General features: G+C 41.3%; 47 protein-coding genes and 1 CRISPR repeat array (2 of these 48 running past the window's edge). Of the genes, 25 read left to right on the forward strand and 22 right to left on the reverse strand.

Annotation, left to right across the window (positions count from 1 at the left end; all coding sequences use genetic code 11):
• Positions 1–53, reverse strand: the 5' end (the start) of a protein-coding gene (gene topA, locus U3A58_RS08980; RefSeq protein ID WP_323823078.1) for a type I DNA topoisomerase. Its footprint begins 2,275 nt before the window's first position; only the first 53 of its 2,328 coding nucleotides appear in the window; it begins with the start codon at positions 51–53; its stop codon lies off the left edge, out of view.
• 154 nt (positions 54–207) lie between these two features.
• Here topA and U3A58_RS08985 point away from each other — a divergent pair, with 154 nt between their 5' ends.
• Positions 208–675, forward strand: coding sequence for a SixA phosphatase family protein (locus U3A58_RS08985; RefSeq protein WP_323823079.1), 468 nt, complete (start codon positions 208–210; stop codon positions 673–675).
• A 534-nt stretch (positions 676–1,209) separates the two neighbouring features.
• Here U3A58_RS08985 and U3A58_RS08990 read toward each other — a convergent pair.
• A complete protein-coding gene (locus tag U3A58_RS08990; RefSeq protein WP_323823080.1) occupies positions 1,210–1,983 on the reverse strand; it encodes a 3-keto-disaccharide hydrolase in 774 nt (257 codons plus the stop codon).
• Positions 1,984–2,080: 97 nt separating this feature from the next.
• Between U3A58_RS08990 and U3A58_RS08995 the strand changes: the two genes are divergently transcribed.
• The 3 genes from U3A58_RS08995 to ypfJ are packed head-to-tail and all read left to right on the forward strand — an operon-like array spanning position 2,081 to position 3,434.
• A complete protein-coding gene (locus tag U3A58_RS08995; RefSeq protein ID WP_323823081.1) occupies positions 2,081–2,206 on the forward strand; it encodes a hypothetical protein in 126 nt (41 codons plus the stop codon).
• A complete protein-coding gene (locus U3A58_RS09000) occupies positions 2,203–2,550 on the forward strand; it encodes a hypothetical protein (RefSeq protein ID WP_323823082.1) in 348 nt (115 codons plus the stop codon). Before U3A58_RS08995 ends, U3A58_RS09000 begins: the two co-directional genes overlap by 4 nt.
• Positions 2,547–3,434 (forward strand): KPN_02809 family neutral zinc metallopeptidase, encoded by an 888-nt coding sequence (gene ypfJ / locus U3A58_RS09005; protein ID WP_323823083.1) that lies wholly within the window; start codon positions 2,547–2,549, stop codon positions 3,432–3,434. Before U3A58_RS09000 ends, ypfJ begins: the two co-directional genes overlap by 4 nt.
• A gap of 6 nt (positions 3,435–3,440) precedes the next feature.
• On the opposite strand, the gene U3A58_RS09010 is transcribed toward ypfJ, so the two are convergent.
• Complete coding sequence (locus U3A58_RS09010; RefSeq protein WP_323823084.1) at positions 3,441–4,805, reverse strand: exonuclease domain-containing protein; 1,365 nt, start codon at positions 4,803–4,805, stop codon at positions 3,441–3,443.
• A 241-nt stretch (positions 4,806–5,046) separates the two neighbouring features.
• Between U3A58_RS09010 and U3A58_RS09015 the strand changes: the two genes are divergently transcribed.
• Together U3A58_RS09015 and U3A58_RS09020 are read left to right on the forward strand one after the other, a co-directional pair.
• The gene (locus U3A58_RS09015) at positions 5,047–7,335 is read left to right on the forward strand and encodes a TonB-dependent receptor (protein ID WP_323823085.1); all 2,289 of its coding nucleotides are present in this window, start codon (positions 5,047–5,049) and stop codon (positions 7,333–7,335) included.
• A 10-nt stretch (positions 7,336–7,345) separates the two neighbouring features.
• On the forward strand, positions 7,346–7,948 hold the full coding sequence (locus U3A58_RS09020; protein WP_323823086.1) for a hypothetical protein: 603 nt from the start codon (positions 7,346–7,348) through the stop codon (positions 7,946–7,948).
• Positions 7,949–8,022: 74 nt separating this feature from the next.
• On the opposite strand, the gene U3A58_RS09025 is transcribed toward U3A58_RS09020, so the two are convergent.
• Positions 8,023–8,535: a hypothetical protein gene (locus U3A58_RS09025; RefSeq protein ID WP_323823087.1), complete on the reverse strand. Its 513-nt coding sequence runs from the start codon at positions 8,533–8,535 to the stop codon at positions 8,023–8,025.
• 143 nt (positions 8,536–8,678) lie between these two features.
• Between U3A58_RS09025 and U3A58_RS09030 the strand changes: the two genes are divergently transcribed.
• Positions 8,679–11,132 carry a ligase-associated DNA damage response DEXH box helicase gene (locus U3A58_RS09030; RefSeq protein WP_323823088.1) on the forward strand — a complete coding sequence of 818 codons (2,454 nt, stop codon included), beginning with the start codon at positions 8,679–8,681 and terminating at the stop codon, positions 11,130–11,132.
• 2 nt (positions 11,133–11,134) lie between these two features.
• Here the strand turns inward: U3A58_RS09030 and U3A58_RS09035 are convergent, their stop codons facing one another.
• From U3A58_RS09035 to U3A58_RS09050, 4 genes are all read right to left on the reverse strand, one after another.
• Complete coding sequence (locus tag U3A58_RS09035) at positions 11,135–12,580, reverse strand: TrkH family potassium uptake protein (RefSeq protein ID WP_323823089.1); 1,446 nt, start codon at positions 12,578–12,580, stop codon at positions 11,135–11,137.
• Between the two features lie 3 nt (positions 12,581–12,583).
• Complete coding sequence (gene trkA, locus U3A58_RS09040) at positions 12,584–13,930, reverse strand: Trk system potassium transporter TrkA (protein WP_323823090.1); 1,347 nt, start codon at positions 13,928–13,930, stop codon at positions 12,584–12,586.
• A gap of 256 nt (positions 13,931–14,186) precedes the next feature.
• Positions 14,187–15,311 (reverse strand): DNA recombination protein RmuC, encoded by a 1,125-nt coding sequence (locus tag U3A58_RS09045; RefSeq protein WP_323823091.1) that lies wholly within the window; start codon positions 15,309–15,311, stop codon positions 14,187–14,189.
• A gap of 356 nt (positions 15,312–15,667) precedes the next feature.
• Positions 15,668–17,650: a cation:proton antiporter domain-containing protein gene (locus tag U3A58_RS09050; RefSeq protein WP_323823092.1), complete on the reverse strand. Its 1,983-nt coding sequence runs from the start codon at positions 17,648–17,650 to the stop codon at positions 15,668–15,670.
• Positions 17,651–18,096: 446 nt separating this feature from the next.
• Here U3A58_RS09050 and U3A58_RS09055 point away from each other — a divergent pair, with 446 nt between their 5' ends.
• Complete coding sequence (locus U3A58_RS09055) at positions 18,097–20,829, forward strand: TonB-dependent receptor (protein ID WP_323823093.1); 2,733 nt, start codon at positions 18,097–18,099, stop codon at positions 20,827–20,829.
• A 47-nt stretch (positions 20,830–20,876) separates the two neighbouring features.
• Here the strand turns inward: U3A58_RS09055 and U3A58_RS09060 are convergent, their stop codons facing one another.
• Both U3A58_RS09060 and U3A58_RS09065 read right to left on the reverse strand, forming a co-directional pair.
• Positions 20,877–21,560, reverse strand: coding sequence for a response regulator transcription factor (locus U3A58_RS09060; protein ID WP_323823094.1), 684 nt, complete (start codon positions 21,558–21,560; stop codon positions 20,877–20,879).
• On the reverse strand, positions 21,535–22,896 hold the full coding sequence (locus U3A58_RS09065) for a sensor histidine kinase (protein ID WP_323823095.1): 1,362 nt from the start codon (positions 22,894–22,896) through the stop codon (positions 21,535–21,537). Before U3A58_RS09065 ends, U3A58_RS09060 begins: the two co-directional genes overlap by 26 nt.
• Positions 22,897–23,240: 344 nt before the next feature.
• Between U3A58_RS09065 and U3A58_RS09070 the strand changes: the two genes are divergently transcribed.
• Positions 23,241–23,573, forward strand: a complete 333-nt coding sequence (locus U3A58_RS09070) for a TraR/DksA family transcriptional regulator (protein WP_323823096.1) — start codon at positions 23,241–23,243, stop codon at positions 23,571–23,573.
• Between the two features lie 56 nt (positions 23,574–23,629).
• Here the strand turns inward: U3A58_RS09070 and U3A58_RS09075 are convergent, their stop codons facing one another.
• The 11 genes from U3A58_RS09075 to cas6 all read right to left on the reverse strand — a co-directional run bounded on the left by U3A58_RS09075 (position 23,630) and on the right by cas6 (position 44,438).
• On the reverse strand, positions 23,630–24,898 hold the full coding sequence (locus tag U3A58_RS09075; protein ID WP_323823097.1) for an MFS transporter: 1,269 nt from the start codon (positions 24,896–24,898) through the stop codon (positions 23,630–23,632).
• Positions 24,899–25,202: 304 nt separating this feature from the next.
• A complete protein-coding gene (locus tag U3A58_RS09080) occupies positions 25,203–26,735 on the reverse strand; it encodes a SulP family inorganic anion transporter (protein WP_323823098.1) in 1,533 nt (510 codons plus the stop codon).
• A gap of 522 nt (positions 26,736–27,257) precedes the next feature.
• Positions 27,258–34,554: direct repeats of the CRISPR family, unit length 30 nt; unit sequence GTTTCAATTCCAGATTGGTGCGATTGAGAG.
• Between the two features lie 214 nt (positions 34,555–34,768).
• Positions 34,769–35,032, reverse strand: coding sequence for a CRISPR-associated endonuclease Cas2 (cas2, locus tag U3A58_RS09085; RefSeq protein WP_323823099.1), 264 nt, complete (start codon positions 35,030–35,032; stop codon positions 34,769–34,771).
• A 40-nt stretch (positions 35,033–35,072) separates the two neighbouring features.
• Positions 35,073–36,077, reverse strand: a complete 1,005-nt coding sequence (gene cas1b, locus U3A58_RS09090) for a type I-B CRISPR-associated endonuclease Cas1b (protein WP_323823100.1) — start codon at positions 36,075–36,077, stop codon at positions 35,073–35,075.
• Between the two features lie 102 nt (positions 36,078–36,179).
• Positions 36,180–36,710 (reverse strand): CRISPR-associated protein Cas4, encoded by a 531-nt coding sequence (cas4, locus tag U3A58_RS09095; RefSeq protein ID WP_323823101.1) that lies wholly within the window; start codon positions 36,708–36,710, stop codon positions 36,180–36,182.
• A 4-nt stretch (positions 36,711–36,714) separates the two neighbouring features.
• Positions 36,715–37,332, reverse strand: coding sequence for a hypothetical protein (locus U3A58_RS09100; RefSeq protein WP_323823102.1), 618 nt, complete (start codon positions 37,330–37,332; stop codon positions 36,715–36,717).
• A 52-nt stretch (positions 37,333–37,384) separates the two neighbouring features.
• Complete coding sequence (gene cas3 / locus U3A58_RS09105; RefSeq protein WP_323823103.1) at positions 37,385–40,057, reverse strand: CRISPR-associated helicase Cas3'; 2,673 nt, start codon at positions 40,055–40,057, stop codon at positions 37,385–37,387.
• Between the two features lie 2 nt (positions 40,058–40,059).
• A complete protein-coding gene (cas5, locus tag U3A58_RS09110) occupies positions 40,060–40,845 on the reverse strand; it encodes a CRISPR-associated protein Cas5 (protein WP_323823104.1) in 786 nt (261 codons plus the stop codon).
• A 3-nt stretch (positions 40,846–40,848) separates the two neighbouring features.
• Entirely contained in the window at positions 40,849–41,790 is a 942-nt protein-coding gene (locus U3A58_RS09115; protein WP_323823105.1) for a type I CRISPR-associated protein Cas7, read from the reverse strand.
• Positions 41,791–41,802: 12 nt separating this feature from the next.
• On the reverse strand, positions 41,803–43,641 hold the full coding sequence (locus tag U3A58_RS09120) for a hypothetical protein (RefSeq protein WP_323823106.1): 1,839 nt from the start codon (positions 43,639–43,641) through the stop codon (positions 41,803–41,805).
• Between the two features lie 5 nt (positions 43,642–43,646).
• The gene (gene cas6 / locus U3A58_RS09125) at positions 43,647–44,438 is read right to left on the reverse strand and encodes a CRISPR-associated endoribonuclease Cas6 (protein WP_323823107.1); all 792 of its coding nucleotides are present in this window, start codon (positions 44,436–44,438) and stop codon (positions 43,647–43,649) included.
• 584 nt (positions 44,439–45,022) lie between these two features.
• Here cas6 and U3A58_RS09130 point away from each other — a divergent pair.
• The 9 genes from U3A58_RS09130 to U3A58_RS09170 all read left to right on the forward strand — a co-directional run bounded on the left by U3A58_RS09130 (position 45,023) and on the right by U3A58_RS09170 (position 49,905).
• Entirely contained in the window at positions 45,023–45,148 is a 126-nt protein-coding gene (locus U3A58_RS09130; protein ID WP_323823108.1) for a hypothetical protein, read from the forward strand.
• Positions 45,145–46,329, forward strand: coding sequence for a di-heme oxidoredictase family protein (locus tag U3A58_RS09135; RefSeq protein WP_323823109.1), 1,185 nt, complete (start codon positions 45,145–45,147; stop codon positions 46,327–46,329). Before U3A58_RS09130 ends, U3A58_RS09135 begins: the two co-directional genes overlap by 4 nt.
• Before the next feature lie 11 nt (positions 46,330–46,340).
• The gene (locus U3A58_RS09140) at positions 46,341–46,784 is read left to right on the forward strand and encodes a QcrA and Rieske domain-containing protein (protein ID WP_323823110.1); all 444 of its coding nucleotides are present in this window, start codon (positions 46,341–46,343) and stop codon (positions 46,782–46,784) included.
• Positions 46,781–47,002 (forward strand): hypothetical protein, encoded by a 222-nt coding sequence (locus U3A58_RS09145; protein WP_323823111.1) that lies wholly within the window; start codon positions 46,781–46,783, stop codon positions 47,000–47,002. Before U3A58_RS09140 ends, U3A58_RS09145 begins: the two co-directional genes overlap by 4 nt.
• Before the next feature lie 77 nt (positions 47,003–47,079).
• Complete coding sequence (locus U3A58_RS09150; protein ID WP_323823112.1) at positions 47,080–48,306, forward strand: hypothetical protein; 1,227 nt, start codon at positions 47,080–47,082, stop codon at positions 48,304–48,306.
• Between the two features lie 99 nt (positions 48,307–48,405).
• Positions 48,406–48,789 carry an ArsR/SmtB family transcription factor gene (locus U3A58_RS09155; RefSeq protein ID WP_323823113.1) on the forward strand — a complete coding sequence of 128 codons (384 nt, stop codon included), beginning with the start codon at positions 48,406–48,408 and terminating at the stop codon, positions 48,787–48,789.
• Positions 48,786–49,382 (forward strand): mercuric transport protein MerTP, encoded by a 597-nt coding sequence (gene merTP, locus U3A58_RS09160; RefSeq protein WP_323823114.1) that lies wholly within the window; start codon positions 48,786–48,788, stop codon positions 49,380–49,382. The genes U3A58_RS09155 and merTP overlap by 4 nt, the downstream gene beginning before the upstream one ends.
• Positions 49,382–49,591: a GDCCVxC domain-containing (seleno)protein gene (locus tag U3A58_RS09165; RefSeq protein ID WP_323823115.1), complete on the forward strand. Its 210-nt coding sequence runs from the start codon at positions 49,382–49,384 to the stop codon at positions 49,589–49,591. Before merTP ends, U3A58_RS09165 begins: the two co-directional genes overlap by 1 nt.
• A gap of 56 nt (positions 49,592–49,647) precedes the next feature.
• The gene (locus U3A58_RS09170) at positions 49,648–49,905 is read left to right on the forward strand and encodes a hypothetical protein (protein WP_323823116.1); all 258 of its coding nucleotides are present in this window, start codon (positions 49,648–49,650) and stop codon (positions 49,903–49,905) included.
• A gap of 76 nt (positions 49,906–49,981) precedes the next feature.
• Here U3A58_RS09170 and U3A58_RS09175 read toward each other — a convergent pair whose 3' ends face one another.
• The gene (locus tag U3A58_RS09175; RefSeq protein WP_323823117.1) at positions 49,982–51,478 is read right to left on the reverse strand and encodes a sodium:solute symporter family protein; all 1,497 of its coding nucleotides are present in this window, start codon (positions 51,476–51,478) and stop codon (positions 49,982–49,984) included.
• Between the two features lie 251 nt (positions 51,479–51,729).
• Here U3A58_RS09175 and U3A58_RS09180 point away from each other — a divergent pair, with 251 nt between their 5' ends.
• From U3A58_RS09180 to pelA, 7 genes are all read left to right on the forward strand, one after another.
• Positions 51,730–52,089 (forward strand): VOC family protein, encoded by a 360-nt coding sequence (locus U3A58_RS09180; protein ID WP_323823118.1) that lies wholly within the window; start codon positions 51,730–51,732, stop codon positions 52,087–52,089.
• A gap of 290 nt (positions 52,090–52,379) precedes the next feature.
• Positions 52,380–52,502, forward strand: coding sequence for a hypothetical protein (locus U3A58_RS09185; protein WP_323823119.1), 123 nt, complete (start codon positions 52,380–52,382; stop codon positions 52,500–52,502).
• Positions 52,499–53,920, forward strand: a complete 1,422-nt coding sequence (locus U3A58_RS09190) for an alanine/glycine:cation symporter family protein (protein ID WP_323823120.1) — start codon at positions 52,499–52,501, stop codon at positions 53,918–53,920. Before U3A58_RS09185 ends, U3A58_RS09190 begins: the two co-directional genes overlap by 4 nt.
• A gap of 501 nt (positions 53,921–54,421) precedes the next feature.
• Complete coding sequence (locus U3A58_RS09195) at positions 54,422–54,967, forward strand: DUF4943 family protein (RefSeq protein WP_323823121.1); 546 nt, start codon at positions 54,422–54,424, stop codon at positions 54,965–54,967.
• A gap of 264 nt (positions 54,968–55,231) precedes the next feature.
• Entirely contained in the window at positions 55,232–56,143 is a 912-nt protein-coding gene (locus tag U3A58_RS09200) for a DUF1593 domain-containing protein (RefSeq protein WP_323823122.1), read from the forward strand.
• Positions 56,106–56,738: a nucleoside hydrolase-like domain-containing protein gene (locus tag U3A58_RS09205; protein ID WP_323823123.1), complete on the forward strand. Its 633-nt coding sequence runs from the start codon at positions 56,106–56,108 to the stop codon at positions 56,736–56,738. Before U3A58_RS09200 ends, U3A58_RS09205 begins: the two co-directional genes overlap by 38 nt.
• A 24-nt stretch (positions 56,739–56,762) precedes the next feature.
• Positions 56,763–57,671: the 5' portion of a pectate lyase gene (gene pelA, locus U3A58_RS09210; RefSeq protein WP_323823124.1), read on the forward strand. 189 nt of this gene lie beyond the right edge of the window; 909 of the gene's 1,098 nt are visible here — the first part of the coding sequence; it begins with the start codon at positions 56,763–56,765; the stop codon falls past the right edge of the window.

Raw genomic sequence — 57,671 nt, forward strand, 5'->3', positions numbered from 1 at the left:
TCAATGGTTTTGGCTTTGGCTGGTGACTCGACGATAACAAGGTTTTTTGACATAAAAGGCAGTTTTTCTGGGTTTTCAAACCCGATAAGAAAGGCTAAAAATAGACGGCATTGTATTCTCGTCCAAATATTTAAAAATAACCAGCGTCTATTTGGATGGATTTTTGATTAAAGTATAAATCACTTTTGAGCGCATAAACCACTTATCATGAAGCAATTGTTTTTACTAAGACACGGAGAAGCAGGATTTTCAAATGGGTCGGATTTTCATAGACAACTCACCAAAAAAGGCCGAGAAAACATCATGCGCATGGGTAAAAACCTGAAACATGAATTGAAATCCATCGACTTGATGTATTGCTCAACAGCAGAACGCACTAAAGAAACAGCTGAACTGATGGGAAAATATAGCGCTATTAAGGAGTCAATTTTCACTCAAGAAATCTACCAGGGCGACATGGGAAATATAATAACCTTGCTGGAAAAAACTCCGACTTCAGTGGATACCTGCCTTTTGGTAGGACATAATCCTACCATCAGCTTACTGCTCGCACATATTTCCAATGAGAATTATCTCGGTTTACAACTTGGAATGATGGCTGTGATTGACCTGGAAATATCGGATTGGAAAATGATTGGCTTTGGAACAGGCATACTGAAGGAGATCATCCAATAACTACAAATCATCCCCAGACTGATCAACAGGTATTTAAACCACGTTTCTAATTAGTCTCAAAAAACTACACAATCACCGACTTATAAACCTCTATTCGTTTATATTCGCACGATAATACAGAGATAAATAGATATAATGAATCACTTAAGTAAATCTTAACTATATCTGGAATTATTAATAACAAAAATTACGCTCAAAATCCGAAACCTTACCCCGGAGCCTAGCCCAAGATATTCGTATAAATCCATTGCCATGGAACCAAAATTTGATTTCCAATCAAATGGCTAAATTGTGCAGTACCCTTTACAGAATATATCAACCCAAATTGCGATTACCCCGATTAATGTTCTAGCATTTTAAACTCAAGGTTCTCTGAGAAATAAAAGTTGCCTTATTCCAGCACCTAGTGTAGCTGTGGCTTTAAAAGAATTTTAGAAGCAAAAAAACCTACTTCTCCTTGTAAAAGTAGAATGAAGATGAAATGCAAAAAGCCCTGAATTTCGAATTCAGGGCTTTTTAATGCTTTATGTTTTCTTAGAAATCAGTCGATTTGCCGTCTAAGTCTAACTTCTTTATCCACACATTTCTGTAATACACATCGTGGCCCTCAGCTTGCAACTTCAGTCCTCCCGGGATATCGGTAATACCTTTGCCCCCGTCATTCCCACCATCAAGACCTGAGTTTGGACCTCCCCAAACTTGCTGTATTTCTTTATCTTCATGGATTTTTACTCCGTTCAGATACACTGTCGCCCGAGGTTTAGCAACCAATTTACCATTTTCAAAGCGTGCTGCTTTAAACTCAATATCATACGCATTCCACTTGCCAATGCCATAATACTCTTCAGAAGTTGGAACATGTTCATTGATCAAAGCAGCCATGCCATGATCTCCATAATCCCCATCGAGGATCTGGACTTCATACCGATTCTGCAGGTAGACCCCTGAGTTTCCACCTTCATTTTTAACAAAGAATTCCACGTGTGCACGGAAATCTTTGAATTTCTTTTTGGTGACAATATCTGCTGCACCATACAGACCGCCAGCTCCCGCAGGATCATTGCTGCTGATTACAGTACCACCATCTACAGGGTCAGTGACTTCAGGCCATTTTATCGGCATTTCTGCTGCAAACCTCGGCCCTTCCCAGTACACCCAGTTTTTATCAAGTGATTTTTTAGAGCCATCCAAGTACATTTTGGCGCCTTTTTCAGGTTTCACCCCCACTCCAGTCTGAGCTTGGACTAAGGTACAAGCACACACAAAGGCAAGGCTTAGTGATAGTTTTTGAAAAATTTTGTTGTTCATAGGTTATGGGATTAAGATATTTTTTCGAAAATAGATAAAGGACAATGTCCAATCGTCCAATTTGGTTAATTTTAGACAAAATCAAACTTTTTATGCCATGAAATCGAGCATGACTCAAGAGACACACAGAGGTATGATTATAAATCCTGCGAGATTCTCCCAATCTGCCGCGGCGGACGGGACAGGCTATATGGCTTTGAAGAGACAAATTATAATCATATGAATACCCATGATCCCGTACCTACGGGAACACACAGGGGGATGATTATAAGTCAGCATCCACCGCATCAGCAGATTTGTTTGTGGTTAGGGCGCGCTTGGGTGACGCAGCAGCGAGCCAGGCGGCTGGCATGCGGGGTGAAGCTTTGCTGGCGTCTTGACTTTTTGGTTCTTTTGCGTCAAGGCAAAAGAACAAAGAAATCGAGCATAACTCAAGCGTCACACACTGGGATGATTATAATGCACGCGAGATTCTCCCGATCCGCCGCGGCGCACGGGACAGGCTATCCCGTTTCCTTCGTCACGGGACAAGTTATGGCCTTTAAAAAACAAATTATAAACACATGAAATGGGAAGGAAGAAGACGAAGCTCCAATGTAGAGGATAGACGGGGCAAGAGCGGTGGTGGCGGGTTCAATCCCATGCTAATTGGACCCCTGATTAGGATTCTATTTTCCAAAACCGGGCTGATCATTGTCGGGATAGTAATTGCCATTTCGGTAATTACCGGCACCAATCCCCTTACTTTCTTGGGAAATTTCATGGGCGGCGGTGGACAGGGATTCACTACTGAAACCAGCTATACACCTACTGCAGAGGAGGACCGACTGGCAGCTTTCAGTGAAACTATCCTTGCTGATACTGAGGATGTCTGGAACAAGCAGTTAGAAAATTACCGAGAACCTACTTTGGTGCTATTCAGCGGGCAAGTTTCCTCCGCATGTGGGATGGCATCAAGTGCGACAGGGCCATTTTACTGCCCTGGAGATGAAAAACTGTACATAGATCTCAGCTTTTTTCAGGAAATGGAAGTGAAGCTGAACGCTCCCGGAGACTTTGCGCAAGCCTACGTAATCGCGCATGAAGTTGGGCACCATATTCAAAAAATCATGGGTATCACCGCTCAAATGGACAAACTTCGTGGTCAAGTGAGCGAAAAAGAATATAATCAGTATTCTGTAAGATTAGAACTACAGGCAGATTTCTTTGCCGGAGTTTGGGCAAATCATAGTCAAAAGTCCATCGGATGGATGGAAAAAGGGGATTTGGATGAAGCACTGAATGCCGCAAATGCCATCGGAGATGACCGTCTTCAGAAGCAAGCTACAGGTCGTGTAATGCCTGATTCCTTCACCCATGGCACCTCAGCTCAACGCATGAAATGGTTTAAAAAGGGCTTTGAGACTGGAGATGTCAATCAGGGGGATACATTCAATGCAGCTAGCCTATAGGGAATTTTAATTGGTTTCCAGAACGACAATCTGCTCAGGGCTGATCTGGTGGATGTATTGGCGAAGGATGTAATACGTTTCGGGCAACTGCGTCACCAGTTCCAGCTGGGAGGGAATATCATCAGTAATCTGGTCATTTTCTAGGTAGGCAAATCTACTCAGCATGCCGCTTTCAAACATGCAAAAAGCCGTTTCATTTGCATTTCGCCCATTGAGTCTGATCAAGATTTCCTTTTGGCTATCTTTGATTTTCACAGTAAACTCCGCTACTCGCTTATTGTATTCATTTGGTTTCTCTGTGAAATCACACCCCCCTTCACAACCCATTTCCTCTTCCGGATCACAGTTTACCTTTCTGAGTCCACATAGTTTGGGACAAAGACCATAGGTTTTAATACCTATTTTAAGAAATGTATTGGCCTCCTCCATGGAGAAAAAAGATTCAACCGGTCTAAAAAATTTGGTAATCTTCGAAACCTGAAATCTTCCATAACCTGAATTATCCTCGTAGTAAAATAAGCCAAACATACGCTTAGGAAGTTTCAATGCAGAATTATATTTTGGCCATAATCTTTTGATTTCCAGTGTCTCATATAATAATGCCATTAACTCAGTTCCTGTCAATTCCCATTTCAAATCAAAGACCTCTGTCTTGAGCTTTTGCTTCAGATTGGGAAGTAATTGCCCTGAAAAGTGATTTTTAAAACGCTCTTGGATATTGATTGCCTTGCCCACATAGATTACTTTGCTATGCTCATTGAGCATATAATAGACGCCGCATGAAGTTGGGATTTCCTTGAATTTGGAATGTGGAAAATTAGGAGGCAAAAAAGCTTCACCTGTATTCTTCTTCAGCGATTGATTGATGATCTGATAGTCGGACTTGATCATTCGATCAAACAAAATAGCAGTCGCCTTAGCATCTCCCATTGCTCGGTGCCTTGCTTCAATAGGAATTTTTTGACTTTCACAAAGTCTCCCTAAACTATAAGATCCCATCCCCGGATATACTTTCCTGCTTAGACTTACTGTACACAGTTTTGGAGTCTTGAGCTCCTTCCCCAACTTCAAAAATGCCTCCCGAAGAAAGCCATAGTCAAAACTAACATTATGAGCTACGAATACTCTATCATGGAGTAATTCCCAAAGTTCCTCATGTATAGTGGCAAAGGTGGGCTCATGCCTCACCATAAAATTATCAATTCCAGTCAGTCCTGTAATGTAAGTGGGTATCGCTTGCTCAGGGTTGAGCAGGGTCTGGTATTCTCTTATAATTGATTCTCCATCATGAATCAATACAGCTACCTCTGTAATTCCACCATATTTTGGCGCGCCGCCGGTGGTCTCAATATCTACTATGGCAAATTCCATTGGGTAAAAGTATGAATTAGAATTTTCTCTTGAGAATAGATGTCACAGAATGACAGGGAATCAATACGCGTTAGGCATGTGACACTTTGTTAAAATCACTCTCAACTAATCCAATCAGCATTCCAAAGAGCAATTCCTTTCAATTTTTCACCATTTATCCTTTAAATGCAACTTTGTTTCAAAAACGCTAGTTAATAAATCCAACGCAATCTATTTTTGTATCGTGAATCTGAAAACAGTAATGCTACTAACATTTATTTTATTGCTAGGGTATAAAATCCAAGCTCAAAATTGTCACCTTACTATTCGAGGTAAGATAATCCACCTAGAAAACAATGAGCCAATTGATGCTGCCTATGTGTGGGTAGCTGAGGCTGAAGAAGGAGCAGTAAGTGATCAGAATGGAAACTTCACCTTCAAAAATCTTTGTAGTGGCACCTACACGGTGACAATACAATACATTGGACATAAGACAGTTACTGATACCATCAAATTAGAATCCAGTACATTTAGCAAAACCTATAGACTGGAAGATGAAGCGGTGAGACTACAAGGCGTGGAAGTGCATGGGCATCGTGATGCGGTACAAACTACCACTGCTGTATCTTCTCTATTTGGAGAAAACCTACTCGAATCCAGAGGTGAAAATCTTGGTGAAAGTCTCAAAAGAATCTCTGGAGTATCCACTTTTTCCACTGGAAACAGCATAGCAAAGCCAGTAATCCACGGAATGCACAGTAACAGGATCATGATCATGAATAATGGTATCCGTCTCGAAGGACAGCAGTGGGGTGCTGAGCATGCTCCTGAAATTGATCCTTTTCTGGCAGATGAAATCACCGTCGTAAAAGGAGCTGAAACGGTGCGATATGGCCCAGAAGCAATGGGCGGAGTGATTTTGGTAAATCCAGCCCCACTTCCAACAAAAAAAACCAGCAAAACTAGCCTGAATCTCATTGGTGGCACAAATGGTAGAATGGGCAATATCAACCTAGTGCATGTAGGTGGCTCAGACAAAATCAAAGGCCTAGGGTATCGTATCCAAAGCTCCGCCAAAAGGTCAGGAAATGTAAAGTCTCCCGGCTATTTTCAAGAAAACACTGGCGTGAGTGAGCTTAATCTTAGTAGCTCTCTGGGATATAGCAGTTCCAAACTTGGAGTGGAAGCTTATTACAGTCTTTTCCAAACCGAATTGGGGATTTTGAACGATTCACATACTGGAAATCTCTCTGATCTAGAAAATATTATAAGAAATGGCCGCCCTTTTTCAGATGGAGACTACAGCTATGACATCGTCAATCCCAAGCAAAGCGTAACTCATCACTTGGCTAAGTTAAAGTCTCATTACCATATTTCTGAAAGCTGGAAAATGAACTTCCAGTATGGTTTTCAGCTCAATCACCGTCAGGAATTCGATAAAAGACGAGGCGCTCAGAATGAGAAAGCAAGTTTGGACCTAGAACTTTATACCAACACTGTGGATCTCTATGTAAATCACACGCATGAGAATGAGTTGAGTGGCACATGGGGAATAAACTTCATTCAGCAGGCAAATAGCAATGTGCCTGGTACTGGAATCACTCCTTTGATACCAAATTATGATATGCTGAATACTGGCCTTTATGCTATGGAAAAGTACTCCAAAGGTCCACTGGAAGTAGAAGCAGGAGTACGGTATGACTTCAGAAATGTGAGCACTGCCAGATATATTAATGAAGAGTTGAGAACTGCTGATCTTGACTATTCTAATTTCTCGGCATTCTTAGGTGGACTTTATCATATCACCCCTGATTTGACTTTTAATTCAAATATTGGTTCTGCATGGAGACCACCGAATGTCAATGAGCTTTTCAGTGAAGGGCTTCACCACGGTGCGGCAGCGGTGGAAATCGGAAATGCTGATCTGGAGTCTGAGAAATCACTCAAATGGATCAATGAATTGCAATATGATGGAAAAAAAACTCATTTAGAATTTACTGCCTATCTCAATCCTATACAGGATTTTATTTATTTGAATCCTACAGGAGAAGTCTATGTGAGCCTGAGAGGCACATTCAATGTGTATGAATATTTGCAGTCAAATGCATTGTTTTATGGTTTTGACTTTGCCGGCAGCTATGAGTTTACTAACAAATTTAGTGGCTACTTAAAAGGTTCTATCGTACAGGCAAAGAACACAAATGACGATAACTATTTCCCATTTATCCCGGCAAACCGCATGGACTGGGGTGTTTCTTATGACTTTGCAAAGAGTACCGATTCACGAACGAACAAGTTAACCTTAAGCAATGTGCTGGTAGCCAAGCAAAACAGAGAGCCTGATTTTGATATTGCTCCCCCGCCATCCGCCTACGCGCTTTTCAACATTTCTTACAACAAGCAATTGAGCATAGGCGAAGACAAGTTGAATCTTGGACTGCAGGTGCAAAACCTCTTCAATACCAGCTATAAAGATTACATGAACCGCTTCCGATATTTCACCTACGATATGGGGAGAAATGTCCTTTTAAAAATCAATTATGAATTCTAACCAACTACTTATGAACTCAAAAAGTAAACTTTGCCTCATCGCGCTAGCAATAGTTTCACTTACTTTCTCTAGCTGCAAAAGTGAGGACCCTGTACCGGAAAATGACGGAGAATTGATTACCGATGTCACCCTTACTTTTCAGGAATTGGATGAATATAGAATTCCCATAGGTAGCCCATTCAGTTTTAAGGCTTCGGACAGTCAGGGAATTGATTTTGGAGGCTCTCTACTAATAGAGGATGTGGTCTTGGCCAAAGGCAAGATGTATTCGATGGAAATCGAATTGTACAATGCAATTTTAAATGAAGATATTACAGTGGAGGTTCGTGAGGAAGCAGACAAACACCAGTTTTATTTCCTGGGAACTGCTTTTTCGATGAGCAGATTTGCTTCCTATTTCTATAATGATCTATATAATGGCAGACATTTAGGGCTTGAGGGTGTACTTAGTATAGACGAAAACCCAAGTTCTACTAATGCAAACCTGCAGATAATACTGCGGCATGACTTAAATAAAGATTTTATAGGTGCAGATAATCCAAACTTTGTGGATTATCCTTTGGCTGGAGGAGAAACTGACCTGCTAATCAATTTCCCTGTCATTGTAGAGTAAAAGTGAAAAGGATATAATACCTAAAAGGCAACCTTCAGATCGAGGTTGCCTATTGTAAGTGGCAAAGAAACGCTTCAAAAATTCGGTGAGCAAATTGTCATTTGAGAAGCATCAAATTCTAAATTTTCATTGAAATTTGAGCCAATATTTCCTGCCACTAAAATCACCTTATAGTCAGGTCCTTCGCTAGACAAATGCACCTTGACGTGTCCATCGAAGGTCTTCATATCGTCAAAACTCAACTTTGTTCCATTCATCAAAGGCCCGAGCACTGTCTTGCTTTTAAGATCAGATCCGCTCACTGGAGTAAGCATAAAAGCCATTGGGGTTTCTGGGTTAGTGTAATCCCCAAAATGCAAGTGTGCAGGAAAGGTGGTAGCAGAAGTGCTATTCGCTCCCACTAACTGTAAGCTCAGCTCAAGATTTCCGTCCGCCAATTCTCTGACAGTAAGCGTCCCGTTGTACTCGTACTCACTAGCTTTATACAGCTGATATTCCAATTTTTGTCCGGTATAAACTTCCGGATCACTGTCACTGCATGATCCAAAACTAAGCAGGACTAGAAGAGCAAAAATCGCATTTTTCATAAATAAGTTTTTAAAACCAAACGGAAAAAGACTGGTTCCGTTCTACAATTCTAAAATTATCAATTCATTTGAAATACTTCACCTCCTTTTCCCAGTCAGCAAGCCAAAGCATCACAAATTAAAAGTATCGCTAAAGATATCCTATGAAAGAAACACGTCTGGCTATTGGTTTGGATTACTTTCAAAAGAAAGGATGGACGCTTTTCCCATTTCAAAAGCAGACGTGGAATGACTACCTGGAGGGCAAATCTGGTTTACTCAATGCTCCTACTGGCTCAGGTAAAACTTTAGCACTTTGGTTTCCGGTCATTTTAGAATACATCCAAAATAATCCAGACACTTGGCGAAAAGCCAAAAACAATGGGATTCAGCTAATTTGGGTCACCCCGCTTCGTGCCTTGGCTCAAGATATCCAAAAAGCTATGCAGGAGGTATGTGAGACCATCGGATTGCCTTGGCAGGTAGTCGTAAGAAACGGAGACACAGATGCCAAAACCCGCGCTGCTATCAAGAGAAGACCGCCGGAATGCCTCATCACCACCCCTGAAACGTTGCATGTACTGATTTCCCAAAAAGGCCATGCCGAGCTTTTCCAGACAGTACAGGCAGTGGTGGTAGATGAATGGCATGAGCTGGTAGGAAACAAGCGTGGGGTTCAGGTACAACTTGCTCTGGAATACATACAGTCCATTTGCCCGAGCACCTTTCGAAGATGGGCTGTCTCAGCAACTATCGGTAATCTAGAAGCTGCCGCAATGACTCTGTTAGGCAAAAATCTACCTGTACATATTGTGAAAGCTGACATCAAGAAGCAGATAATTTTGCAATCTGTAATTCCCCACGAAGTAGAAAAATATCCATGGCACGGACATTTAGGCATCAGAATGCTGGATCAGGTAATCCCAATTATTGAAGCGGGGCGCAGCGTATTGCTATTCACCAACACCCGATCTCAGACGGAAATCTGGTATCAGAAAATCCTCGAAGCCAGGCCTGATTGGGCAGGATGGATAGCCATGCACCATGGATCGCTCGATATGTCTGTACGAGGATGGGTAGAAAATGCCCTGCATGAAGGTAAATTGAAGCTAGTGGTCTGCACTTCCAGTCTGGACTTAGGGGTAGATTTCCGACCTGTGGACCGTGTGATCCAAGTAGGAAGTCCAAAAGGAGTTTCCAGATTTATGCAGAGAGCTGGTCGTGCCTCACATCAGCCAGGATTACCGTCAGAGATATTTTTTGTACCCACTAATTCTCTCGAATTAATCGAAGCCGCCGCACTTAGAGATGCTATTGAGAAGGAGGAAATGGAGTCACAATTCCCTCCTATCCTAGCCTACGATGTCTTGATTCAATTTTTGGTGACACTGGCAGTTGGTGATGGATTCCATGAACAATCGATATTTCAAGTGGTAACAAAGTGTCATTCTTATAAAGAGCTATCGGAAGCTGAGATGTCTTGGATTATAGACTTTATTACCAAAGGAGGTGCTTCGCTGGGGAGTTACGAGGATTTTTTGAAAGTAATACTGACAGAGGATGGGCTGCACCGAGTAACCAATAAAAGGATTGCCATGAAGCACAGGTTGTCCATGGGAACGATAGTGTCGGAGGCTATGATCAAAATAAAGTTTAAAAATGGCGCTTATCTAGGTACGGTAGAAGAATCCTTCATTGCCAAAATGAAAACCGGTGATCGATTTTTCTTTGCCGGAAGAAGTCTGGAGTTACTGAAAGTAAATGGATTGACAGCCATAGTCAAAGTTTCGGAAAAAAAGACACGAAATGTAGTGAGTTGGTTGGGAGCACGCATGTCTCTTTCATCCAGACTTGCCGATAAAATCCGCGAAATCTTTGAGCTATTCAATCAAGGTATTTACATCTCAGAAGAAATAGTCCAGGTTGCCCCAATACTAGACCTTCAAAATCGCCTTTCTATTGTCCCAAACCGAGACACTTTTTTGATCGAATCGCATCAAACTAACCAGGGATTCCACCTCTTCTTTTATCCCTTCGAAGGAAGGGCAATTCATGAATTGATGAGTGCTTTGATAGCCTACAGGATAAGTGTTAGCTATCCAGTGACGTTCAGTATGGCTATGAACGATTATGGATTTGAACTGCTTTGCGACAGCTATGTGAATATTGAAGAGATTTTGGAGGAAGATCTTTTTTCTTTAAAAAATCTACGAGAAGACATACTTCACTGCGTAAATGAGACGGAAATGACACGGAGGAAATTCAGGGAAATCGCGAGTATTGCCGGCCTGGTTTTCCAGGGCTATCCCGGCAAGCCCACTACTTTCAAGCATATCCAAGCTAATGCCAGTCTGCTATTTCAGGTATTTGAGCAATATGATCCAGATAATTTGCTACTGAAGCAAGCGCATGGAGAGGCTATCGATCAGCAGATGGAAGAGGACAAAATGATCCATGCCTTGCAGAAAATCAATCATCAACAGCTCGTAGTGAGGCATCCAGTTCAATTCACACCATTTTCATTTCCTATCATGGTCGATAGACTGAGTAGAACATCTATCAGTTCAGAGTCTATAGAGGATCGTATTGCCAAAATACAGGCGCAGTTCCAAGTTTAGGATTAATTTGCTCGCCAGAAGAAGGGAGTAAATAGAATCAATATGGTAAAGAGTTCAAGTCTTCCTAGAAGCATAATGAAAGAGAGGAAAATTTTAGCTGTGGGTGAGAAAAAGGCAAAATTATCAACCGGCCCAACTCTACCAATTCCCGGGCCAATATTCCCCAAAGAAGTAGCGACCGCTCCTAGTGAGGTAGCCAAATCATACCCCATTAGAGAAAGCGCCAATCCTCCCAATACAAAAGTCAGCAGGTAGATCAATAAGAAATTCATAATATGAGTGATAATCCTACCTGTGACCCGATCACCATTGATCATCAAAGGAACAATAGCCCTAGGATGAACTAAGCGCTTGAATTCCAGCCATGAATTCTTGATAAAGGTCAGGTGACGGACAAACTTAATTCCTCCTGCCGTGGATCCCGCACAGCCCCCCATAAAGAGCAGTAAGAAGAAAATAAAGGTAACACCCTGGCCATATTGGGTGTAGTCATCGGTGACATATCCTGTGGTAGTCACCACTGAAACTACCTGAAAAAGGGACTTCCTAAACGCCAGCTCAGGATCTACACTTGAGGCATAAATCGGATAATAAACAATAACTGAAATAGCCAAAAGTGCCAGGCCATAGGTTTTGAACTCATCACTTCTTAATACTTTTTTGAATTTACCTATCAACCCAAAATAGATCACCGTAAAGTTAGTCCCAGCCAAAAACATAAATAGGATGGCTACATATTGAATAAATGCAGAATCATAATAGGCCATGCTGGCATTTTTGGTAGAGAAGCCGCCGGTAGCCAAAGTAGTAAGCGCATGATTGATCGCATCAAAGAAAGTCATCCCTCCAACCCAATAAAGCAAGGTCGCCATCACTGTAAGTCCCACATAGACATACCAAAGTCGCTTGGCGGTTTCGGATATTCTAGGGTGAACTTTGTCAGAGGTTGGTCCTGGTGATTCCGCTACAAATAGCTCAATTCCGCCAATTCCCAATAGTGGAAAAATAGCCACAGTCAGCACAATGATCCCCAGACCACCAATCCACTGGGTCATACTTCTCCAAAAAAGCAAGCCCTTAGGCATGGCTTCTATATCAGTCAGAATAGAGGCGCCAGTGGTGGTAAGACCAGACATAGTCTCGAATAGCGCATCAGAAAACCCATTGATCTGATTACTTAGGATGTACGGAAGCATCCCAAAGCCTGCCATAAAAACCCAACTTAAAGCTACGATCAAGTAACCTTCTCGCTTACGAATATTTTGATCCTGCTTAGAAAATGAGAGAAACAGCGTCACTCCAAAGACCAAAGTAATCATAGACGAGCTCAAAATAGGCCAAGGATCCTCATCATAATGAATCGAAAAAATAATTCCTGGAAGCATCAAAATGGATATTAGCACTAAGAGTGCTCCCATGATTTTTCCAATTTCTTTAAAATGAATCATCCCTTAATGAAAGAGTTTTTCAAGCGCATTTTTGGCTTCAGGCAAAGCCAACACTATTGCTTTATCATTTAAATCAAGCTGGAAATCACCATCTGGAATAAAAACCTGATCGCCTCTGATTACTCCTGCTACGATGGCAGAATCAGGAAAGTGCAAATCTCTAAGCGGATTTTTAATCAATCTATTATTCTTGCAGACAGAGTACTGGATAAACTCCGCATCCACTCCATAAATACCCGATACAGCCTCCACGGTTCCTTTTTTCAAAAATCTAGAAATCTCATTGGCCGCTACCAGCTTTTTGTTGATCAGCGAATCCACTCCTATGCTATGGGAAATATGAATGTACTCTCTAGTGTCCACGTGGGCTATAGTCTTATAAACCCCGTGATTTTTGGCAGTCAAACTTGCAATAATATTCGTTTCGGAAGATTCGGTCAAGGCAAGAAATGCATCCATCTGTTCCAAACCTTCTTCAATCAGTAGCTCTACATTTTTGAAATCTCCATTGATTACAAGGGAGTTTTTCAGGTTTTCAGCTAGCCACTTACAGCGTTCTTTGTCTTTATTGATCAGCGTGACTCGGAAATGATCTTCCAATCGGAGTGCAGTGGTCAGCGCCATATCATCCCCTCCGATAATCATTACATTCTTGATAGTGTGTTTCTCCTGACCCAACACCTCCATGATCGACTGTGTATTTTTCTTGTTGGAAATGAAAAATACGTGGTCATTGTTTCGAACAATCGTGCTCCCCCGAGGTATGATCGTTTTTTGATCCCTGAGAATAGCAATAATTCGGATATCATCAAAAATCGGATTGGACTTGGTGTCCATGATCCGCTGATTGACCAAAGGATTACTTTGATCTAGTGTAATCCCCACTATATTGAGCTTCCCCCCTTCAAAGTCAAACACCTCCGTAAAGCTGGAATTCTCTATCATATTAAAGATATGCTTGCTGCAAAGCATGGTCGGCGATATCAAATTATCAATGCCTAAATTCTTGAAATATGACAGATTTTCAGCATCCATATAGGAGTGATTTCTCACTCTGGCCATCACACGCTTTGCTCCTAGTTGCTTTGCCAATACCGCCGTCACAATGTTGGTCTTCTCGGAGGTGGTCACCGCCAAGAGCATACTGGCTCTGTTTACGTTGGCTCGCTTGAGGACATCAAAGGAAGTCGCATCCCCTTGCACCGTCAACACATCAAGTTTGGAAGCGACGTAGTCGAGGACTTCTCTGTCTGTATCGATCAGTGTGATGTCCTTATTATCAAAACTTAATTGCTCAGCGAGGTGGTATCCCATGTCTCCAGCACCAGCAATCACAATATTCATCCCCATAGAAGTAATTCAGGTGATTTTTGAATTGGCAAAAATAATAGCTTTCCAACTGGTAATCGGCTATTAAGCTATTTCTTTTCATGTGTTTATAATTGTTTTTCAAAGGCCAAACGGAATCTCGCAAGTCTTATAATCATCCCAGTGTGTGAGGCTTGAGTCATGCTCGATTTCATACTTATAGAGCTAAGTAACAAAGCCATAATCAAAAATCTCATTTTTTTCGTAAGTTTTTTCGGACTCATAATCCTCCAATCCCTTATTCTTCAAGAAGCTTGTTACTCTCCGCTTCAGGCAATTCTTGTATATCTTTTAGTTTCCGCTGAATCACACGAGTTCTCGCTCCTACTAGCTTATCCAGTTCAGAATTTGCCTCGGTAAGCTTTTTCTGGGTCTTTTCGATCAACTCTCCAAACTTCCCAAATTCAGTCTTGATTGCTCCTAAAATCTGCCAAACCTCAGAACTTCTCTTCTGTATTGCCAAAGTTCTAAAACCCATTTGAAGACTATTCAAAATCGCGGAAAGGGTCGTAGGCCCTGTGACCAATACTTTAAAATCCTGCTGAATCTGCTGTGTCAGGCCGGGCTCGCGAAGGATTTCGGCATATAGACTTTCTACCGGGAGAAAAAGAATGGCAAAATCAGTTGTGTATGGGGGGTGAACATATTTATTCTGGATTTCCTGAGCAGACTTTTTCACTGCTTTGAAAAGTTCGCTGCGGTGCACTTCGATTTCTGGTTTGGATGCGATTTCATAAGCATCTACTAATCTGAGATATGATTCCTGCGGAAATTTAGAATCAATAGGGAGTAAAATAGGCTCGCTCTGGCCTGGCATTTTCACGGCAAACTCCACTCGCTCTCTGGTTCCTTTTCCTACTTCCGCATTCAATACATACTGATCCGGAGAAAGGAGACTCTCCAATATTGCCTGTAATTGATATTCTCCCAATACTCCACGGCTTTTCACATTAGTCAGCACCCGCTTCAAATCACCAACACCATTGGCAAGATTTTGCATTTCGCCTAAACCTTTTTGCACTGCTTGGAGCTGATTACTTACCATCTCAAAGGATTGCCCCAGACGGGTTTCCAATGTTTTTTGAAGCTTTTCATCCACTGTTTCGCGGATTTTCTCCAGCCTCAATTCAGTGCTTTTCATCAGGTCTTCCTGTCGTCGGTTAAGCTCTGAGAACTTCTCCCGTTGGAGCGTATTGAAGTCTTGTACATTTTGTCGAAATACCTCTCCAAAAGTTTTTAACGCTTCATTTTGATCTTTTGAATTGGCACGAATACTATTGAAAACTAACTGAAACTGATTGGTCAGATTCTCACTTGCCTCCCGCCTTGATTGCGCCAAAGCAAGCTCAAGTTCTTTACTCATCCTAGCCAGTTCTGTTTGTAGATAGGCCTTTTCCTCGCTAGCATTCTTTCGTAGAAAAAATAAAAACAGCAAAATCACTTGAAGAAAAACTACAAAAATAAGTAAATAATCAGTCGGCATAAGTCATTAGATTGGGATCGTGAAAGTAGCCTTTTGGAACTTAACCAACAAAACACTTAAAATCAATGAGTTTGAATGGTTTCCCGATGTCTTTGAAAGAATCCAGATCCATAAGCAAAAAGACCTCTCCTAACTTTTTCCTTCAAACTGGCGGCGGCACGGCTAAACAGATAAACTAAAATTCCTAAACCAAACATTATGGGATGCTCAGATGGATACAAAGTGCCTTGGTAGCTTTATTTTATCAGTTTATGGAACTGTTCTATTTTACTTTGATTTCCTTGAATGTAGATAATGTCTCCTTGTTTTAATTTATCTTCTGGATGTATACTTTCCATCATTTTATTTTTCCTCTTGATGCCTAGGATATTTATGCCATAGTCAGCCCTTAGGTTCAATTCTTTTAATGGCTTTCCTAAAAATGTATTGCTGTCTGCGTTCATTCGCAAGCAAGTGATGTTGAAATCTGCCAATTCATTTGGCCGGTAGGTTTTCGGGCGTTTCAATTCACCTTTAAATAATTGGTAATTGTCGGCTCTGACTTTCTCGATAAACTGATCAATATCGTCTTCGGGAACAAGAAAATTCTGAAGCACATAAGTGAATATTTGTACTGAAGTTTCAAACTCTTCAGGGATCACTTCATCAGCTCCTAAAGCGAGCAATTCAGAGGTTTCCTTAATATACCTTGTTCGCACTACCAAATAGATCGAATCAGATTGAGAACGAATATTCTTAATGACACTTCGGGTGGCAAAGTTGTCTGAAATAGCTACTACAGCCGCCCTGGCTTTTGAAAGATGTACCGTTTCGAGCATATGGTCTTGAGTAGCATCACCAAAAACAATGGGGACACCTTTTGCTTTTTCACGTTTGACTGTATCGGCATTCATCTCGATTACGGCATACGGAATGTTACTTGCTGCTGCTGCCTTAGCCAAATTACTTCCATTTACACCATACCCTATAATGACTAAATGATTGTCCAATTCCTGATTGACAATTTCTGTTGAATTTTTTGCTGAAACCAACGTACTGTCAAGTCCTAACTTTTTTGAAACACCAATAAACCTGTCAACTATATTCTCTGAAAAAATGATTACAAACGGTGTCAGTATCATTGACACGATAGAAACAGATAAAAAATATTGGTTAGTTTCGACAGTTAATAAATTGTATTCTATACCCACTTTTGAGAGAATAAAAGCAAATTCCCCAACTTGAAAAAGTGCCAGTCCTGTTAATAATACCGTTCGAGTGGGGTATTTAAGAACGGCTACTGCCACTGCTGCCACTGCTGATTTGATAAGGAACACTGCAACTACCAACAGCATGATAACAGGAATGTTATTTAGAAAAAAGTTTAAATCAAGCAGCATACCTACAGAAACAAAAAAGAAGCTTGTGAAAAGCTCTCGAAAAGGAAGAATGATACTCGTTGCTTGATAGCTGTATTCTGATTCAGAAACAATCAAACCTGCAATAAAAGCTCCTAATGCTAAAGAAAGTCCTGCTTCTGATGTAAAAAATGCCACAGCAAAACAAAGGGTGATAGTAACCAACAAGAATAGCTCTTTGCTATTGGTTTTCGCAACCGCATGCATCAACCGTGGCACAACATATCGTGCGCTAACAAAAGTGATTGCAAGAAGAATAACAGACTTTAAAAGCAGCGACAGAATACTTAAGCCGAGATTTGTTGATTCGCCGGCTATCATAGGGGTAACAAGCATCATTGGCACCACAATTATGTCTTGAAAGATCAAAATTGCCAGTGCATTTCTTGCATGAGGGGCACTGATCTGCTGTCTATCCTGTAGCGTTTTTAGGACTATTGCTGTACTTGAAAGAGAAAAAAGAAAACCCACAAACACCGATTCATTCCAAGAATTACCCAAAAAGTAATAAACAAGTCCAGCTATAAGTACCGTGACACCTACCTGTAAAAACCCGCCAATAAAAACGGTCTTTTTGATAGAGATTAATTGCTTTATCGACAATTCCATACCAATCACGAAGAGCAAGAGAATTACTCCAATCTCAGACAGGATTTCAACTTGCTCTACTTGATGGATAAGGCTAAAACCATAAGGCCCGATTATTACCCCTGTCAGCAAAAAGCCGATTATAGAAGGGAGTTTAAGCTTTTGTAAAGCAAAAACAATAACGATCGAAAAACCTAACAGGATAAGTATATCTTGTAATAAGGGTAGATGCATTCCTTTTCTTCTCTATTTGCTTTTTTTATTCTTTTGTCATTATACTCACTTTTGCCCACAAATTGAAACTACTCTAGTCTAGTCTTTGACATTTGGGCAGTGAAACAAGAAATTTCTAGCAATGGGACTGGCTACTATTGAATTCTGTGGAATTTTTCAAAGTGAATCAATGCAATCTTACTTCCGACTATACACTTAATAGATGGCTGCATGGAAATCACTTTGCAGAGAGAAATAGAGCAACTAACCCAAAGCCCAATTGCTTAAAAGGCATTGTGAACATCCTCCTTCAATCTCCTATTCCTCTATTCTTAACATCCTCTTAACCTTTTTAACCTTTCCTTAAGGCTGCTTAACGTATGCTTGTCCCACTTGAACACGATTTATAGGTTCCTTTGAATTAAATGCCAGAACGCAAAGAGTTCGCCTAAACCCCACTTTGTAAAATGAAACCTTCTACAATATTAATTCTACTTTTTTGTATAACTCTACAAGCCCAAGCCCAGGTATATTCTATAGCAGGTTCGGTGAAGAATGGCGACGATGGTACCACCTTTCCCGGTGTTACAATCATTTTGGAGTCAGTGAAAGATTCCACTATGATTCAAGGGGCTGTGACAAACTTAGACGGTGCATTTATTCTAAATAATATTGATCCGGGTACTTACAACCTGAAAATGAAATTTATAGGATATGAGGAAATTATCAAGCCTGTGTCCATTAAAAATCAGAACATCAACATAGGCGAATTCACCTTGAATCAAACGACTACTAATTTGACAGAAGTGACAGTTACCGGTCGAAGATCAGTAAGCGAACAGAGAGGTGACACTACCCAATTTAATGCGGATGCTTTTCAAACATTAAATGACGCAAGTGCCCAAAACCTTGTTCAAAAAATGCCGGGCATTTCTATGGAAGATGGAAACATACAGGCCCAAGGGGAAAATGTGACGCAGATACTGGTGGACGGCAAACCCTTCTTCGGTACAGATGTCAAAGCAGCTTTGCAAAATCTTCCGGCTGAAGTAGTTCAAAGTGTTCAGGTGTTTGATAAGAAAAGTGATAAAGCGGAATTAAGCGGGTTTGATGATGGTGAGCAACAAAAAACCATCAACATAGTCACTAAACCCGACCGCAGAAAAGGGCAGTTTGGAAAAACCTCTGTCGGCTATGGAACCGATGGCAGATATATGGCAGGTACCAGTATCAATGCGTTCAATGGTGATCGGCGGATTACATTTACAGGTTTGAGCAATAATATCAATGCAATGGATTTTTCAGGAGATGCCAACAGTCAGGGAGAAGCCAGAACCCAAGACGGAATCATCACCACCAATTCATTCGGGATCAACTTCAGTGATGAATGGGGAGATAAGATAGAGGTCTCAGGCAGCTATTTGTATAACAACCGCAAAAACATTGGGCGGTCTTCTCTGATCAGAGATTTTGTCTTACCTGAAAATGAAGGACAGGTATATACTGAGGAGAATCAGGATATTCAGGCTACAAATTATCACCGGTTTGATTTACGACTGGATTATCAACTGGACAGCAACAATAGAATTCTTTTCAGACCGAGAATATCTGGCCGATTTGATACAGAAAGTTCTAGTTTCTCAGGTAGAACTATGACCCCTGATGGGTTATTGAACCAGACAGATAATCAGCTCAGCGCTGAAAATTCAGAGATAGATATTACTAACAACCTTTATTACAGCCGGAAATTTGCCAAAAAAGGAAGGAGTTTTACACTGGGTTTAAATGCAGGAAATCATATAGATGAAGATGATGCCATAAGGGAGGCTCAAAACATCTTTTTCCTGCCAACAGAAAGGCAAGAAATTCTTAATCAAAGCATTGTTCGCAGGCGAAAAGGGTTTTCTTGGGAAGCTGATTTTTCCTACACTGAGCCACTGGGGAAAAATGGAATGATTGAAATAGAATACGAAATAGGAAATAGGCTTGATGATTCTGACAGGCTTATTTACAATCTAGATGATCAGGAAGAAATTACTCCCACCTACACCATCCTTGATACTGCGCTAAGTAACACTTTCAACAGCGAAAATCTTTCACAGGAAGTTGAAATAGGATATCAATATTCCTTGGAAAAATTAAAAATACAGGTTGAGACTGAGTTTCAGCATGTGAAGTTGCAAAACACGCAGGAGTTCCCCAAAAGCTTTGCTCTTGAGCGGATTTTCACAAGTGTACTTCCAACATTCAGGTTGGATTATCAATTCACCCGATCCAATAAACTGGAATTTGATTTTGACACGTACACAAATGCTCCATCTATTGGTGATCTACAAGCAGTCATCGATAATTCTAATCCCCTGCAATTGCGCACAGGAAACCCCGAACTCGATCAATCCTATAACAAGAGATTTAGGCTGAGATATAGAAGCAACAATTCAGAAACTGACCGTTCATTTTTTGTCTATATCCAATCCTCATTTGAAAACAACAGAGTTACCAACAGTTCATTCATTGCTCAGGAGCAAATTGAGATTGAGGATGGAATTGTACTGGAAAAAGGCTCACAGCTATCAAGACCGGTCAACCTGGACGGGTACCAGAATTTTAGATCCTATATAAGCTATGGATTGCCCGTAGATTTTATCAAATCCAACCTGAGTCTTAACGGCGGTGTAGATTACACTAAAAGACCAGGAATGGTCAATGAAGAAATTAACTTTATATACTCTACCAGGTTCAGAGGAGGATTCTCCCTGAGTAGTAATATCAGTGATAAAGTTGATTTTAATATTTCTACAAGATCATCGTATAATTTGGTTGACAATTCTCTACGTCCCACATTAAACAACAATTATTTCAATCAATCCAGCCGTTTGAATTTGAACTGGATTCTTTGGAAAGGATTTGTGTATAGGATGGATATCAACCACCAGCTCAATACAGGACTCGCAGAAGGGTTTGATACTAGTTTTCTCCTGATGAACATGAGTATAGGCAAGAAACTGTTTATCAATCAACGAGCGGAAATCAGTTTAAATGTCTATGATCTGTTTGGACAGAACAACAATATCCGCAGGAACATTTCTGAAATATACATTGAAGACCGGCAGTCCAATGTATTGCAGCGCTACGTGATGCTCACCTTTACTTATAACCTGCGGAATTTTAGCAAAGGCACCTCGATGGAGGATTTTTAATCAGTAAACCTTTCTTAAGGAAGCGATCGGTTCAATCAAAACAGACGTTATGAAATATCTTCGAGAATATATCCTTTTCCATGGATATTGATAATGGTGAGATTGGGATCCTGACTTAGGTATTTTCTCAATTTGGCCATATGTACATCCATACTGCGTCTATTAAAGTAATCTACCTGTCCCCAAAGTTTTTTCAGCACCAATTTGCGATCCAGCAATTGATTTTTTTTCTCACAGAGGAGCTGTAGGATTTCAGCTTCCTTTTCAGTGAGAATGATGGTTTCGGTCCCAGATACCAGCCTACGACTTTCAGAATCAAATTCAAGGTTGCCTATGAGATAATGCGTATTCATTTCGGGCTGATTCTGGGTTCTGCGTAACACCGCCTGTATTCTGGCAATCAGTTCTTCCTCATCCACCGGCTTGACGATATAATCATCAGCACCTTTCTGGAATCCCTGTAGTTTATCTATTTTCATAGACCTAGCGGTCAAAAAGATTATAGGGATATCGGGATTTACATTTTTGATCTCGGTGGCCAGCGTAAATCCATCCATTTTTGGCATCATCACATCCAAAACACATAGGTCAAAGGATTCCCTCAAAAAAGCTTCCTTGCCCAGCATCCCATCTGTCTGCCATGATATGGAAAAATCGTGCATTTCAAGATAGGTCTTCAATGCATACCCCAAGGTCTGATCATCTTCAACTAATAAAATTTTTGGCGACATAACGAATAGAATTACTGGTGATTTTAAGTGGAAACTGAAGAGTGACCGTACTTCCTTTTCCAATTTTACTCTCAAATGTCAGCGTGCCACCATGTAATTCGGTCATCATTTTGACATAGCTCAGCCCCAGACCAAAGCCCCTAGTCTGGTGTAAGTTGCCTTGGCTCACTCTAAAAAACTTATCAAAAATAAATGGAAGATCCGTACTCTCTACGCCGATACCATGATCGCTGATGATCAACTGAATCCCATCTGTATGATTGTGGGTGGTAATTTGGATCTCTGGAATCTTAACCGAGTATTTTATGGCATTATCCAGCAAGTTATCTATGATATTCCCGATGTGCATGTAGTCTCCCTGGATCAAGAAATTTTCTGCCTGGAGATTACAGTTTAGCACTCCATCCCTTTCATGAATGATTATGCTGTAAATTTCAGCTTTCTGGGCGATGATCGCATGTAAATCTATTTCCTTCAGATTCAGTCCCGGATTCTCGTGTTCCAGTACACTTAATTCCAAAACCTTTTCCACTTTGATCTTCAACAGATGGTTTTCTTTCTCCAACAAGAATAGGTGATGATCCAATTCGCCCTCTGATAATTTATGCCTTTTTTCCTTAATGATTTTGTAGAGAATTGACGATGCAAAAATCGGTGTTTTCAGTTCGTGGGTCAGGTTGTTGATAAAATCATTCTTTAATTGTGAAAGTTGCTTTTGTCTGTGTAACACCATGAACGTACTGAAAAAACTACCTAATAGGATGAGAATAAACAGCGTGGTAATGATCAGAATTGAAAAAATCTGATACACCACATATAGTGATTGGTTGTGAAACAGCAGGCCGAATCTAAACACTCCCTTACCATAAACTTCACGTATTCGCCAACCAGCCTTAAAGGCGTATTTTTGATAATCAGGTTGATGTGGGTTCACTGCTGAAGTAAAGGCAATGGTATCCTCTACTCGATGGTAAAACGCGAAATCATAATCCAGAAATCCAAGTTTATGGTTTCTTAAGATACTGTCGGTAAAAGTTCTAATCTCATAAACCATGTATTCTTCAAGAGAATCACGTTCGAATACAGGAACTTTGTCCCCTATCAGCTGAATCAGCTTATTGCTTATTTCCTCATCATCCTCAATTCTATGATGCATGTCCAAAAGCACCTCATCTATTTCCTTGTCAAATTGGCGTTTTTGGATATTTACCTCCAATTTGATGAGGTTGTACTGAACAAATAACAAACCTGTCAGAGAAATAGAGATCATGATAGTAATCACATAAATATGATCCCTTACAAAATCAATCCATTTGTTCAATAGGCGCTCAATCATTCCGGATTTTAATCATTTTTGAGCAGAATATGCCTTCTCTTAACTTTCACTTAACCTTTTTAACCTTTTCTTCAGGCTTTCCCGATCATGTGAATTTATTGGTTTTATACTATCTCTAATTACACTAGTATCCAAAATACCTGAGTCTAGGATTCGCTATCGCACTTTTGACCAATCAATCTATATACATGACATGCTCTCCAAGCTAATGTTTTATACAATTTGAATCTCAAAAGGGAATTCAAGAGCCCAGAAAAAAGCGGAGATCTACTTTCAAGTCTATGTCTAAGTGTGTTACAAAGTGGATATCATTATATTTGAGAATACCCTTTTCTATTTAGACTATGGACAGCACCTTTGAACAGGAAATCCGAACCAAAATCTTAGAAAAAATTCTTGAAATCAATGAGGATATGAATATCCTTAAAGAACATACCGCACCTCAGGCACTTGACAGTGCCATCGGAAGAATCTCCCGAATGGACTTTATCAACAACCGTTCGATCAATGACGCTCAAATCAAGAAGAATGAGGCCAAATTGAGAGGTTTAAACAATTGGCTAAGTAAATTGGGCACTGCTGAATTCGGTAAATGTATCCGCTGTGGTCAGGAAATAAACATTAACAGACTACTTTTTATGCCCGAAAGCAACCACTGTATAAAATGTGCGCAGTAATGGCATTGTCTGTGGAAAGCCCTGGTTGAATAAGGGCTTATACTATTAAAGTAATTTCATGCCGGTCCGTTTCTAAATTTCTTTTTTAATCGCTTGTACTTGAATTTCCATTTGGCTTTGGTAAATCCTGGCATAGCCCGGAAGGACTGAACAATAATAGGCAGCAAAATGATCAAGTTTATTGGCAAAACAGTATCCCAACCCCATCCAGCATCCAATATAATTCCATATAAAGCAGGCCCAACAGCCGAACTCAATACCATCATCGAGGTGAAAACACTGCGTACTGATCCAATGAATTTTTTGCCGAAAAACTCTACCTGAAGGGATGCCAAAATCGCAGACCCAAACCCTACCGACAATCCCATCAAAATCATGTAAACGAACATAGACCAGATATTGGGAATAAGCCAAAGCCCCAGGATCCCAATGAAAAACGGGAATAAGTACCAGGGGAAGAAGGTTTTTGCCCGATACTTATCAATCAACGGCCCTGCAGTGAGAATGCTCGCGGAACCTGCAATTGCGAAAACAGACAGTCCCGCAGCCACCAATCCCTCTGGCCATCCCTTGAATTCAACGATGGAAATTTGATAGAAAAAAAGACCTGTGGTCGCAAAGGGAATAAAAAATACATTTGGAGCCAACAACCAGAATTCCTTGGAGCGGATGATATCACGTTGGCGGATTTTGGTCTCTAAGGTTTTCTCCTCTGGGATGTCTGTAGTTTCGCCCTCTGGTTGGAGGTGCTTTTCCTTCAATACAAAAAGTGTAAAGAATAGTACAATCACTGTAACAAGACCAGCATTAAGCCACAGAGATTCTCTCCATCCGATTCTACCAATGACAATTAAGATAATCGCAGGCAACACTGCCTGACCCAGCGGGTGGCCGAGAGATGCCAGACTGATCGCTTTCCCCCGATTTTCCTCAAAATATCGGGACATTGCCGTGATGGATATATGGGAATAAAGTCCTTGTCCAGCCAACCTCAACCCTAAAAAAGAAATGGGGATCACCCACCAAACGGTAGCTAGCGAGAAAGTAAGCAAGGCTAAACAGAAAAGCAATGTGGTTCCAATTATAAACCATTTGATCGGCACCGTATCTATCAACTTACCTACCTTAGGTAGCAGTGCTGCACTGATAATAGTAGCCACTCCATAAAAAGTAGAAACGGAGCTGTTGGAAAGCGAAAAATCCGAAATCAAAAAAGGGACATATAATGCCAGCAAGAAGGTCTGCCCAAAACTAGACAAGGCAGTCATCATGATACCAAAAACTACCATAACCCCATTGGAACGGATAAACTTGAAATAATTCATTGGATTTTTTTCATCGGGGTTTATCCAAAGCTAGCTTTAACGTCATAGAGAAAGTTTTCTTAACTCGTACCTTCTTCTGCTAATCCTAGTTAGCACGTCCTAATCGATTGAGCTCTGGGATAAGTTTAAGAACCTGTTGACAAAATTATAATTTTATCATCCCTGTTTTGCTATCAAAATATTCTGTAAACCACAGACATTTTAAATGTCTGTGGTTTTTAGTATAGGTGTAAAATAATTGCGTCCGGTCTGTTAGGTAAAACAGAGCCGGACGCCTACAATAGGTTGAGGTTGTATTTTACTATTAGGTCACCTTATCAGTCATCACTTTGTAAGTAGGATCTTCGAGGATGTTGATCTCGAGGATTTCATCTGCCTTTGCGAGCAATCCCCTGCAATCTGGACTAAGATGCCTCAGGTGCACCTTTTTGCCAACTTTATGGTAGCGTTCGGTGATTTTGTTGAGAGCCTCAATAGCTGACATATCTACTACCCTGCTTTCTTCAAAATCAATGATTACTTCATCTGGGTCATTTAATACATCAAACTTTTCATTAAAGGCTGATATAGAACCAAAAAACAAAGGGCCGAAAATTTCATAATGTTTGACTCCATTTTCATCTATTCGTTTGCGGGCACGGATGCGTTTTGCATTGTCCCAGGAAAAGAAGAGAGCCGCTAGGACTACTCCTATCAAGACCGCAAGTGCAAGATTGTGGAGAATAGCTGTTATCAGTGTAACCAGAAACATCAGAAAAATATCCTTCTTAGGCATTTTGGTAATCGTCTTGATACTTGCCCATTCAAATGTACCTATAGCTACCATGATCATCAGTCCTGTCAAAGCAGCCATAGGAACTTGCTCTATTAACCCAGAACCAAAAATAATAAATACCAAAAGCATCACTGCTGCCACAATCCCTGATAGACGGGCACGTGCTCCAGAGGATATATTGATCAAACTCTGTCCCAGCATTGCGCAACCACCCATTCCTGAAAAGAAGCCTGAAGTAACATTTGCAATACCCTGAGCTACTGCTTCTTTATTACTTCTTCCTCGTGTTTCGGTGATCTCATCGATAATATTCAGCGTAAGTAAACTTTCGATTAACCCAACTCCAGCCATGATGACTGCATAAGGTAGGATAAGCTGTAATGTCTCAAAATTCAATGGAACAGTTGGAATATGAAAAGGAGGAAAGCCTCCCTTGATACTTGCAATATCTCCAACGGTCTTCGTGTCGATTTTCAGAATGGCTACGAGTCCAAACACCACTAAGATCGCAACAAGGGATGACGGTACTGCTTTGGTCAGCTTTGGAAGCCCCCAAATAATAAGCATCGTGAGCAGCACTAGTCCCAAAAGAATATATAGTGGTGTGCCACCAAGCCAGTTACCATCAGGCCCTTTAAATTGATTCAACTGTGACATAAAGATGATAATTGCCAGTCCATTGACAAATCCGAATATCACTGGATGGGGGACTAAACGCATGAGTTTGCCCAAACGGAGCGAACCAGCCAAAATCTGAATTAAACCAGACAGAATCACTGCGGCAAACACATATTCAACTCCGTGTGAAACAGCCAAGGCTACAATAACTACAGCAATAGCTCCTGTTGCCCCCGAGATCATTCCCGGTCTGCCACCCAAAATAGCGGTAACTAATCCCATGACGAAGGCAGCATAAAGCCCTGTCAATGGAGAAAGTCCTGCAATCATAGCAAATGCCACCGCTTCAGGAATGAGTGCCATTGCAACGGTAAGACCCGAAAGAACTTCCGTTTTATAGTCAACACGTTGACTGAAATCAAATAAATTGAAGTATTTCTTCATATAAAGAATATTGTTTGAGATATAATAAATTGGAAATGGAATAAGGAAATTAGAAATTATGCCAACTACTGGCGCCAGAAGCTCAGGGATCCCGGAAGCCCGGAAAAAAAATTTTAATCTGGAGTAACTGCTGTTGTTTCAATATTCATTGCGAGGCAAAGATAGCTAAAAAAGAATGCCCAAATTAAATTCTGAAAAAAAGCAACTTAAAGAATATACTCCTAAATGGTCAAAACCGATGAAATAATGAAATTCAATCGGTAACGTAGAAAAATAAAAAATATTTTTTGGGTCAAAACGAATTCTTAAATAACTCATAAAGTAACAAGTTTCTTGATTATACAGAGCCAGATTGGTGCGATTAAGAGGGCAGATGCCATTGGGGTGACAACTATCCTATGGAAATTTCAATTCCGGATTGCTGCGATTGAGAGTATTCGTCACTGCGAGGTACGAAGCAGTCTCAATATGTTTCAGCGATTGAGAGCAAATCAGTGGCTAACACAGGCTCTCCAAGGTCTCGTTCGAATTCCACATTGGCGCGATTGAGAGCGTCTTTGCGAGGGAGGGACGACCGAAGCAATCTGGGTTTCAATTCCAGATTGGTGCGATTGAGAGGCTATCTGGATCACGTAGAATCATCACTACTGTATCGTTTCAATTCCAGATTGGTGCGATTGAGAGTTTTTAATACAGGCGGAGCTGGTATGCGGGAAATAGGTTTCAATTCCAGATTGGTGCGATTGAGAGGCTATCTGGATCACGTAGAATCATCACTACTGTATCGTTTCAATTCCAGATTGGTGCGATTGAGAGTTTTTAATACAGGCGGAGCTGGTATGCGGGAAATAGGTTTCAATTCCAGATTGGTGCGATTGAGAGCCTGTCTCTCACCGGTACCCCCTATTGGTTTATTTTGTTTCAATTCCAGATTGGTGCGATTGAGAGCGGGCTGCGGTGAGGATCTGCGCGAGGCGGGAGCGGGTTTCAATTCCAGATTGGTGCGATTGAGAGATAGTTATGTCTAGAATAGTTTTTACAGATAGAAATGTTTCAATTCCAGATTGGTGCGATTGAGAGGGATTTGACCCATTCGATCTCCTCAGGGGTAGCTCCTGTTTCAATTCCAGATTGGTGCGATTGAGAGGTGGAATTTGCCAGCCTATCATCGGGTCCTTTCAATGTTTCAATTCCAGATTGGTGCGATTGAGAGCCTGTCTCTCACCGGTACCCCCTATTGGGTTATTTTGTTTCAATTCCAGATTGGTGCGATTGAGAGGTGGAATTTGCCAGCCTATCATCGGGTCCTTTCAATGTTTCAATTCCAGATTGGTGCGATTGAGAGCCCAAAGTTCTGCTGGCAGGGTGACGGAGAAGTCGGGTTTCAATTCCAGATTGGTGCGATTGAGAGTCTGTCCTGTGAGCGTTTTGGGATCTCCGAAAATATGTTTCAATTCCAGATTGGTGCGATTGAGAGAAAGCAATAGGACAGATTACCCCCCCATCTTTTCAGTTTCAATTCCAGATTGGTGCGATTGAGAGGCATATACTCTCCCAACATTGTAAGGGAATACATCTGTTTCAATTCCAGATTGGTGCGATTGAGAGGAATCTTTCGATCATTGAGATCCAGACAGGATCTTGGTTTCAATTCCAGATTGGTGCGATTGAGAGTTGATAGGACGGATCCGTTGAGCTTGTTTCTTACATGTTTCAATTCCAGATTGGTGCGATTGAGAGGGATTTGACCCATTCGATCTCCTCAGGGGTAGCTCCTGTTTCAATTCCAGATTGGTGCGATTGAGAGGTGGAATTTGCCAGCCTATCATCGGGTCCTTTCAATGTTTCAATTCCAGATTGGTGCGATTGAGAGCCTTGTCTGAAGGCCAGCGTAACGGCTGGAAAGCACGTTTCAATTCCAGATTGGTGCGATTGAGAGCATCGCCAACGCACACAATGCACCGCTTCAGCTCGGTTTCAATTCCAGATTGGTGCGATTGAGAGATGAGAAGCATAGCCGTACGTATGCGTTTTTCTCCCGTTTCAATTCCAGATTGGTGCGATTGAGAGTGAAGGCTTTGCTCTTGCAGAGTATGGGCAAGATGGGTTTCAATTCCAGATTGGTGTGATTGAGAGAACATAGTTTTTTTATTGAAAGGGTCTAAGATACCAGTTTCAATTCCAGATTGGTGCGATTGAGAGTGCTCCAGGAATCTATAGAAGGCCTCTCCGGTATTTGTTTCAATTCCAGATTGGTGTGATTGAGAGAACATAGTTTTTTTATTGAAAGGGTCTAAGATACCAGTTTCAATTCCAGATTGGTGCGATTGAGAGTGCTCCAGGAATCTATAGAAGGCCTCTCCGGTATTTGTTTCAATTCCAGATTGGTGCGATTGAGAGTCCTTGTCAGAGGCGATTTTATCCTGGTTGTGTTGGGTTTCAATTCCAGATTGGTGCGATTGAGAGAGAAGCCGGGTAACAAGAAGCTTGAAACACTTCTTAGTTTCAATTCCAGATTGGTGCGATTGAGAGTTCCTATCCTTTTTAGCATAGGTGAGTGAGTAAGAGGTTTCAATTCCAGATTGGTGCGATTGAGAGTCTTTTCCCCTGATGGATTACGTGTTGAGCAACACTTGTTTCAATTCCAGATTGGTGCGATTGAGAGCGCTTGCTTCTCATGTGGTGAGCTTTGAGATCTTAGGTTTCAATTCCAGATTGGTGCGATTGAGAGCGAATGGTGATTTGCGCTCGATTACGATTCCATTATGTTTCAATTCCAGATTGGTGCGATTGAGAGTAGGCACAGCGCTAGCCTCTATAGGCAGCTTCATCAGTTTCAATTCCAGATTGGTGCGATTGAGAGAATACAGAGCCAGCGAATCCAAGATTGTAGAGATCGGTTTCAATTCCAGATTGGTGCGATTGAGAGGATTTCAAGGATCGGGTTTGATCTACATTTTCTGTTGTTTCAATTCCAGATTGGTGCGATTGAGAGTCTGTAACAGTAAGAATATCAACATTCTTTCCTTCAGTTTCAATTCCAGATTGGTGCGATTGAGAGATCCAGCCTGTCCACTTTGCCACGCCTCCTACACGGGTTTCAATTCCAGATTGGTGCGATTGAGAGATGCTATTGGTTCGTATCTCCACGGTGTCACCTTTCGTTTCAATTCCAGATTGGTGCGATTGAGAGCCTCCTCGCAATGACGCTAAAAAAGAAACCCCGTCTCGTTTCAATTCCAGATTGGTGCGATTGAGAGGCTTGATTTTATACTGTGTTATGGTGCGTTATTTTAGTTTCAATTCCAGATTGGTGCGATTGAGAGACGGTGAAAACAAGGCAAGCGCACAGAATAAGACCTGTTTCAATTCCAGATTGGTGCGATTGAGAGGGGCTATCAGCAAAGTTTAGAGCATCTATAACAGTCGTTTCAATTCCAGATTGGTGCGATTGAGAGGCTTTTGGTACCACAAACGTGGGTAGTATATAGTCTGTTTCAATTCCAGATTGGTGCGATTGAGAGGGGCTATCAGCAAAGTTTAGAGCATCTATAACAGTCGTTTCAATTCCAGATTGGTGCGATTGAGAGGCTTTTGGTACCACAAACGTGGGTAGTATATAGTCTGTTTCAATTCCAGATTGGTGCGATTGAGAGCAGCTGCGGCCTTCAGATACGCGATATGGGTCTCGGGTTTCAATTCCAGATTGGTGCGATTGAGAGTCTTTTATCATTAACAATTGTGTGTTCAAATTCAATGTTTCAATTCCAGATTGGTGCGATTGAGAGCAGTATTTGCGGACAAATACACATCCCCTAACTGTCGTTTCAATTCCAGATTGGTGCGATTGAGAGCATTTAATAGGCTTAAGGAAAAATACCCTGCTTTCTGTTTCAATTCCAGATTGGTGCGATTGAGAGGCTGGTCAATTGGGAATATGTGAATACGGTTCCTTTGTTTCAATTCCAGATTGGTGCGATTGAGAGGCTGGTCAATTGGGAATATGTGAATACGGTTCCTTTGTTTCAATTCCAGATTGGTGCGATTGAGAGAAACTAGAGGCTAGATTTTTCATTAAACACTTATTAGTTTCAATTCCAGATTGGTGCGATTGAGAGTTACAAACATATCCTTCGTACCAATCCAATACCGATGTTTCAATTCCAGATTGGTGCGATTGAGAGAACTGCTAATTAAGCAGGAGAACGCCGTTTATTTCCGTTTCAATTCCAGATTGGTGCGATTGAGAGTATATTGAAAATGTGGATTATAGGGGTGTGAATAACGTTTCAATTCCAGATTGGTGCGATTGAGAGGTAATTTACACACTGGCTTACACACTATTTACACAGGTTTCAATTCCAGATTGGTGCGATTGAGAGGAATAGTCTAGAGCATTCAAGTGACTGGATTTTCTTGTTTCAATTCCAGATTGGTGCGATTGAGAGACGGTATAACGGTAATATCGGTAAGGCTGAACGCTTGTTTCAATTCCAGATTGGTGCGATTGAGAGGGAACTCAAGGGCATGACGAATAACGGACAAGGCTAGTTTCAATTCCAGATTGGTGCGATTGAGAGAAAATATGTTGAGCGCCTTATCAAGGTTGCAGATTAGTTTCAATTCCAGATTGGTGCGATTGAGAGTGATTGAAGCTCCTATTCCCTATATCCAAAAGGAACGTTTCAATTCCAGATTGGTGCGATTGAGAGCCAATCCATTCTATGATTATTCCCTGTGCTACAATTGTTTCAATTCCAGATTGGTGCGATTGAGAGGTACAGACGTTTGATAGGTGATGGAAAAGTTGTTATGTTTCAATTCCAGATTGGTGCGATTGAGAGTTGTTGGATTGTTTGGGATAAGGTAAATGGAGAATCGTTTCAATTCCAGATTGGTGCGATTGAGAGTGTAAGCAAAAACAGCCTTTAAATATATTTAAACATGTTTCAATTCCAGATTGGTGCGATTGAGAGGACAATTGATGTTACAGGACAAATAGAACTCACTTAGTTTCAATTCCAGATTGGTGCGATTGAGAGAACTAGTCAGTTTACTGATTACGAGGCATTCGACACGTTTCAATTCCAGATTGGTGCGATTGAGAGGTCAAAGCTCCAGAATATCTGCTTACAAATACAAGTGTTTCAATTCCAGATTGGTGCGATTGAGAGTTGTGGATTGAGTCAATTATCGGTTGTGATTGATCCGTTTCAATTCCAGATTGGTGCGATTGAGAGTCACGGTTGTCGATGAATACAGGGAGATATAATCCGGTTTCAATTCCAGATTGGTGCGATTGAGAGCATTACAGGATAGTGTAACGGTAACACAATAGACTTGTTTCAATTCCAGATTGGTGCGATTGAGAGTAAGGTAGAATGGATCGCTGGTATCGTAAAAGAAATGTTTCAATTCCAGATTGGTGCGATTGAGAGCAATTGACCGTTAACGTATCCGGTAACACCTTCTGGTTTCAATTCCAGATTGGTGCGATTGAGAGTCTTTGATTCGTTAACCATGTTAACGCCTTTTAGATGTTTCAATTCCAGATTGGTGCGATTGAGAGATGGCAGCGCCTCCCATCTGCGTGTGAATCTCCCGCGTTTCAATTCCAGATTGGTGCGATTGAGAGTTTGGCAATCATGAGAGCAAACGCTTTTGTAGAGATGTTTCAATTCCAGATTGGTGCGATTGAGAGCAAATGGAATTCTACGTCTGACATTGCATTGTATCCGTTTCAATTCCAGATTGGTGCGATTGAGAGATTTACGCCTTACCTCAAACCACTCCACAAAGATACGTTTCAATTCCAGATTGGTGCGATTGAGAGGCCACTGGCTCAGCGTCTTCTTTTTCCTTCAACGTGGTTTCAATTCCAGATTGGTGCGATTGAGAGTTTGATCCAAAATATTCTAGTTTTATGATTTTTTCTGTTTCAATTCCAGATTGGTGCGATTGAGAGAGAAGTTATCGTTTCTAGATTCCAAATTCCTAGATAGTTTCAATTCCAGATTGGTGCGATTGAGAGCTTTTCAAAGACTCTTCGAATTGCATTCCGAAATCCGTTTCAATTCCAGATTGGTGCGATTGAGAGAATGATTTCGAAGAACTTAAAGCTATTTGGAAACAAGTTTCAATTCCAGATTGGTGCGATTGAGAGCTAGGAGAAAAATTAAAAACAAGAGGAATATTCGAAGTTTCAATTCCAGATTGGTGCGATTGAGAGAATGATTTCGAAGAACTTAAAGCTATTTGGAAACAAGTTTCAATTCCAGATTGGTGCGATTGAGAGCTAGGAGAAAAATTAAAAACAAGAGGAATATTCGAAGTTTCAATTCCAGATTGGTGCGATTGAGAGCTTTTCTAGCCGACTCGAGTGCATCGCTTACATCTTGTTTCAATTCCAGATTGGTGCGATTGAGAGAAACGAGTTCTTTCCATTTCCTTAGCTTCCTTCATTGTTTCAATTCCAGATTGGTGCGATTGAGAGTAGCTTGCCCTGAATGCCTGAAACGAGCGCAGAATATGTTTCAATTCCAGATTGGTGCGATTGAGAGTACCGATTCCTATATTGGGAATGAACAACCAGCTTCGTTTCAATTCCAGATTGGTGCGATTGAGAGCGAGCGTAGGGGCGTTTATTCAGGCGGTGGAACCGAGTTTCAATTCCAGATTGGTGCGATTGAGAGATCTTCTGCCTTCAATAGTTCTTCTCTCAATAGTCTGTTTCAATTCCAGATTGGTGCGATTGAGAGTCACCTACCTGAGCCTTGGTGAAAGAAAGTGAATCATGTTTCAATTCCAGATTGGTGCGATTGAGAGCCTTTCCGGCCGGAAAGGATCTTTGGCATTTATCCAGTTTCAATTCCAGATTGGTGCGATTGAGAGAATGGGTATTTAGTGAACTTTTAGCAGGTAGCTACGGTTTCAATTCCAGATTGGTGCGATTGAGAGCTTCGAGAATCTTAATAGTCGATGGTTATTAACAGGGTTTCAATTCCAGATTGGTGCGATTGAGAGTATTAATGGGAAGATTTCAAGAAACGGAGTTTTGTAGTTTCAATTCCAGATTGGTGCGATTGAGAGAGACGGCTAATGAGGGTAAGCGACTTGAGATCCTGGCGTTTCAAATCCAGATTGGTGCGATTGAGAGAGGCTGGACAATGAATGTGGATGCGGATTTAAACCCGTTTCAATTCCAGATTGGTGCGATTGAGAGAGGCTGGACAATGAATGTGGATGCGGATTTAAACCCGTTTCAATTCCAGATTGGTGCGATTGAGAGTCAATCGTAAAAAAAGAGGGGCTCGAACCTTCGCCCGTTTCAATTCCAGATTGGTGCGATTGAGAGTAATCACTCAGGAAGACAGATTCACCTAGCATCGATGTTTCAATTCCAGATTGGTGCGATTGAGAGGTTATTTGGCGCAAATAGTAGCATCCATTCTTCTCCGTTTCAATTCCAGATTGGTGCGATTGAGAGCAGGCTGGACTATGAATGTGGATGCGGATTTAAACCCGTTTCAATTCCAGATTGGTGCGATTGAGAGTAATCTAATATGCGAAAACACGTACGGCATAACAGCGTTTCAATTCCAGATTGGTGCGATTGAGAGAACCTACATCAGCAACCCCTACGCCCTCATAAACCAAGTTTCAATTCCAGATTGGTGCGATTGAGAGTAATCTAATATGCGAAAACACGTACGGCATAACAGCGTTTCAATTCCAGATTGGTGCGATTGAGAGAACCTACATCAGCAACCCCTACGCCCTCATAAACCAAGTTTCAATTCCAGATTGGTGCGATTGAGAGCCGATGGCTCCGCGTTAAAAATAGCTCTTTTTTGCCATTCTAAAAGGGTTTTTACGATAAAAAATATGAGCTATAGTTGTCGATGCCAGATCCATCGTTTTTACCCAGGGTGCGACAACCTTCTTCTCAGTGTTAAAAATTGACTTTAGGTTCCTTTCCCCCAATGTGAACTTCGGGTATGCTGCAAAGAGCAGGTACATCGACAACCTAATCCCTATAAAAATGTATCTAAATCGTTTTTTTCAAGACCCACTATTTCCTTTTCAAGCCATCGTTCATCTCTGCTCTTGAAAATTATAATGCTGTCTTGCTCAACTTTCATAAATTTTTTCGCATTAGCCAGCAGCTCCTTTAATTTGACTTCGGTGATCTCCCCTTCAAACACAGAATTTTGGATCCAATTCAAATATCTCCTGCACAATTTAAGCATCTTCCCTACCCTTTGCTCACCAATGTCATATACCAATACTACATACATACTAATTTTATTTAGCGTTTCCCCAGGGCTGCTTTGATCCTCACCACCAGATTTTAAATGGTTTATACGTTTCTATTTCCAAAATATGCTTACTGAGCTTGTAGCATTCCAGTTTGATTAAGTGCTTATAACTAACATGTTTATTCAGGGTTCTATGCTTGATAGTTTCATTTAGCCTTTCCTCAAATGCCTTGAGAAAAGCTCTTTTCCCCGACTCTTTGAGTGTCACTCGGTTAGTTTGAAAATCAAAATCCTTGGATTGGATTTCCCGCTTGTTTAGCACTCTGAAAATAGTCCGATCTACTAATATAGGCTTGAAAATCTCGGCCAGATCCAATGCCAAAGAATACCTTCGGTATCCGGGTTCGTGCAAGTAACTAATCGTAGGATTCAATTGGGTATGGTAAAGCTGATCCAGACATTGGGTGTAGCATAGCATATTACCAAATGAGATAAGTGTATTGATCTCATTAAGTGGGGGACGCATGCTTCGGCTTTCCATCGCGTGATCCTTGATGATATGGTCAAAGGCTTCATAATAAGTACTCCGTATATTTCCTTCAATACCCATCAGGGAAGGAATATCAGAGGCAGTTGCGACAAGTTCCGAATAGGATTGAATCCGATTGAGCTGTTGATCCAAATCCCGTTCCCTTTTCATATAATATCGAAGGTTTTTGGTGATGTTGAATGCAGCCCCCTCTACAAATTTTCTGGCGATTTTAAGACGTTTATTCCGATCCAGATAATGGTTGGTTTGACTGATCTGCATTTTGCCTGCCAATAGGTATTCCTTGGGTTGAAAACTTCCTGTATAATGTTCGTAATAATCAAAAAAATGAATGCTAATCCCGGCTTTGCCCAGAAAGTTGTATAAAGCAGAATTCGTGTCCAAGCTACCAAAGCAATAAAGATCGGATATCCCTTCTACCGGAAGATACTTCGGTACTCCTTCCCTACCCGATTCATCTACCGGAGTAAATTTTAGCGTGTTGTCTTTGCGACTCAGGCGACCAGGATTAAATAGATAGTAGGTTTTTTTCATAAACGTGGTTGCAGACACTTTGAAAACATAAGTTCATCCTAATCAATCCTGAACAGTAGAAATAGACATCTTAGATACAAAAATTTCAGATTCATATAGGTCTTACTCCTCTCCGGAATAACAAAAATCAAAATAGCTGCAGCTTTTACAGATCTTGGCATTTATAACAGGAGGGCATTGCCCGTTTTCTTTTAAAGCTGCTATTTTTACCACTGTTTGCTCCAAATAATTAATGTCAGCTTCCATAAGCTCCAGTCGGTCAGTTTGGCGAAGCAGGGGATATTCCAGAATGGCTGATGCTCCCTCGATTCCGTTGAGGCGGAGTAGCCACAAATAGAATTTTACTTGCCAAGCATGGGCTTGCTCCGCCTTGTCACTGCGTTTTGTTTCGTGGATAAGCTGTTGCCGTGCATCGTAGAAATCGATTTTTCCAGTCAGGCTGATGCCTCTATGCCTGGCTTCCACTATCATCTCGGTATGCTTCTCATTGCGTCCCGGATAGCTGTTTTCGTGTAGCAGCTTCCCGTCATAAACCGTATCGGAGGTATGTTCCATGGTTACACCATTCGCATGCAGCCAGCATTCGCGCTTGCAGATATGGTAAAGATTAATAAGGGTAGCGTTGATTTGCATGAGATTAGTCTTCGAATAGTAAAATAACTTCCCTGTTTTTCTGCAGCCGGTGAAACGTGACAAATGCTTCTGCTCCTCCAAACCAATCTATTCCTTCCTGTCTTGAAAGTTTCGTGGGGTTAGCCATTAGGTAAGTATGCCAGCTGCTGTGTGGCCAATTTTTAGGGTCTGATACAAATTCATGGTGTACCGGATTATTGTGTATATATGCAATCAGTACAGTAAAATAACTTTCAGAATCAATTACTTTGCGTTTAAACCGGGGGATGAAAAGATTGCCTCTCCGGTCATACATTTTGTTGTAGGCTTTGGTATAGGCATTGAAAAGATTGCTGAATTGCTGGCTCAAGAAACGCTCCACTGCCATGTCCAAACCTTCAAGGTTTTGGAAACCTTGAAGGTTTTTTAGATCCTCCATACTCCGAAACCTCACCATCAGATGCAGGTGATTGGGCATGAGGCAATAAGCAAAGGTATCCGCAACAGAGTATATGTAATGGGCATATTTCTCCAGAAAATACCGGTAATTCTCATCTGACCGAAACAGATTTTCGCTGCCACTCGCATGGGTCCAGATGTGGTACATCTGATCAGGTTCTAACGGTATGCGTGGATCGGGCATTGCTTCTGTTTTTGGCAGACCTTCAAGATTTTTAAAAACCTTGAAGGTCTGGTTATATAAATATCAATTCGCTAAACTTCTGGTCGAGCAATCCCTTATTGTAATCATATACTTCCCTATGACTGACTAGGTAGATATAACCATACTCCTCCCTGTTGCCTCCTTTTTTTAATTCGCTGACTAGTTTTGATTCCGAAAACAATGAAAATGTGAACATCGCCATTATGGATTGCAGCATTTTCAGATTTCTTTTTCTATCAGTAAAGACATCTGTGCGATCCTGTATCAACCTTCGGTATAGGTTAAAAATATCTTCCCCTGATAGACAATCACTTTGAGGAAACACACCGAATGTCTCTAAAAAGTCGAGTTGCTGTTCGGTAAAAACTTCTTCCTCCCCGTCTTTAATCCTAATTTCCAAAGGAACAAATACACTGACATTGGACTGGGAAATCAGGGTAAACTCCGAATCCACCTTCGGAAAATTGAGTTTCCCTATTAGCTGTTCCCGATAATCCCTGCCTGTACCTGCCAATCCCGTCTCTAGATTGGTGTGATCCATCCATTCCTTTACTTTTTCATAAAGCCGGTCAAACTGCTTGGTTCGCAGTATGTTGAAATAGTCCTTTTCAAGACTTTGACGGGTTTCCCTAAATCTTCTGTCCTTTCCATAAATCACGCTTGCATCATCCAAGTCAAATAGATACACCGTGCAACCCTCCTTTTTCACATTTCTATTGACACGACCGGCCAGCTGCTCTTCCGAGTCTATGATGGAACGGTTTTTAAAGCCTAGATCCATATCAATATCCACTCCTGCCTCCACCACTTGCGTTGTGATGAGCAGTACATTTTTCTCAGTATCACTAGCAGATTTCAGCCGCCGAATAATGTTTTTCCTTTTAGGCTCTAGAATAGTACCACTCAACACATGAACCGTGTATCCATGAAATACCTCCTCTGCGAGTGTGGCAAATTCTGTAGCTGATTTTTTGAAAATAAATTCCACAATTGTCCTCACCTGTCCATTTTTAGACCTATAGGCTTCTGATTTTTCATGGATTTCATTTGCCAGCCAGTTCAGGTAATCTTGGCGATCTTCCTTTTTTGGTTGTTTTCTGGCTAACAACTCGTCACTAAAGCTAACACGGTCAGCAAAGTTTGGATTGGTAAAAAACCGATCAATGGCATCTGGAAGCAGATAACAAAAATCAGCCTCAGCCAAAGAGCCTATTTTGGGCAGCGTAGCCGACATGACAATAAAGCGAATATTAAAAGCTTCCGCATAAGCTTTCAGTAGATACGCCATTTTATCCCATAGCTCTGGATTATACGCCTGCACCTCATCAATTACCACGATGCTATTTGCCAGACGGTGCATCAGGTAAATGCTGGATTTCTCATCAGCTTTAAGGATATCGAAAAAGCGCACATGGCTTAGAAACGTATAAGGATAATTTACAAACTGGTTATGGATATCGTCCATCCGCTCCTCTCCATACAACCCATCTTTTGTTTCCTCTTTTGCTGCCTTTTGCTTCCATGCAGCCCTACCATGCAGCTCTATCCATTCCTCAGGCTCCAGCCCAAGCGTCTGCTGCGATGCTTGTAGGGTTTGGGTTGCGAGCGTAGTAAAAGGAAACACATAAAACACTTTATTCAATTCCGGATTAGCCTGAAGCAGCTCCATGGAAGCGATGAAAGCCATATTTGTTTTACCTCCTCCTGTAGGCGCTTCAAGGTAAAAAAGACGCCCACTTGATTGCTCCCTCACTTTTTGAATGACTTCAGCAGCCATTCTTGAACGCAATTTGTTTAGATTTTCCGGGGACTTTTGTCGAAAAGTATCAGGACTTTTGGAAGCAATTTCCTCAAATCGTTTGTATAGGGATTCATTATGGGAATGCGTATGCATTAAAGCCGAGAAATGCTTGTTTCTCTGAATTGCTGTCAATACTCCAAAGGCAACATAGAAACTTTCCCACTTGTTACAATAATGCGAAGTGGCATAATAGTCTGCTGCAGTGAGCAATGAAAAGTTTAACCTGATCAGTGCAAACCATTCAAAATCCAATTTCTCAAAGTGAACATTAGATTTTCGTAAGGAATAAATCCCCGCTATCAACTGTGGGTGAAAGGTCTTTTTGTAGCAGTGTAAATAGATTTCTAGTTCTTTGTATAATTGGCTATTGAGTTTGTCAAGTGTTTTTTCAGCAGATATATCATCTAAACTCGGATTATGATGCCGCATAATTGTGTGGGCAAGTGCAAAAGTGAATGCAATCATCTTTCGCTGGTCTTTCTGGGACTCATTTACCAAAATTTCAAACCCATCAGAAAGCTGATGGATCAAAAACAGGAAAGCACTCAGCACGGAATGCTGAGAATCTATCCCGTTCTGGATGGGTTTGGGAAAATGCGCCAGATTATCAAGCTTCCGTTGAAAGTTCTCATTTACTTTCCCAAAATCATGGTATAGGATCGCCTGCCAAAAGAGCTTTTTGGCAAAAGTGGCGAGGCCTTCCGCATCTTTACAGAGCTTTAATACCATTATGTCTATCAAGGGTTCCAAGCTATGTACAGCTATCAAGTCCTGAAAATAATGGGTTACTAGACCCATATGTTCTCCCAGAGTTTCATTTGGAGTGTGCGCCAGATAATGATCAGGATTCTTGAGCAGCGTGCCAACCTGTTCTTCTGCTATCAGTTCCTTGAATGACTTCATGGCTAGTTGAGTTGTACCACCTGATTGTCTTTCAATCTGTATAGATTCTCTAATTGGTACTCCACATTGAATTTAGCATTGGAATAAACAAATGGAGCCATTTGATACTGGTATTCCTTTCCACGCTTTTTCATCTCAAACTCTTGAAAACCTACTGGTAGTCGCTCGAAGTAGAAAAAGGATTCTACATATTTGGTGAACATAGAGGCAAAGCCCAAGGTATTTCCTCCAGATTCATTTACCCTGCTGCTTTCCTCTTCATTCTTACAAAACAGTGAAACCACCTGATATTCATGATCAAAATCAAACAGATTCAGCTCATGCTCTTGGAAGCTTTCCGGCGCCCACCATACGGGGAATTCATTCTTTCCTAAATAAGGAATATATTCCGCCTGTCCATTTTTCAGGGAATGATACAACGGATGTTCCTCGCTTAATACTACAAAGACACGGTAAGATGGTTTTATCAAGGTGTTTTCATAAGCGATCAGGTTCCCGTCCTTATTCGCATAGCCCACAGTATTGGTGTAGACAATGGTGGTCTTAGAAAAATTACCGCGTTCATCCCGTAATGGAGCTATGCCAACTTTCAAATCATGGAGTTGTTGATAGTATGCAGGAAGTACGCCTCGCTTTTGATAGCCTTCCAAACCAAGAATAGCTCCAAATATGCCTAACAAGCCCGGTTTATGAAGCATATTGTAGCTCATGGCGATACCATCATTGGTATCGGGCTTTCGCAAAAACCCAAAATCCGCCTCTAAGTCTATAGATATTAATCTTTCCATGGATCAAAGGTCTAGTTCTACTGCACCTTCAGGCAGATTAATAACAGTGGTAATAACTTTGTTATAGAAAACCTCTATTTTCTCCACTTCGGACTTCACGTGGTCTTGGGCGAGCAAGTCTTTTACCTTTTGCAAGTCAATTTCACGTTTATCTGAATCAAGAACCTGGACAAGTTCCGTAAAAGATGGAAGTACCAGTTTAGAACCTTCTTTCAATTCTACCCACAGGAGGAGTTCATTATCTGTTCCTGCTTTGGCTGAGGAATCGTAATAGGTAGCACCTCTTCGCAAGCCCAATTTTAATTTTTCAATATCGCGATCTGTTAGAAAATTTTCTGTTCCAGACAGTTCGGTCATTGTTGCAAGATTTTTGGGATTTACAGAAATGCCGTGTACGTAATGCCCTTCCCGCAGTTTAGACTGAGAGCCGAGGGTGGTCATTGCAGAATCCTCTTTGCCTTCAGCGGAGTTTCGGAAAGGAGACATGATCTGTTCGGAAAAGATTTCCCCTCTTATAAACTGATTAATGCCATGAGTTATCTGTGTCGGGCCATGCAAAGACAGGTTTGTTGAACCTGCGTAGGTTCCTCCAAATAATCTTATATCCAAGCTTTGCAATAGATTTCCAAGCATCTCTCTTTTTTTAGTGGCTTCTTTTTCTACACCTTTACCTTGACCTGTCGGGATTTCTCCAAAATATTTCACATAAGTTTCATCCAGTGAACGAGGGTTAAGAGTATCCTCCTTCAAAGTCTTGTAATAAAAAATATTTTCGTCTGTCTCGTGCTTCAGGTAGTTCCTTACCAAATATTTCAATGCCTTATCAGTGGCATATATCCGGCCATCCGGTAGGGTTCTGGGTTGGTGGGTAAAGTCTGCGTTGTAGTTAGAATTGATGCTTTTGATTACGGCTGCTCCGTAAGCTCTTTTGGTGAATCTGGTCATAATAGGAATTTTTTAGGATGGAGAATCTGATTTTTTAGTGAAAAGTACATTAGGACAGAAATAGCCTGCCAACAAGGAAGGGCGTAATTGCTGAAGTCCTGCCGTAGGCTCGTAGGCAAGTACTTCCCCAGCAAGTTTGTTAAATCGCTTATAATCAAAGCCGATGGCATGCTTGTATTTTAACAGGATACCTGCAATTGCTTCGTTAAAGTGGGCATGATTTGTCTTTTGCAGAAATGGCTCCAGTACGGCATGGGTGCGGTCTCCTGCCTCGCTTTTGGAAAGTAGAAAATAAATCAATTGGCCTGCCCCAAAGGCATAAGCATCATCCGTGGCAAAGTGAACATCTGTCCCGTCCACCACCTGGGATGTTTCGGTTTTGTGTGCTTCAATTTTACTTGGCATAGAAGTAGGTTTTTGAGTTTTGTCAAAATAAGAATAGAGACTGAAGTAAATATTCAGTTTGGTTTTAATGGCATATTCTTTATTGCTTTCAAGGTTTCTGAGATCATCCAAAATACCGGTCATGCAGATGTCCTCAAACTGCTGCCTACCGATACTCTTGCGCATAGACTTATAAATAAAGTCATAGATCGGCCTGCGGTATTTAAGGAGTAAGGTAAATAGGGCTGCCCGATAGTATTTAGGATCCATCTCATCAAAATAGCGCATGGTTATGCTACCTTTTTTGTCATCAATTTTGATCAATGCATTGTTAAAAAGCTCTCTAACCACCATGCGCTCAAAGTCGAAAACTGATTTTAGGCGGATAGAGGGTTTCGGTAATTTATCCTTGTCTTTGATTTCGGTAACGTTTTCAATAGTCCAATAGGCATTTTCGCCGTCTGGATCTTTTTCTTCACTGAGGTGGTATCTGAACTTGCTCACATAGTCAAAATCCTGTATAGCTCCGCCGGAAAAATAGAGCAGGTAATAGTTGCCCAAATCCTTATCTCTTTTCCATAATTCACTGATAATCTCCCGATGCGAGAGTTTTTTATCTTTCGATCTATGGAAGAGATTTATGGCATCTTTTGTAAGCTCAGGCTTATCGATAAAAATTGGGGCTGGGTTAGGAACCAATCGTTTGTTCGTATAAACCTGAAATTCTGAGAGTGCCTTTGCTTCTGAGGCACTGATTCTGGAAGTGATGTCAAAAGAGGCTGTTTGATGGGTGAGAAAAGGTTTTTTACTGTTAAAACCATTGTGAAAATTGCTGGTTCCAAGTATTTCTTCTCCAAATTCTATATTAAATTCCGCTGTGTTGAAAAGTCCTTCTGATAAATAGATTTCCTGAAAAGTCCGGTATTTTTCTAAAGGTTCATCCCTGTAAAAAATTACATAGTCGCTCCCCTCTAATTCCCCGTATTCCGGAATTGTCTCCAAAAGGGAGTTCATTTCATTTTTTAGAAAAAATTTAAACTGGATAGTTTTCTGTTTCTCAATCTCATCCAGACCAAATTTTTCTTCGAATGTTTTTCCAAAATATGTTTCAAAACGCTCAATTATGTTTGCTTTTTTGCCATCAGTTGGATATTTGTCTCCCCCTATCCAAGACTCTCTCTTGAAAGCAATACAAAAAGGGCTCGCCGAGTGTAACCCCTTCATCGGTAGATCAAAACACTTATTAGTATCTATCATCCAAGCCGCTTCCTGCCTAGCAGCACAATCATTTAAAAACTGTGAAGCTGCTCCATGCTTTTTACCCAAACAGCGTTCGATTTCCAGATTCTTCCCGTTTCCGTCTTTATCAAAACCAATCAGAATATGTAGCCCAGCTTTGGGTTCAACGGCCAAGGCTTTTACTGAGTCAGGGATGTCATTTACGAATTGTACCAGTTCTTTTATCATATCTTTTAATTTTTCACCCCCACACATCCAAATCCCTGACTGCCCAAATGCCCGAATCCGGCATAATAGCCAATCTCCTGCAATTCAACCGGAGCAGCTAATTCGAATTCATAGCTATACCCGATCAGCTTGGTCTGTTGGGCTGTCAGCTGCTTAATGGTCACACCGTTTTTGTATATTTTTCCCGTAACTTTCAAACCCAAAGAAGGACGCTCATCCACCACTCCAACCCCGCCATCCGGGTACACTGTGGATAGCGCAACACTCTTGGAGATTAGATTCTCCAAAATCAAATCTCCATATCCATCCTCCACAGGACTTAAATAATCCTCCCCTCCTGACGGACGCTTTCGCCTGATCAGAATGGGAGATAAACATCGATAATGCATTACTTTCTGAAAAATGGGTGTTGACACACTTTCTATCCGTTGTACCTGATAGGTAGTACCAGAAATTTTATCCCCCAGAAATATCTCCTGGTTCATAAATAGCCCTTTCACAAATTCCTCGGCTATTCTATCCACCAAAAAACTTACCTCTACCCGTACCTCTCTACCATAATGTTCTATCCTACCGGATTCCGCCAATACCTTAAACCCCCGGAAAAACATCCTCGAAAAAGAAAAAAGGCGGAAAGGCCTTCCATTTGCCCTGTATCCTTGATGATGTAGGAAATCGGCAAAGCCAGAATCAGCCTGATCTACAATCCGATAAATCGCTGATGAAAGCTCATATTGGTAATTGATAGGGATAAATTTTCCTGTTCCTGTGCGCTCTAAAACTATATTAAATCTCATCGGATGGGGTTTAATTATATTAACATGACTAAAATAAATGACTCAGAATTCGCAGCCTAATTATTGACGCTAACTGTCACATAATCTTTAACTAATAGGTTAACTGATTCTCAGTTAATCTCTGATGGTTCAAGAAGCCATGGACTGAACTTATGTCCTTCGAATAAAAACATGAGTTGGCAGCCATCTTCCGGTCTAAAAGTTTTTCCAAGAAAGAAATTTAATAAAGAGAAAAAAATACCCTGTACAGGGTATTTTTCAGGAAAAACGACTAAAAAGTGAGCAGGATTTACAGATTTGGTTCGAATTACGGAATAAAACAAGACGCCACCACTTCATTCCTCCCCGATAGAAATCCCAAGCTTCTCCCCTCCTATCCTTTTCCTGCCTGGTGGTAATGTATGCGCTAGGGACGGGTTGAAAAAATGGAATCTCCATCGCTCCTGCCCATAAAAGAGACCTTATTAAAAATCCAGACGAATGAATTGCAACTCAGCCCGTAGCTAAAATCATAAAAATAAATTTCTGTAAACTTTTTGTTAGATTAGACTAACTTTATACTTTTGTATATCTAATAACGAAACATGAAATCGAGCATGACTCAAATGTTACACACTGGGATGATTTTCTGTATAGCGAGATTCTCCCGATCCGCCGCGGCGGACGGGACAGGCTATCTGACCATTGAAAATCAAAATATAAACACATGAAAAAGCTTTTCCTGATAATTCTCGGTTGCCTGGCATTTGCCTGTGAACAAATCATTCCCGGCTCTCCAGCAGACAACGAAATACTCGATGGGCCTTTGGAGGACCTTACTACTGCTGAACAGGCTCAATTTCTGGCTGGTGATCTGGCTTTTAATGAGGAGGTTTTCACAGCAAATAATGGACTGGGGCCGCTTTTTGTAGCGACTTCCTGCGGCAGCTGTCATGCAGGTGATGGCAAAGGTCATCCCTTTACTACCTTGACTCGTTTTGGCCAGACGGCACCTAATACATTACCCAACTTATCTATAGGTGGTCCTCAATTACAAAATCGGGCATTACCCGGATACATACCGGAAAAATTACCTGATGGTGTCCCTTTCATGAAAATGACCCCTCCGGCAGTGACTGGATTGGGTTTACTTGCAGCCCTCACAGATGAGCAAATCTTGGCTAATACTGATCCCAACGATCTGGATGGAGACGGGATTTCTGGGGTACCCAATTATGTGTTTCCACCAGCTTATTTTATTCCGCAGGCGTTTCACCAGAAAGAAACTGATCGCTACATCGGCCGCTTTGGTAAAAAAGCTGCTGCAATAGACCTGCTGCAGCAGACCGTCAGTGCCTATAATCAGGATATGGGGATCATCTCCACCTTTGAACCGGTGGATCCTAGTTCAGGACTGACCATTGACCCTGAGGTAAGTGATCAGACTATCAGGGATGTGGTTTTTTACCTTCGAACTCTCAAGGCCCCCCTACCACGTTCACCTGTAGATCAACAGGTCATTCAGGGAAAAGTATTATTCAGTCAGATCCAATGCGACGCCTGCCATATATCAGAATGGAAGACCCCAATCTCGGATATAGCAGCCCTTTCCAACAAAACCTTTTTTCCTTATACCGATCTATTACTACATGACATGGGCCCGGAACTAGACGACGGAGCAACTGAAGGTTCCGCTGAAACCTACGAATGGAGGACGCCTCCACTTTGGGGATTAGGTCTTTCACCTAACTCACAAGGAGGCAGCTATTTCCTCATGCACGATGGCCGGGCAACGAGTATTGAAGCGGCTATTCTGTTACATGGTGGAGAGGCAACCGACAGCCGTGCGCAGTTTGAGTCCCTTTCGGCAAAGGAAAAAGACGCCTTATTACGATTTCTGAAATCTCTTTAACACTCCTCTCGATGAAAAGAAAAGAATTTTTAAAGACCTGTGGCTGGGGATGTTTAAGTCTCATCGCCGGGGCATCCAGTTTGACTTCCTGTGCGGGCACCAAGTATCTTCCTGCCGCCCTTGAAGGAGGATTTATGCTGGTACCTCTGGATGCATTTCTGGTAAATGCGGAAGATAATCTAGACAATTACAGGCCGTATTTAGTGGCGCACAACGAATCCTTGCAATACCCCATCGCAGTATTCAGGAATTCGGAAACTGACTACAGGGCTTTGTGGATGCGCTGTACCCACCAAGGTACTGAGCTACAGGTGTTTGGTGACAGATTCCAATGTCCCGCCCATGGAAGTGAGTTCACCAATACTGGAGCTGTTCAGAACGGGCCAGCTGACAGTCCATTACGCAGCTTTCCCGTGCAGATTGAAGCCAATTCCATAAAAATCGACCTCAGATGAAATCGAGCATGACTCAAGTGTCACACAGAGGGATGATTATATCCCAGCATACACCGCAACAGCAGATATGCTTGTTCTTAGGGCACGTAAGGCTGTCGCAGCAGCGAGCCAGGCGGCTGGCCTGCGGGGTGAAGCTTTGCTGGCGTCTTGACGTTTTGGTTCTTTTGCGACAAGGCAAAAGAACAAAAGAAATTGAACATGACCCAAGCGATACTTAAGAGAACGATTATTAAATCCTTCAGGTGTTTTTTCGAATTCCGCAGGCGTTTAACTAAGAAATCTAAATTATAATCAGATGAAAAAGTATATACTCTTACCTGTCTTGCTGTTTGCTTTGGAATCAAAGGCGCAGATCGACAGTACTTTGCTAAAAAGAACGCCAATAGATACTACTGACGCCCATACCATGAACATGGATGCGGTGTACAACCGTCCGTTTCTTCAGATAGGCAATTTACCGGCCTCCATTGGCGGCTATGTGGAGGCAGATTATCAGTACATGGGCGAAGATGGAATCACCGATGGACACAGTTTTCGTATTCCGCGTTTTACCCTTTTTGTAGCTTCCTCAATTCACAGAAAAATCAAATTCCTTTCGGAGATCGAATTGGAAGAAGGCGGAAGAAAAATATCCATAGAGTTTGCTGCCTTAGACATTAATTTCCATCCAATGCTCAACCTCAGAGGAGGTGTAGTCATGAATCCCATCGGGGCTTTTAACCAAAACCATGACGGACCCAAGTGGGAATTCGTGGATCGGCCCATTGCCATGACAGATATGCTCCCCGCTACCTGGAGCAATGTAGGGTTTGGCCTTTATGGAAAATACTATGCAGAGGATTGGGCATTCGGCTACGAAGCCTACCTCACCAATGGGTTTGACAACAGTATCATCAGTAATAACCAGAACAAAACCTTCCTTCCAGCAGCTAAAGAGAGTGCCGATCGTTTTGAAGAAAGTAGCAATGGGCAACCATTACTCACAGGGAAAATTGCTGTCAGCAACCTCAAGATCGGTGAAATAGGGCTATCCTACATGGGGGGCGTTTACAACCAATTTGAGAAAGATGGTCTTACACTGGACAGTAAAAGACGCTTAGACGTATTGGCTGTGGATTTCAATACCACCATTTCCAAGACCAATACCTACCTGGTGGGAGAATGGGCCTGGGTATTGGTGGATGTGCCGGAGACCTACAGTCAGCAATTTGGTGATCGGCAGCAGGGAGGCTTTGTAGATGTAGTTCAACCCATTCTGAGAGGCAAGCTGGCAGGCTTCGATGGGGCAACTTTAAGTCTGGCCTGCAGACTGGAGTTCGTGGATTGGAACCTGGGTACTTTCCGGGAAACCGGTAGCACTATTTCGGATGATCTCTGGGCGGTAGTACCGGCAGTCAGCTTTCGTCCTGCACCACAGACTGTCATCCGGCTCAATTATCGGCACATGAGGCATCAAGATTTTCTAGGTAATCCACCCTCAAAGATCGGTGGAATACAAGTCGGGGTATCAAGCTATTTTTAAAATCCTATTTTATTTCTGGGAATGATATGTATTTAAGCACTTGCTTAAATACATATCATTCCCCATATTTGTTTAAGCAATCACTTAAATACACATAGGATGAGTAAAGCAACACCGAATACATGTATCCGTGCATATGCCGATGGAATTCAGATCGAGAGGTGTAAAGAAGATTTGAAAAACAAGGAGCTACCTTTATTAGAACTGGCAGAAGTGTTGTCTATGACTGGAAATCCTGTCCGTCTTAAAATCATGTACCTATTGCAGCTAGAAAGTCAGCTTTGTCCTTGTGATATGTCAGACATCCTGAGCATGACCCTTCCTTCCATTTCCCAACATTTGAAAAAGCTGAAAGATGCCGGATTAGTGACAACCAAGAAATCTGGACAAACCATTTACTATTCGTTGCAAGAGGGGAGTCAACAGATCATTTTTTCATTGCTCGATTTATTGGGTTATTCAAAATCAATTCCGGTATTATGAGAAATCCCTTGTTAATCAGCAGCATGATCGCTGCACTGATAAGTTCCCTTTGCTGCATTACCCCTGTGATTGCTTTGGTAGCCGGGATTAGCGGATTGGCTTCCACTTTCTCCTGGTTAGATCCTGCACGGCCTTTTTTTGTGGTTATTACTATTGCTGTATTAGGGATTGCCTGGTATATAAAGTTTAGGACCAAGGCCAAATATGAAGTTAATTGTGAGTGTGAACCTGCCCATTCCTCGTTCTGGCATACAAGAAAATTCCTCGCCATTGTTACAATTTTTGTGGTCTTAATGCTCACATTCCCACTTTACGCACAAATTTTCTACCCCAAAGCTGAAAAATCGATAATCGTGGTTGATGAGTCAGATATTCAGACCGCCACGTTTAAAATCAATGGGATGACGTGTAATGCATGTGCGGTACATGTTGACCATGAAGTTAATAGGCTAAGTGGAATTATTAAAGTGTCAACTTCTTATGAAAAAGGGAATGCTATAGTGGAGTTTGACAAGACCAAAACTAGCTTTTCGAAAATTGAGGAAGCCATAAACTCAACTGGATATTCAGTAACCAATAAAAAAGCACGCTAATGAAAATCATCATGGAATCCACCATCACCTGTCCACAGTGCGGGTATCAGAAAGATGAAAAAATGCCAACTGATGCTTGCCAGTATTTTTACGAATGTAAAAACTGTCTCCAGGTACTAAAACCAAAAGCAGGAGATTGTTGCGTGTACTGCTCCTATGGTACAGTCAAATGCCCCTCCATACAGCTAAAAGGAGGCAATTGCTGCTAAATTAGTTTGTATTTTGCAATACCCTTGCACCCTATTAATCTTATAATTGCATCTCGATGAATTTCATTCTTTACATATCATTCAGTGGTCTATTCCTGATGCAATCCATGGGGTCTACTATGGATCTAGGCTCAGTGTTACAGAAGCATCCTGTATTTATAGAGCATTATCAGGAGCAGGCACAGCATAACGGGACTTCATTAGTAGAGTTCGTAGATTTTCATTATGGAGATGAACAAGATACCCAAGACCACCACCATACTGATGAGCATGACAATAATGGAACGAAAGAAGTACTTGCTTCAGACCGTTGAGCGTTAATCCCAAATCCGACTTAATCCTACTACCTGCCTATCAGGTGCATTGCCAAATTGAATTAAAAAGGCCATTTTACTTTACTGACTTCTGGCTGGAAAAAAGGAATGTTAAGAGAAAACCTACTACAAAAATGGTGAGTGTCCCCATCACAATGGTCAAATTGGTATGCAGTGTGTTTTGAAAACCTGCCAGACTCGTTCCTTTCAAAAGAACCGCAGATAGGCTCATCCACCCAATGACTATCACTCCGCACAGTACACCGATGGCTGCGGCTTTGCCAGAAGCTTTTTTGACTACAAAACCCAATAGGAACAAGCCTAAAATCCCACCACTAAAAATCGATGAAAGTGCCCACCAAGCATCCAACGCACTGGTAACGCCATTGAAAGCTAATGCTACCACGATACTAAGCACTCCCATCACAAATGAACTGATCAACAACACCCGCATGGATTGCTTCTCAGTGGCATTTTTGTGAATATATTTTCTATAATGATCTGAAAGAAAAACAGTCGCGGAACTGTTGATACTGGTAGAAACAGTACTCATCCCCGCTGCAAAAATTGAGGCAATCAAAATCCCGGTTACTCCGACTGGAAGCCCAGATACGATGAAATAGGGAAATACTTTATCTGCATTTTCAGCCAGCTGTAATTCAGCCGGCAACAAACTCGGATAGGCTTGATAGTAGGAAAAAAGGGCTGTTCCAATGAAGAAAAACAAGAGTGAGACCGGCACATAAAGTAAGCTTCCAAGCCAAGTGGATTTGATAGCTTCTTTCTCCGTTTTGGCAGTGATATAACGCTGAACGTAGCTCTGATCAATCCCGAAATTCTGAAGATTGATAAACAAGCCATAGACCAGAATCATCCAGAAAGTCGATTCTACAAAATTGAACTTGATACTCCCTAAGCTGAATTTATCAGCTTCAGCGGCTATCGTGAATACTTCTCCCGGACCGTTCGGCATGGAGAACAAAATCACGATAAGGCAAAGCAAAGCACCTCCTATCAAAACTATTCCCTGAATAGCATCAGTCCAGATCACCGCTTCTATCCCTCCCAGCATGGCATATACCATGACGCTTATTCCGGTGCAAATGATAATCAAAGGAATACTCCAGCCAAAGAGTGCATTCATCGGAAGAGCCAAGAGATACATGATAGCTCCCATCCGAGCCAACTGAGTCAACAAATAACAAATCGAGGCATACACTCTGGCCCAGGAACCAAAACGAGTTTCCAGATAATAATAGGCTGACTCACTTTTAAGGTTTCTATACAACGGTACAAAGTACTTGACCGCAATCCAAGCGGCAAAAGGAATGGAGAGGCTAAATACAAAGCCATTCCAATTAGATAAATAAGCATTACCGGGAAGTGCAAGGAAACTGATGCTACTTACAAAAGTGGCAAAAATTGACATTCCAATCGCCCAACTCGGAAGTCGGCCTCCACCTGTAGTGTATTCCAGTGCAGTTCTTTTCCTGAAGGAAAAAGAAATGCCAAATAGCACAATTGCGGTCATGTAAACTAAAAATACGACTAAATCTATGATCGGTAAATCCATTTATGGGTAGGTATCTTGGGGTTTATAATGCACTAAAATAGGAAACAATACAATCAGAAGTGGCAAGCTAAAAACTCTGAAAGTAGACAATTGCTTTTTCTATGAGAAGATCATCAATAACTCGCTAGGTAGCAGCTTAAAATACCAGATATTTTGTCAGTATGAAAATCAAGAAATTACTTTTTGTTTCCTTTTTTATGCAATTTCATCTGAGTATTTATCTCCCAAAATTCATTTAAAACAAAGTTAGTATGCTTGAAATTACGCGTTTGGACCATATACTGATCACCCTCCCAACTAATACCAGGGAAGAGGCTAGGCGATTTTATACCGAAAAGCTGTTGCTAAAAGAAATACCAGGCACTCATCCCAATGGCGCTATTTGGATAGAAATGGGCGATGTAGAACTGCATATTCGCGAAGAAGAAGGGCATCAAAGTAATTCCGCTAGGCATCCTGCCTTGGTGGTAGAAGACTTGGAAAAAACCAAAGCTTTCCTGCAAAAGGAAAACATCGAAATCAGTTATTCATCCTTGATTGAAGGTCGTGAGCGTTGCTTCTTCAGGGATCCTTGGGGCAATAGATTTGAGTTGATTGAATTTGATAAATAGAAATTTGGCCTCCTTTCACATGGATTACTTTAAAAAACAGTTATCAAATCGTGCTTACTTTCTGATCCAATAGATTTGGATACAGTAGGGAAATCAGATAAATCACACCTTTTAAAATCCCTTTAAAAAGTAAGCTTTTTCTACAATCACCTAATTTTCAAAGGCGATCAATCAGGAATTACGGCCATTTAAAATTATTCTTCTGCTATAATCGCTGATTTTTTACTTTCTTCGGGCAAATAATAGACACAGATTACACTTGTTTCAGAAATTCTAAGTTTTAAAAACACATGACATCGAGCATGACTCAAGCGTCACACAGAATGGTGATTATCAAATATGCGAGATTCCATCCCGTTTCCTTCGTCACGGGACAGGTTATGACCTTAAAAAAACAAATTATAAACAGATGAAAGAAATTGTAGAAGCTATTAACGCAGTTGTTTGGAGTAATGCACTGATCTTTCTTTGCTTGGCTGCCGGAATATATTTCTCCTTTGCCACCAAATTTCTTCAGGTCACTTACCTCCGAGAGATGGTTCGACTCTTGTTCAAGGGAGAATCCTCTGAACAGGGCGTGTCATCCTTTCAGGCATTCGCGATTGCCATATCGGGAAGGGTAGGAACAGGAAATATCGCCGGAGTAGCCACCGCCATTGCCATGGGAGGTCCTGGAGCCATCTTTTGGATGTGGGTGATTGCTTTCCTTGGCGCATCATCGGCATTTGTAGAATCTACCTTGGGTCAGATTTACAAAGAAGTAAACAATGGCGAGTATAGGGGTGGACCAGCCTATTACATAGAAAAAGGAATCGGCAAAAAATGGTATGCTATGCTCTTTGCTTTTTCTACCATCCTGGCGACGGCCTTATTTATGCCGGGTGTTCAAAGCAATAGTATTGCCTTGAGTATGGACAATGCATTCGGCATACCAGTGGAATATACTGGTGTTTTTGTAACTGTATTTATGGGTTTGATCATCCTTGGCGGAGTGAAAAGAATCAGTAAAGTAGCAGAGGTCGTGATTCCTTTTATGGCTGCAGCCTATGTCCTGATGGCTGTGGTTATTATTTCTATAAACATCACTCAGGTACCGGCGGTTTTTGTATTAATATTCAAATCTGCATTTAATATGGAGGCAGCTTTCAGTGGCGTATTTGGTATGGCTATCGCTTGGGGAGTAAAAAGAGGTATTTATTCTAACGAAGCAGGCCAGGGAACTGCCCCTCACGCTGCTTCTGCTGCTGAAGTTAGTCACCCTGTGAAGCAAGGTTTGGTTCAGTCATTTTCAGTGTATGTGGATACGCTTTTTGTGTGTACCGCTACAGCGCTTATGATTTTATTTACCGGTCAATTCAATGTGCTCAATCCTGATGGGGGATTTATAGTAGAAAATCTACCTGGAGTTGCCTTTGGGCCAGAATACACACAGTTTGCCATTGCCTCCCAATTCCCTTCGCTTGGAGCAGGTTTCGTAGCCGTTTCCTTGCTGTTTTTCGCTTTCACCACTATCATGGCTTATTACTATATCGCAGAGACTAATCTTAGTTATTTGCTCAGAAATTCTACTAACAAATGGGGCATTTGGGTACTCAGAATCGGTATTTTGGGAGCCACATTCTATGGATCTATCAAAACTGCCCAGATGGCCTGGACCATGGGTGATATCGGCGTGGGACTAATGGCTTGGCTCAACATCATAGCAATCATCCTTCTCCGCAAGCCAGCTTTCAAAGCTTTGGCTGATTACAAGAAGCAGAAGAAGCAAGGCAAAGATCCAGTCTTCATTGCCAAAGATGTAGGCATTGAGAATGCTGACTTCTGGAAGTAAGTAAAGCATAGGGATTTTAACCACAGAGACCACAAAGGTTCGCAAAGAATAAATTGTAATATGTGTATTCGCTTAACTGCACGTATGTACTTTGAAGTAATGCTAGAAGTTCAAATTTGGCAATTTCCCCTTTTCTAAAAGTGGGCAAGGGGGATTTTTTCAGGCTTGAACTAGACATAATTTTAGTACGTGCATTCATGCGGATACACATAAAGTGTAAACATCCTTTGCCCTGCTTATCCTAAAAGAGGATAATTTTGTAAAACCTTTTAATTGTAGTTGGATGATAAACTCATCATAGAAAGGCCGGAAAATTAAAAAACTGATAATTTCCAAAAGATCATCAATCCTATTCGAAAGCCGGCACTTTATTGTCAGTTTTTTTTGGTAATTTGAACGAGATAATTAATTTCGGTTAATATAACCAACTGAATAGCTACTTGTTGCGAAATACATGCAATGAATGATCGCGTGGGAAACGTCGCTGATTTACTAGAACTAATGAAGACTACTACTACTACTACTACTACTATGAAAAAGCTAAGAACTGTGCTGGTTTGCATCTGTCTATTGAGCTTTTTGGGTTGCGATACCGATGAATTTGCTCCTTCAAATATGGATGTGGACAGATACGTGGAATTATTAAAAAAAGGTAAATACGAGCCTTTCGAACTACCGGATTTCTCTTATAAAGATATCCCTGCACTTCTAGCCTATAGAAATGAAACGCAACTCATAAGCAATTTTCCTACTAACTGGATTTCTTCCGCATGGTTTCCTGAGTGTAGCTTAGGAATGTATGTATTGTGGACTATAGAATCTATCCGTGCAAGAGCAATAGACAGTGAATACTTGATTGGCACATTTCCATCCCAAAATCCTGTAGTCGAGAAAAAAGATGCCGCCGGGGGAATAGAACAGGGAAATGAGGTTCAAGAATTAATTGCCAAATCATACCAGGACTGGTGGAACAGTTACAAGAACAAGGACTTTGATCAGTTTAAAGGAATTGATCCTTTGATGAACACTGAATATCGGTGGCATTAACTGCATGTCCTGCTTCTGGCAGCAGTTTCTTAAAGTCGATTAAGCACAGAGGTTTACACGAAGAATATTTTTTGATTTTGAGTGTTTTAAGAATTAAACGCATATTAGAGAGGGCATACTACTTTCACTTTTCGTTAAAAACTTAAGTGTTTGGAATATAATTAAGTTTGTCCTGATATGTTAAGTAAGTAGTTTTTCAGCTAATAATAGATTTGATTTACTGCCGTTACTTTATAAAACTCAATTGATCATCCCTCTCAATCTATGAACGCTAGGCTACTTTTTCTTCTAATCATTCCAACACTTTTTTCAACAGCACTTTTTGCGCAGCAAAATAGAAACCCCTCCCCACCAAAACCTCGGCTGCTGGTCTTGACGGACATTTCTACGTGGGAACCCGATGATAGCGAATCACTAGTTAGATTGCTTGTACACGCAGATTTGTACGAAATAGAAGGCCTCGTATTCACCACTGGCTGGAGCCTGGATAGAACGCGGGATGAGTTCATAGGCCTGATCCATGACGCGATAGATGCGTATGAAAAAGATCTTCCAAATCTCCTCAAACGCTCTGACCAAAAGAGTTTTATTTCAGATGAATCACAGCAAAACATAGGCTACTGGCCAAGTCCGGATTACCTGCGAAGCATTACGGTGTTTGGAAGTAAAAACAGAGGATATAAATTCATCGGGGAAGGAAACAATTCACCTGGAAGTGATTTGATTATCAAACTTGCAGATGAGGCTGATCAGCGGCCACTGTGGATTACGGTTTGGGGAGGGGGCAACACACTGGCACAGGCGATCTGGCAAGTGAAGCAGGAAAGAAGTGAAGCTGAATTGAAGGAATTTCTTCACAAAATCCCCACTTACACGATCACTGATCAAGACAGAGGTCAAAAAGATGACTATTCTATTAGCTCACATCAATGGATGCGGAAAGAATTCAAAGACGATTTACTTTTCATTTGGGACGAAGTAGCCTGGAAATTTCAAAATGGAGCAGGGAAAAACAATTGGGAAGAATATGCTAATCAAATCCAAACACATGGGAATCTCGGTAAAGTCTACCCCAAATTTAAATATGGAGTTGAGGGCGATACGCCAGCTTTTTTACACTTAATGCCAAATGGGTTGAATGACCCATTGGTTCCANACACATGGGAATCTCGGTAAAGTCTACCCCAAATTTAAATATGGAGTTGAGGGCGATACGCCAGCTTTTTTACACTTAATGCCAAATGGGTTGAATGACCCATTGGTTCCAGCTCAAGTCGGTTGGGGTGGCTATTTCGAATGGGCTCTCAGTCTCGACAAGGAAACCTATGCATTCACCAATCACCAGTCTCCAGTCAGTGAAAAGGCCAGCGCGTATGAGGAGCACTTCTACCCCGCCACTTTCAATAATTTCGCCGCCAGGATGGACTGGGCAAACGAAGGAAAAGGAAATCGGAATCCAATAGTAGTCATCAATAAGAATGAAGGAATAGAGCTTCTAAGAGTAAAAGCAAGGAAACGACAAACTGTTATGCTCGATGCTTCCAAATCATATGACTCTGAAGATGATGAGCTAAGCTTCAACTGGTGGATTATTCCTGAAGCAGGCACGTATAAAGGCAATTTTTCTATTCCTAACAGCGATTCAAAAAGGATTAAATTTGATCTCCCAAAGGATATATCTGGAAAGACAATTCATGTGATCTGCGAAGTGACAGACTATGGGACTCCCAATCTTACCAGCTATCGCAGAATCATTATTGAAGGAAAATAAACTATCTCTCCCAGCCAAAAAACCATGAAAACCAATCTCCTTTTCACACTACTTTTCGCACTCACATTTTCAACGACACATGCGCAAGAAACTAGCTATCTCAGCATGAGTTGGAAGGATGTAGCTACCAAAATGCCTGAAGCTTGGTATGGATCGGAGGAAGCGAAAGCTGTTGCAGAGAATGTCATGCTTACTCAAAAGGATATTGGTGGATGGGAGAAAAACAAAGCATATCATCAGGACTTATCCGATTCAGAAAGGGCGGAAATCAAAGCCGATAAATCTAAAACCGGAGCCACATTTGACAATGGAGCCACTATTACCGAAATGAGATTTCTAGCGAAAGTATATGGGCACAGTCAGGATTCTCGCTATAAAGAGGCATTTGAGAAAGGCTTGAATTACATCTTCATCTCCCAATATGACAATGGTGGATGGCCCCAGTTCTACCCAGTTCGCACAGGATCTGTCGCTTATTCTGGACACATTACCTACAATGATGATGCGATGGTGAATACCTTGAGGTTTCTCAGGGAGATTTACTCAGAGGACAATGCTTATTCAGCATTGAAACTGGATCCAAAGGTTATAGCACAAGCTCAAAAATCATTTGACGCAGGAATTGATTGCATTCTGAAAACTCAAATAGTCGTGGATGGAACCCCTACCGTTTGGTGCGCTCAGCATGATGAAAAAACACTCACTCCGGCAAATGCCCGCACCTATGAACTAGCTTCTTTTAGCGGCTCGGAGTCGGTACGCATTGTTCAGTTACTGATGGAGTTGGAAAATCCTTCTAAGGAAGTCATCGCTTCCATAGATGGTGCTGTCAACTGGTTTGAAAAGCACAAAATTGAAGGCATAAAACTAGAAACCAAAATTGACGAAGATGGCAAAAAGAATAGATTAGTGATTTCTGACAGGAACGCTCCT

It is taken from the genome of Algoriphagus persicinus (assembly GCF_035156415.1).
In the GTDB taxonomy this organism is placed as follows: Bacteria; Bacteroidota; Bacteroidia; order Cytophagales; family Cyclobacteriaceae; genus Algoriphagus; species Algoriphagus persicinus.

Excerpts from the sequence above, each read along its gene's own strand:
- U3A58_RS08985 (WP_323823079.1), top strand. The coding sequence starts at position 208 with ATGAAGCAATTGTTTTTACTAAGACACGGAGAAGCAGGATTTTCAAAT.
- U3A58_RS08990 (WP_323823080.1), bottom strand. The coding sequence starts at position 1,983 with ATGAACAACAAAATTTTTCAAAAACTATCACTAAGCCTTGCCTTTGTG.
- U3A58_RS08995 (WP_323823081.1), top strand. The coding sequence starts at position 2,081 with ATGAAATCGAGCATGACTCAAGAGACACACAGAGGTATGATTATAAAT.
- U3A58_RS09000 (WP_323823082.1), top strand. The coding sequence starts at position 2,203 with ATGAATACCCATGATCCCGTACCTACGGGAACACACAGGGGGATGATT.
- ypfJ (WP_323823083.1), top strand. The coding sequence starts at position 2,547 with ATGAAATGGGAAGGAAGAAGACGAAGCTCCAATGTAGAGGATAGACGG.
- U3A58_RS09010 (WP_323823084.1), bottom strand. The coding sequence starts at position 4,805 with ATGGAATTTGCCATAGTAGATATTGAGACCACCGGCGGCGCGCCAAAA.
- U3A58_RS09015 (WP_323823085.1), top strand. The coding sequence starts at position 5,047 with ATGCTACTAACATTTATTTTATTGCTAGGGTATAAAATCCAAGCTCAA.
- U3A58_RS09020 (WP_323823086.1), top strand. The coding sequence starts at position 7,346 with ATGAACTCAAAAAGTAAACTTTGCCTCATCGCGCTAGCAATAGTTTCA.
- U3A58_RS09025 (WP_323823087.1), bottom strand. The coding sequence starts at position 8,535 with ATGAAAAATGCGATTTTTGCTCTTCTAGTCCTGCTTAGTTTTGGATCA.
- U3A58_RS09030 (WP_323823088.1), top strand. The coding sequence starts at position 8,679 with ATGAAAGAAACACGTCTGGCTATTGGTTTGGATTACTTTCAAAAGAAA.
- U3A58_RS09035 (WP_323823089.1), bottom strand. The coding sequence starts at position 12,580 with ATGATTCATTTTAAAGAAATTGGAAAAATCATGGGAGCACTCTTAGTG.
- trkA (WP_323823090.1), bottom strand. The coding sequence starts at position 13,930 with ATGGGGATGAATATTGTGATTGCTGGTGCTGGAGACATGGGATACCAC.
- U3A58_RS09045 (WP_323823091.1), bottom strand. The coding sequence starts at position 15,311 with ATGAGTAAAGAACTTGAGCTTGCTTTGGCGCAATCAAGGCGGGAGGCA.
- U3A58_RS09050 (WP_323823092.1), bottom strand. The coding sequence starts at position 17,650 with ATGCATCTACCCTTATTACAAGATATACTTATCCTGTTAGGTTTTTCG.
- U3A58_RS09055 (WP_323823093.1), top strand. The coding sequence starts at position 18,097 with ATGAAACCTTCTACAATATTAATTCTACTTTTTTGTATAACTCTACAA.
- U3A58_RS09060 (WP_323823094.1), bottom strand. The coding sequence starts at position 21,560 with ATGTCGCCAAAAATTTTATTAGTTGAAGATGATCAGACCTTGGGGTAT.
- U3A58_RS09065 (WP_323823095.1), bottom strand. The coding sequence starts at position 22,896 with ATGATTGAGCGCCTATTGAACAAATGGATTGATTTTGTAAGGGATCAT.
- U3A58_RS09070 (WP_323823096.1), top strand. The coding sequence starts at position 23,241 with ATGGACAGCACCTTTGAACAGGAAATCCGAACCAAAATCTTAGAAAAA.
- U3A58_RS09075 (WP_323823097.1), bottom strand. The coding sequence starts at position 24,898 with ATGAATTATTTCAAGTTTATCCGTTCCAATGGGGTTATGGTAGTTTTT.
- U3A58_RS09080 (WP_323823098.1), bottom strand. The coding sequence starts at position 26,735 with ATGAAGAAATACTTCAATTTATTTGATTTCAGTCAACGTGTTGACTAT.
- cas2 (WP_323823099.1), bottom strand. The coding sequence starts at position 35,032 with ATGTATGTAGTATTGGTATATGACATTGGTGAGCAAAGGGTAGGGAAG.
- cas1b (WP_323823100.1), bottom strand. The coding sequence starts at position 36,077 with ATGAAAAAAACCTACTATCTATTTAATCCTGGTCGCCTGAGTCGCAAA.
- cas4 (WP_323823101.1), bottom strand. The coding sequence starts at position 36,710 with ATGCAAATCAACGCTACCCTTATTAATCTTTACCATATCTGCAAGCGC.
- U3A58_RS09100 (WP_323823102.1), bottom strand. The coding sequence starts at position 37,332 with ATGCCCGATCCACGCATACCGTTAGAACCTGATCAGATGTACCACATC.
- cas3 (WP_323823103.1), bottom strand. The coding sequence starts at position 40,057 with ATGAAGTCATTCAAGGAACTGATAGCAGAAGAACAGGTTGGCACGCTG.
- cas5 (WP_323823104.1), bottom strand. The coding sequence starts at position 40,845 with ATGGAAAGATTAATATCTATAGACTTAGAGGCGGATTTTGGGTTTTTG.
- U3A58_RS09115 (WP_323823105.1), bottom strand. The coding sequence starts at position 41,790 with ATGACCAGATTCACCAAAAGAGCTTACGGAGCAGCCGTAATCAAAAGC.
- U3A58_RS09120 (WP_323823106.1), bottom strand. The coding sequence starts at position 43,641 with ATGATAAAAGAACTGGTACAATTCGTAAATGACATCCCTGACTCAGTA.
- cas6 (WP_323823107.1), bottom strand. The coding sequence starts at position 44,438 with ATGAGATTTAATATAGTTTTAGAGCGCACAGGAACAGGAAAATTTATC.
- U3A58_RS09130 (WP_323823108.1), top strand. The coding sequence starts at position 45,023 with ATGAAATCGAGCATGACTCAAATGTTACACACTGGGATGATTTTCTGT.
- U3A58_RS09135 (WP_323823109.1), top strand. The coding sequence starts at position 45,145 with ATGAAAAAGCTTTTCCTGATAATTCTCGGTTGCCTGGCATTTGCCTGT.
- U3A58_RS09140 (WP_323823110.1), top strand. The coding sequence starts at position 46,341 with ATGAAAAGAAAAGAATTTTTAAAGACCTGTGGCTGGGGATGTTTAAGT.
- U3A58_RS09145 (WP_323823111.1), top strand. The coding sequence starts at position 46,781 with ATGAAATCGAGCATGACTCAAGTGTCACACAGAGGGATGATTATATCC.
- U3A58_RS09150 (WP_323823112.1), top strand. The coding sequence starts at position 47,080 with ATGAAAAAGTATATACTCTTACCTGTCTTGCTGTTTGCTTTGGAATCA.
- U3A58_RS09155 (WP_323823113.1), top strand. The coding sequence starts at position 48,406 with ATGAGTAAAGCAACACCGAATACATGTATCCGTGCATATGCCGATGGA.
- merTP (WP_323823114.1), top strand. The coding sequence starts at position 48,786 with ATGAGAAATCCCTTGTTAATCAGCAGCATGATCGCTGCACTGATAAGT.
- U3A58_RS09165 (WP_323823115.1), top strand. The coding sequence starts at position 49,382 with ATGAAAATCATCATGGAATCCACCATCACCTGTCCACAGTGCGGGTAT.
- U3A58_RS09170 (WP_323823116.1), top strand. The coding sequence starts at position 49,648 with ATGAATTTCATTCTTTACATATCATTCAGTGGTCTATTCCTGATGCAA.
- U3A58_RS09175 (WP_323823117.1), bottom strand. The coding sequence starts at position 51,478 with ATGGATTTACCGATCATAGATTTAGTCGTATTTTTAGTTTACATGACC.
- U3A58_RS09180 (WP_323823118.1), top strand. The coding sequence starts at position 51,730 with ATGCTTGAAATTACGCGTTTGGACCATATACTGATCACCCTCCCAACT.
- U3A58_RS09185 (WP_323823119.1), top strand. The coding sequence starts at position 52,380 with ATGACATCGAGCATGACTCAAGCGTCACACAGAATGGTGATTATCAAA.
- U3A58_RS09190 (WP_323823120.1), top strand. The coding sequence starts at position 52,499 with ATGAAAGAAATTGTAGAAGCTATTAACGCAGTTGTTTGGAGTAATGCA.
- U3A58_RS09195 (WP_323823121.1), top strand. The coding sequence starts at position 54,422 with ATGAAGACTACTACTACTACTACTACTACTATGAAAAAGCTAAGAACT.